The sequence below is a fragment of the Actinomadura rudentiformis genome (genome assembly GCF_008923185.1).
In the GTDB taxonomy this organism is placed as follows: Bacteria; Actinomycetota; Actinomycetes; order Streptosporangiales; family Streptosporangiaceae; genus Spirillospora; species Spirillospora rudentiformis.
On the sequence record NZ_WBMT01000011.1, the window covers coordinates 169,561 to 227,231 of the forward strand.

At 70.7% G+C, this 57,671-nt stretch carries 49 protein-coding genes (2 of these 49 only partly in view); 28 read left to right on the forward strand and 21 right to left on the reverse strand.

Features of this window, described 5'->3' with window-relative positions:
* Both F8566_RS23740 and F8566_RS23745 read right to left on the reverse strand, forming a co-directional pair.
* Positions 1–964, reverse strand: the 5' portion of a protein-coding gene (locus F8566_RS23740) for a threonine/serine exporter family protein (RefSeq protein WP_225993455.1). It extends 410 nt beyond the left edge of the window; 964 of the gene's 1,374 nt are visible here — the first part of the coding sequence; the start codon lies at positions 962–964; its stop codon lies beyond the left edge, outside the window.
* 138 nt (positions 965–1,102) lie between these two features.
* Positions 1,103–1,849, reverse strand: coding sequence for a FadR/GntR family transcriptional regulator (locus tag F8566_RS23745; RefSeq protein WP_151563453.1), 747 nt, complete (start codon positions 1,847–1,849; stop codon positions 1,103–1,105).
* Between the two features lie 159 nt (positions 1,850–2,008).
* Here F8566_RS23745 and F8566_RS23750 point away from each other — a divergent pair, with 159 nt between their 5' ends.
* From F8566_RS23750 to F8566_RS23800, 11 genes are read left to right on the forward strand one after another with little or no spacing between them, the layout of a single operon-like run.
* Complete coding sequence (locus tag F8566_RS23750; RefSeq protein ID WP_151563455.1) at positions 2,009–2,848, forward strand: fumarylacetoacetate hydrolase family protein; 840 nt, start codon at positions 2,009–2,011, stop codon at positions 2,846–2,848.
* Entirely contained in the window at positions 2,845–4,128 is a 1,284-nt protein-coding gene (locus F8566_RS23755) for an enolase C-terminal domain-like protein (protein ID WP_225993456.1), read from the forward strand. The genes F8566_RS23750 and F8566_RS23755 overlap by 4 nt, the downstream gene beginning before the upstream one ends.
* Positions 4,128–4,871: an SDR family NAD(P)-dependent oxidoreductase gene (locus F8566_RS23760; protein ID WP_151563457.1), complete on the forward strand. Its 744-nt coding sequence runs from the start codon at positions 4,128–4,130 to the stop codon at positions 4,869–4,871. Before F8566_RS23755 ends, F8566_RS23760 begins: the two co-directional genes overlap by 1 nt.
* A 58-nt stretch (positions 4,872–4,929) precedes the next feature.
* A complete protein-coding gene (locus tag F8566_RS23765; RefSeq protein ID WP_151563460.1) occupies positions 4,930–5,979 on the forward strand; it encodes a sugar ABC transporter substrate-binding protein in 1,050 nt (349 codons plus the stop codon).
* Entirely contained in the window at positions 5,979–7,505 is a 1,527-nt protein-coding gene (locus F8566_RS23770; protein ID WP_151563462.1) for a sugar ABC transporter ATP-binding protein, read from the forward strand. Before F8566_RS23765 ends, F8566_RS23770 begins: the two co-directional genes overlap by 1 nt.
* On the forward strand, positions 7,502–8,536 hold the full coding sequence (locus F8566_RS23775) for an ABC transporter permease (RefSeq protein WP_151563464.1): 1,035 nt from the start codon (positions 7,502–7,504) through the stop codon (positions 8,534–8,536). The genes F8566_RS23770 and F8566_RS23775 overlap by 4 nt, the downstream gene beginning before the upstream one ends.
* 5 nt (positions 8,537–8,541) lie before the next feature.
* Positions 8,542–9,540, forward strand: a complete 999-nt coding sequence (locus tag F8566_RS23780; RefSeq protein ID WP_225993457.1) for an aldo/keto reductase — start codon at positions 8,542–8,544, stop codon at positions 9,538–9,540.
* Complete coding sequence (locus tag F8566_RS23785) at positions 9,537–10,361, forward strand: amidohydrolase family protein (protein ID WP_151563466.1); 825 nt, start codon at positions 9,537–9,539, stop codon at positions 10,359–10,361. The genes F8566_RS23780 and F8566_RS23785 overlap by 4 nt, the downstream gene beginning before the upstream one ends.
* A gap of 7 nt (positions 10,362–10,368) precedes the next feature.
* Positions 10,369–11,073: a (Fe-S)-binding protein gene (locus F8566_RS23790; RefSeq protein WP_151563468.1), complete on the forward strand. Its 705-nt coding sequence runs from the start codon at positions 10,369–10,371 to the stop codon at positions 11,071–11,073.
* Between the two features lie 35 nt (positions 11,074–11,108).
* Positions 11,109–12,518 (forward strand): lactate utilization protein B, encoded by a 1,410-nt coding sequence (locus F8566_RS23795; RefSeq protein WP_151563772.1) that lies wholly within the window; start codon positions 11,109–11,111, stop codon positions 12,516–12,518.
* Entirely contained in the window at positions 12,515–13,168 is a 654-nt protein-coding gene (locus tag F8566_RS23800; protein ID WP_151563470.1) for a LutC/YkgG family protein, read from the forward strand. Before F8566_RS23795 ends, F8566_RS23800 begins: the two co-directional genes overlap by 4 nt.
* 185 nt (positions 13,169–13,353) lie before the next feature.
* Here the strand turns inward: F8566_RS23800 and F8566_RS23805 are convergent, their stop codons facing one another.
* Positions 13,354–14,811: a cellulase family glycosylhydrolase gene (locus F8566_RS23805; RefSeq protein WP_192809825.1), complete on the reverse strand. Its 1,458-nt coding sequence runs from the start codon at positions 14,809–14,811 to the stop codon at positions 13,354–13,356.
* A 202-nt stretch (positions 14,812–15,013) separates the two neighbouring features.
* Positions 15,014–15,424, reverse strand: a complete 411-nt coding sequence (locus F8566_RS23810; protein ID WP_151563474.1) for a hypothetical protein — start codon at positions 15,422–15,424, stop codon at positions 15,014–15,016.
* A 161-nt stretch (positions 15,425–15,585) separates the two neighbouring features.
* Between F8566_RS23810 and F8566_RS23815 the strand changes: the two genes are divergently transcribed.
* Both F8566_RS23815 and F8566_RS23820 read left to right on the forward strand, forming a co-directional pair.
* Positions 15,586–17,724 carry a RecQ family ATP-dependent DNA helicase gene (locus tag F8566_RS23815; RefSeq protein WP_151563476.1) on the forward strand — a complete coding sequence of 713 codons (2,139 nt, stop codon included), beginning with the start codon at positions 15,586–15,588 and terminating at the stop codon, positions 17,722–17,724.
* Between the two features lie 82 nt (positions 17,725–17,806).
* Positions 17,807–18,859: a LysR family transcriptional regulator gene (locus F8566_RS23820; protein ID WP_225993458.1), complete on the forward strand. Its 1,053-nt coding sequence runs from the start codon at positions 17,807–17,809 to the stop codon at positions 18,857–18,859.
* Positions 18,860–19,163: 304 nt separating this feature from the next.
* Here the strand turns inward: F8566_RS23820 and F8566_RS23825 are convergent, their stop codons facing one another.
* Positions 19,164–20,090, reverse strand: a complete 927-nt coding sequence (locus F8566_RS23825) for a carbohydrate kinase family protein (protein WP_151563480.1) — start codon at positions 20,088–20,090, stop codon at positions 19,164–19,166.
* Between the two features lie 163 nt (positions 20,091–20,253).
* Between F8566_RS23825 and F8566_RS23830 the strand changes: the two genes are divergently transcribed.
* From F8566_RS23830 to F8566_RS23870, 8 genes are all read left to right on the forward strand, one after another.
* Positions 20,254–22,749 carry a bifunctional acetate--CoA ligase family protein/GNAT family N-acetyltransferase gene (locus F8566_RS23830; RefSeq protein WP_151563774.1) on the forward strand — a complete coding sequence of 832 codons (2,496 nt, stop codon included), beginning with the start codon at positions 20,254–20,256 and terminating at the stop codon, positions 22,747–22,749.
* A 466-nt stretch (positions 22,750–23,215) separates the two neighbouring features.
* A complete protein-coding gene (locus F8566_RS23840) occupies positions 23,216–23,797 on the forward strand; it encodes a DUF5998 family protein (protein WP_151563482.1) in 582 nt (193 codons plus the stop codon).
* On the forward strand, positions 23,794–24,921 hold the full coding sequence (locus F8566_RS23845) for an alkaline phosphatase family protein (RefSeq protein ID WP_151563485.1): 1,128 nt from the start codon (positions 23,794–23,796) through the stop codon (positions 24,919–24,921). Before F8566_RS23840 ends, F8566_RS23845 begins: the two co-directional genes overlap by 4 nt.
* Before the next feature lie 206 nt (positions 24,922–25,127).
* Positions 25,128–25,973 (forward strand): sulfurtransferase, encoded by an 846-nt coding sequence (locus F8566_RS23850; RefSeq protein ID WP_151563487.1) that lies wholly within the window; start codon positions 25,128–25,130, stop codon positions 25,971–25,973.
* Positions 25,974–25,983: 10 nt separating this feature from the next.
* Positions 25,984–26,661 carry a hypothetical protein gene (locus F8566_RS23855; RefSeq protein ID WP_151563489.1) on the forward strand — a complete coding sequence of 226 codons (678 nt, stop codon included), beginning with the start codon at positions 25,984–25,986 and terminating at the stop codon, positions 26,659–26,661.
* On the forward strand, positions 26,658–27,959 hold the full coding sequence (locus F8566_RS23860) for a hypothetical protein (RefSeq protein WP_151563492.1): 1,302 nt from the start codon (positions 26,658–26,660) through the stop codon (positions 27,957–27,959). The genes F8566_RS23855 and F8566_RS23860 overlap by 4 nt, the downstream gene beginning before the upstream one ends.
* On the forward strand, positions 27,949–29,136 hold the full coding sequence (locus F8566_RS23865) for a hypothetical protein (RefSeq protein ID WP_151563494.1): 1,188 nt from the start codon (positions 27,949–27,951) through the stop codon (positions 29,134–29,136). The genes F8566_RS23860 and F8566_RS23865 overlap by 11 nt, the downstream gene beginning before the upstream one ends.
* Before the next feature lie 76 nt (positions 29,137–29,212).
* On the forward strand, positions 29,213–29,806 hold the full coding sequence (locus F8566_RS23870; protein WP_151563496.1) for a maleylpyruvate isomerase family mycothiol-dependent enzyme: 594 nt from the start codon (positions 29,213–29,215) through the stop codon (positions 29,804–29,806).
* Between the two features lie 45 nt (positions 29,807–29,851).
* Here F8566_RS23870 and F8566_RS23875 read toward each other — a convergent pair whose 3' ends face one another.
* The 4 genes from F8566_RS23875 to F8566_RS23890 form a co-directional block, all read right to left on the reverse strand.
* Positions 29,852–32,320, reverse strand: a complete 2,469-nt coding sequence (locus F8566_RS23875; RefSeq protein WP_225993460.1) for a CHAT domain-containing protein — start codon at positions 32,318–32,320, stop codon at positions 29,852–29,854.
* Positions 32,317–32,769 (reverse strand): hypothetical protein, encoded by a 453-nt coding sequence (locus F8566_RS23880; RefSeq protein ID WP_151563498.1) that lies wholly within the window; start codon positions 32,767–32,769, stop codon positions 32,317–32,319. The genes F8566_RS23875 and F8566_RS23880 overlap by 4 nt, the downstream gene beginning before the upstream one ends.
* The gene (locus F8566_RS23885; RefSeq protein WP_151563500.1) at positions 32,766–33,317 is read right to left on the reverse strand and encodes an RNA polymerase sigma factor; all 552 of its coding nucleotides are present in this window, start codon (positions 33,315–33,317) and stop codon (positions 32,766–32,768) included. Before F8566_RS23885 ends, F8566_RS23880 begins: the two co-directional genes overlap by 4 nt.
* Positions 33,318–33,423: 106 nt before the next feature.
* On the reverse strand, positions 33,424–34,608 hold the full coding sequence (locus F8566_RS23890) for a S8 family peptidase (RefSeq protein WP_151563503.1): 1,185 nt from the start codon (positions 34,606–34,608) through the stop codon (positions 33,424–33,426).
* Between the two features lie 124 nt (positions 34,609–34,732).
* Here F8566_RS23890 and lnt point away from each other — a divergent pair, with 124 nt between their 5' ends.
* Together lnt and F8566_RS23900 are read left to right on the forward strand one after the other, a co-directional pair.
* A complete protein-coding gene (gene lnt / locus F8566_RS23895) occupies positions 34,733–36,235 on the forward strand; it encodes an apolipoprotein N-acyltransferase (RefSeq protein ID WP_151563505.1) in 1,503 nt (500 codons plus the stop codon).
* A 303-nt stretch (positions 36,236–36,538) separates the two neighbouring features.
* Entirely contained in the window at positions 36,539–37,033 is a 495-nt protein-coding gene (locus F8566_RS23900) for a DUF3145 domain-containing protein (protein WP_151563507.1), read from the forward strand.
* Positions 37,034–37,360: 327 nt separating this feature from the next.
* Here F8566_RS23900 and F8566_RS23905 read toward each other — a convergent pair whose 3' ends face one another.
* The 10 genes from F8566_RS23905 to F8566_RS23950 form a co-directional block, all read right to left on the reverse strand.
* Positions 37,361–38,656 (reverse strand): beta-ketoacyl-[acyl-carrier-protein] synthase family protein, encoded by a 1,296-nt coding sequence (locus tag F8566_RS23905; RefSeq protein WP_151563509.1) that lies wholly within the window; start codon positions 38,654–38,656, stop codon positions 37,361–37,363.
* Positions 38,657–38,732: 76 nt separating this feature from the next.
* Positions 38,733–38,984: an acyl carrier protein gene (locus F8566_RS23910; protein WP_151563511.1), complete on the reverse strand. Its 252-nt coding sequence runs from the start codon at positions 38,982–38,984 to the stop codon at positions 38,733–38,735.
* Between the two features lie 55 nt (positions 38,985–39,039).
* Positions 39,040–40,023, reverse strand: coding sequence for a beta-ketoacyl-ACP synthase III (locus F8566_RS23915; RefSeq protein ID WP_151563513.1), 984 nt, complete (start codon positions 40,021–40,023; stop codon positions 39,040–39,042).
* Positions 40,020–40,943, reverse strand: coding sequence for an ACP S-malonyltransferase (locus F8566_RS23920; protein ID WP_151563516.1), 924 nt, complete (start codon positions 40,941–40,943; stop codon positions 40,020–40,022). Before F8566_RS23920 ends, F8566_RS23915 begins: the two co-directional genes overlap by 4 nt.
* Before the next feature lie 121 nt (positions 40,944–41,064).
* Positions 41,065–42,246, reverse strand: coding sequence for a PucR family transcriptional regulator (locus F8566_RS23925; RefSeq protein WP_225993461.1), 1,182 nt, complete (start codon positions 42,244–42,246; stop codon positions 41,065–41,067).
* Between the two features lie 261 nt (positions 42,247–42,507).
* Positions 42,508–43,605 (reverse strand): alpha/beta hydrolase, encoded by a 1,098-nt coding sequence (locus F8566_RS23930; RefSeq protein ID WP_151563518.1) that lies wholly within the window; start codon positions 43,603–43,605, stop codon positions 42,508–42,510.
* Positions 43,606–43,764: 159 nt separating this feature from the next.
* The gene (locus F8566_RS23935; protein ID WP_151563521.1) at positions 43,765–44,943 is read right to left on the reverse strand and encodes an acyltransferase family protein; all 1,179 of its coding nucleotides are present in this window, start codon (positions 44,941–44,943) and stop codon (positions 43,765–43,767) included.
* A complete protein-coding gene (locus tag F8566_RS23940; protein ID WP_151563523.1) occupies positions 44,921–45,904 on the reverse strand; it encodes an alpha/beta hydrolase in 984 nt (327 codons plus the stop codon). Before F8566_RS23940 ends, F8566_RS23935 begins: the two co-directional genes overlap by 23 nt.
* 125 nt (positions 45,905–46,029) lie before the next feature.
* The gene (locus F8566_RS23945; protein WP_151563526.1) at positions 46,030–46,707 is read right to left on the reverse strand and encodes a response regulator; all 678 of its coding nucleotides are present in this window, start codon (positions 46,705–46,707) and stop codon (positions 46,030–46,032) included.
* Positions 46,708–46,757: 50 nt separating this feature from the next.
* Entirely contained in the window at positions 46,758–48,086 is a 1,329-nt protein-coding gene (locus F8566_RS23950) for a sensor histidine kinase (protein ID WP_151563528.1), read from the reverse strand.
* 82 nt (positions 48,087–48,168) lie between these two features.
* Between F8566_RS23950 and F8566_RS23955 the strand changes: the two genes are divergently transcribed.
* The 4 genes from F8566_RS23955 to F8566_RS23970 all read left to right on the forward strand — a co-directional run bounded on the left by F8566_RS23955 (position 48,169) and on the right by F8566_RS23970 (position 53,148).
* Complete coding sequence (locus tag F8566_RS23955) at positions 48,169–49,194, forward strand: PHP domain-containing protein (RefSeq protein WP_151563531.1); 1,026 nt, start codon at positions 48,169–48,171, stop codon at positions 49,192–49,194.
* 193 nt (positions 49,195–49,387) lie between these two features.
* A complete protein-coding gene (locus F8566_RS23960; RefSeq protein WP_151563534.1) occupies positions 49,388–51,337 on the forward strand; it encodes a PhoX family protein in 1,950 nt (649 codons plus the stop codon).
* 105 nt (positions 51,338–51,442) lie between these two features.
* Positions 51,443–52,399, forward strand: a complete 957-nt coding sequence (locus F8566_RS23965; protein WP_151563536.1) for an alpha/beta fold hydrolase — start codon at positions 51,443–51,445, stop codon at positions 52,397–52,399.
* Between the two features lie 32 nt (positions 52,400–52,431).
* On the forward strand, positions 52,432–53,148 hold the full coding sequence (locus tag F8566_RS23970; protein WP_151563538.1) for a helix-turn-helix transcriptional regulator: 717 nt from the start codon (positions 52,432–52,434) through the stop codon (positions 53,146–53,148).
* A 103-nt stretch (positions 53,149–53,251) separates the two neighbouring features.
* Here the strand turns inward: F8566_RS23970 and F8566_RS23975 are convergent, their stop codons facing one another.
* Positions 53,252–56,347: a M14 family metallopeptidase gene (locus F8566_RS23975; RefSeq protein ID WP_151563541.1), complete on the reverse strand. Its 3,096-nt coding sequence runs from the start codon at positions 56,345–56,347 to the stop codon at positions 53,252–53,254.
* A 261-nt stretch (positions 56,348–56,608) separates the two neighbouring features.
* Here F8566_RS23975 and F8566_RS23980 point away from each other — a divergent pair, with 261 nt between their 5' ends.
* Complete coding sequence (locus tag F8566_RS23980; RefSeq protein ID WP_151563543.1) at positions 56,609–57,004, forward strand: VOC family protein; 396 nt, start codon at positions 56,609–56,611, stop codon at positions 57,002–57,004.
* A gap of 57 nt (positions 57,005–57,061) precedes the next feature.
* Here the strand turns inward: F8566_RS23980 and F8566_RS23985 are convergent, their stop codons facing one another.
* Positions 57,062–57,671, reverse strand: the end of a protein-coding gene (locus tag F8566_RS23985; RefSeq protein WP_192809826.1) for a tannase/feruloyl esterase family alpha/beta hydrolase. 767 nt of this gene lie beyond the right edge of the window; 610 of the gene's 1,377 nt are visible here — the last part of the coding sequence; its start codon lies off the right edge, out of view — the gene reads right to left on this strand; the stop codon is at positions 57,062–57,064.

Sequence of the window (57,671 nt, forward strand, 5' to 3'; positions counted from 1 at the left end):
GCGGGACCACCAGGCAGACCGCGAAGGTCAGCGAGACGCCCGCCGCCGCGAGGACCGCGATCGGGGACAGGAAGGCGGGGAACTCGGGCAGGTGCCGGACGTCGATGTCGACGCCGAAGTGCACGGCGGCGTAGACCATCACCCCGAGGCCCGCCACGATCGCGCTGATCAGGAAGAAGACCTCGAGCAGGCGGGCGCCGGCGTTGACCATGTTGCCGGTGATGCCGTCCTGGATGCTCGCCACCAGCGGACGGCCGGGCAGCAGTGCCAGGATCGCGCCGGTGACGATGGTCGAGGCCCGGTTGGGGTTGCCCGCCGCGATCACCAGCACGGCTGCGCCCGCCGCGATCGCCGAGGCCACCGCCAGCTGGAAGAACTCCGCGATCCCGCGCCGGGCCAGCGCCGCGGCGGCGCGGTCGCCCAGCACCGTCGCGACGAAGGCGGTGGTCGCGACCAGCGGCCCGCCGCCCACCAGGACGGCCGCCGCGGCGGCGATCAGCCCGAAGCACACGACCAGCAGCCAGGGTGGATAGGGCGCCCGGCCGTGCTTGATCTCAGCGAGCCGCTTGTGCGCGTCGTCCAGCTCCAGCATGCCGATGGAGGACTCCTGGACGAGGGAGTGCAGCTCGGCGAGGCGCCAGAACGCCGGGGTGCGGCGCCGGACGGTCCGGGCGGCGGTGACGGGCATCGCGCCCTGACCGGGGTGGACGGAGATCTGGAGGGCGGTGAACGTCACCTGGACCTCGCAGCGCGGCAGCTCGAAGGCCTGCGCCAGGCTGAGCATCGCCTCGTTGATGCGTTCGGTCGACTCGCCGCTGGCCAGCAGCAGATCGCCGACCCGCAGCACGAGGTCGATCGCCCGCGGGTCGACCAGCTCGCCCGGCTCGTCCTCCGGGGGCTCCACCGGAGCCCCGTCCATCAGAACCTGGAAGGTGCGCCGCACTCTTTCCGCTGCCCGCCCCATACGCAGACGTGATCCTCCAAGCCTGATCACTGATCTTCCCCGGGCAGGCTACCTTGCGTTACGCACTGTCCCTAACTGCGACCTGCACCCGTCCCTAAACGGGGCCTCCGCCGTTCTTAACTGGGACCTCCTCCGTCCCTAACTACGACCTCCGCCATCCCTGACGGCGCCCTCCGCGGCCAGTCCGTCGGCCGCCTGGCTCCGGGCCCAGCTCTCGACCGCGCCGATGTGCACCGCGGCGGCGATCCGGGCGGCCTCGGGATCGCGTTCGGCGATCGCCCGGTAGATCGCCTCGTGCTCGGTGAACGTCCGGGTGAAGACGTTCTCCTCCTGGTAGCCCCGCCAGACGCGGGCCCGGAACGTGCGGCTGTTGAGCCCGCCGAGTATGGCGGAGAGCACGGGATTGCCCGCCGCCTCGGTGATGAGCCGGTGGAATTCCAGGTCGTGCCCGACGATCTCCTCCGAGGTCGTGCCGCGTTCCATCGCGCGCATCTCGGCGCGCAGCCGTGCCAGGCCGTCCTCGGTGATGCGGGCGGCGGCGGTGGCCGCGGCGGCGGGCTCAAGGATCTTGCGGACCTGGACCAGGTGCAGCAGCGTCTCCCCGCGCGAGATCTCCGCGACCGCGCCGAACGTCTCCAGCAGATCGCTGGGCTCCAGCTGGGTGACGTAGACGCCCGCGCCGTGCCGGGCCTCCAGGACGCCCAGCACGGTGAGCGCGCGGATGGCCTCGCGCATGGAACTGCGCGAGAGTCCGAGCTCGGCGGCCAGGTCCCGCTCGGTGGGCAGCCGCTGCCCAGGGATCAGCTCGCCGGAGGCGAGCTTCGCCTTGATCTGGGCGATCGCCCGTTCCGTGACGGTGATCCGGGGGGTGCTGTCTTCGGTCACGCGGCCATCCTGACATCCCAGTACATGGTCTGACCAATCCTCATAAGTAACGACTTTGTTTCGGGGTCTTGCCAGGATACGGGGTGAAAGTGGTCTGATGAGTCCATGAGTGATCCGATCACTTCCGGAGATCGGTGAGAGCGTGAGGGGGACGGCTTCGTGAAGCTGCTGCGCGTGGGACCGGTGGGCGCCGAGCGGCCCGCGGTCCTGGCTGAGGACGGCACGCCACGCGACCTGTCGGGAATCACCGCCGACATCGACGGTGCGTTCCTCGGCGAAGGCATGGATCGTGCGCGCCGGGCGCTCGCCACGGGCGATCTGCCTGTGCTGGACGCCACCGGCCGGATCGGCGCTCCGATCGCGCGGCCGGGCAAGGTCATCTGTGTCGGCCTCAACTACCGGGACCACGCCGAGGAGACGGGCGCCGAGCTCCCTAGCGAGCCGGTCATCTTCATGAAGGCGTCCAACACGGTGGTCGGACCGCACGACGACGTCCTGATCCCGCGCGGCAGCGTCAAGACCGACTACGAGGTGGAGCTGGCCGTCGTCCTCGGTGGCCGGGCCCGCTACCTGGACTCGCCCGAGCAGGCCCGCGAGCTCGTCGCCGGATACGCGATCAGCAATGACGTGTCGGAGCGCGAGTTCCAGCTCGAACGCGGCGGGACATGGGACAAGGGCAAGTCGTGCGAGACGTTCAACCCCTTCGGGCCGTATCTCGTCACCGCCGACGAGGTGCCCGACCCCCAGAACCTCGCCCTCCGCCTCTGGGTGAACGGCGAGCTCCGCCAGGACGGCTCGACCAAGAACATGGTCTTCGGCGTCGACCACGTGATCTGGTACCTGAGCCAGTTCATGGTCCTGGAGGCCGGCGACGTCATCAACACCGGCACCCCGGCGGGGGTGGCCCTCGGCCGCCCCGGCGAGCCCTTCCTGCGACCGGGCGACGTGATGGAGCTGGAGATCGAGGGCCTGGGCCGCCAGAAGCAGGTGCTCCGGTGAAAGTGGTCTCCCTGACGGCGCACGACGTCCGCTTCCCGACGTCCCGGGAACTGGACGGTTCGGACGCGATGAACCCCGATCCCGACTACTCCGCCGCCTACGTCGTCCTCCATACGGACGAGGGCATGGAAGGCCACGGCTTCTGCTTCACCATCGGGCGCGGCAACGAGGTCTGCGTCGCGGCGATCGAGGCGTACGCGCCGCTGGTCGAGGGCACCGACCTGGACCTGGGCGACCTCGGCGGGTTCGCCCGGCGGCTCCTGCACGACTCGCAGCTGCGCTGGCTCGGCCCCGAGAAGGGCGCGGTCCACATGGCCGCCGCCGCAATCATCAACGCCGCGTTCGACCTGGCGGGCAAGATCGCGGGCAAGCCGGTCTGGCGGCTGCTGGCGGAGATGACACCCGAGCAGATCGTCGATCTCGCCGACTGGCGGTATCTCACCGACGCGCTCACCCCGGATCGTGCCCTCGACCTGTTGCGCGAGGCCGTGCCCGGTCGCGCCGCCCGGACAGCTGACCTGCTCGAACGCGGCTATCCCGCGTACACCACCACGCCCGGTTGGCTCGGCTACACCGACGACAAGCTCGGCAGGCTCGCCCGCGAGGCGGTCGCCGACGGCTTCACCCAGATCAAGCTCAAGGTCGGCGCCGACCTGGACGACGACGTCCGCCGCCTGCGGCTCGCCCGGGAGGCGGTGGGCCCGGACGTGCGGATCGCGGTGGACGCCAACCAGCGCTGGGACGTCGCCCCCGCGATCGAGTGGATGGAAGCGCTGAAGCCGTTCGACCCGTACTGGATCGAGGAGCCGACCAGCCCGGACGACGTCCTCGGCCACGCCGCCATCCGCCGGGGCGTGTCACCGGTCAAGGTCGCCACCGGCGAGCACATCGCCAACCGGGTCATCGTCAAGCAGATGCTCCAGGCGGAGGCGCTCGACGTGCTGCAGATCGACGCCTGCCGCGTCGCCGGCGTCACCGAGAACGTCGCGATCCTGCTGCTGGCCGCCGCGTTCGGCGTCCCGGTCTGCCCGCACGCGGGCGGCGTCGGGCTGTGCGAGGCCGTCCAGCACCTGTCGATGTTCGACTACGTCGCGGTCAGCGGCAGCACCGAGAACCGGGTGATCGAGTACGTCGACCACCTGCACGAGCACTTCGAGGACCCGGTGCGGATGTCCCGCGGCCACTACTCGGCACCGGCCGCACCGGGCATGTCCACCCAGATGAAGGCGGCGAGCCTGGCCGCCTACGCCCACCCCCACGGCGAGGTCTGGAGAAGCTGATGGAATTCGACGGGATCAAGACTCTGGTCACCGGTGGCGCGTCGGGCATCGGCCTGGCCACCGCGGTGTTCCTGGCCGAGCGCGGCGCGTCCGTGGTCTGCCTGGACGTCAACGCGGCACCCGATCCGTTCCACTCGGTGAAGGCGGACGTCACCGACGACGCCTCGGTCCGCACGGCGGTACGGGACGCCGCCGAGCACCTCGGTGGCCTGGACGTCGTGGTCAACAACGCGGGGATCGGCGCGCAGGGGACGATCGAGGCCAACGACGACGACGAATGGCGCAGCGTCTTCGAGGTCAACGTCTTCGGAATGGTCCGGGTCAGCCGGGCCGCCCTGCCGTACCTGCGCGAGTCCGACCACGCGGCGATCGTCAACACCTGCTCGATCGCGGCCACGGCGGGCCTGCCGGAACGGGCCCTCTACTCGGCGACCAAGGGGGCGGTCCGGTCGCTGACCCTCGCCATGGCCGCCGACCACGTGCGCGAGGGCATCCGGGTCAACTGCGTGAACCCCGGCACGGCCGACACTCCCTGGATCGACCGCCTGCTGGCCAAGGCCGAGGACCCGGAGGCCGAACGCGCCGCGCTGGAGGCGCGCCAGCCCAGCGGGCGTCTCGTCTCACCCCAGGAGGTCGCCGCCGCGATCGCCTATCTCGCCAGCCCGCTGGCCGCCGCGACCACGGGCATCGATCTCGCCGTCGACGGCGGCATGCAAGGACTACGGCTCCGACCCCGTGACTGATTCGGCTCTGTAACTGATTCGGCCCCGTAACTGAAGTGCACTTCCCGAGGAGGACCCAATGATCCGCACCAAGATCCTGGCCGGGGCCGCGGCGACGCTGTCCGCCGTTCTGCTCGCCGGCTGCGGCAGCACGTCGGACAGCGGCGGCGGCACCCAGGCCGGCGGCGCCAAGGGCGGCAAGGTGGGCGTGGGCCTGCCGCTGCTGACCTCGCCCTTCTGGCAGTCGTACAACAACTACGTACCGCAGATGGCCAAGCAGGAGGGCGTCGACATCCTGCCCACGGTCAACTCCAACTCCGACCCGACGCAGCAGATCACCGACATCAACAACCTGCTCAACCAGAACGTGCGCGGGCTGGTCATCGCGCCGCTGGACAGCGCCGCGATCGTGGCCGGGCTCAACCAGGCCGAGCGCAAGGGCGTGCCGGTGGTGGCCGTGGACGTCGCGCCGGACAAGGGCAAGGTCGCGATGGTCGTCCGCGCGAACAACATGGCGTACGGCGAGAAGGCCTGCAAGTACCTCGGTGACAAGATCAAGTCGGGCAAGGTCGTGCAGATCCAGGGCGACCTGGCCTCGGTGAACGGCCGCGACCGTTCCACGGCGTTCCGCAGCTGCATGAAGAGCAACTACCCGCAGATCAAGGTGCTGGAGATCCCGGCCGAGTGGAAGGCCGAGAAGGCCGCCTCCGGCCTGGACAGCCTCCTCAACGCCAACCAGGACCTCAAGGGCATCTACATGCAGGCCGGCGGCGTCTACCTCGCGCCGACGCTGCAGGCGCTCAAGAGCAAGAACATGCTCTTCAAGGCCGGCGACCCCAAGCACATCTCGATCGTCTCCAACGACGGCATCCCGCAGGAGTTCGACGCCATCCGCAAGGGCGAGATCGACGCGACCGTGTCGCAGCCCGCCGACGCCTACGCCAAGTGGGGCCTCTACTACATCAAGGCCGCGATGGAAGGTAAGACCTTCCAGCCCGGCAAGACCGACCACGGCAGCGAGATCGTCAAGCTGCCCAGCGGGATCCTCGAGGACCAGCTGCCCGCGCCGCTGGTCACCAAGGAGAACGTCGACGACAAGTCGCTGTGGGGCAACACGGTGGGCAAGTGATGATCGGATCGGCAGCCGCAGCGGCGGCCGAACCGGCCCCGGCGCCACCGCTGGCCGAGGCCGTCGGCGTGAGCAAGCGGTTCGGGTCCACGGTGGCGCTGGCCGACGCCCGCCTCACCGTGGTGCCCGGCGAGTCGCACGCGCTCGTCGGCCGCAACGGCGCGGGCAAGTCGACGCTGGTCAACATCCTGACCGGCATCTTCCCGCCGGACAGCGGCGAGGTGCGTTTCGACGGCGAGCCCGCCCCGGCGCCGGGTGACCGGGACGGCTGGCGGGCCAAGGTCGCCTGCGTCTACCAGAAGTCGACGATCATCCCCGAGCTGACGGTCGCGGAGAACCTCTTCATCAACCGCCAGCCCGGCACGCGCGGCGTGATCGGCTGGAAGCGCATGCGGCGGGAGGCCGCCGAGCTGCTGTCGACCTGGGACGTCCAGGTCGACCCGGCGGTCCCGGCCCGCGAGCTGAACGTGCAGGACCGGCAGTTCGTGGAGATCGCACGGGCGCTGTCGTTCGGGGCGCGGTTCATCATCCTCGACGAACCGACCGCGCAGCTCGACAAGGCCGAGATCGAACGGCTCTTCACCCGCATGCGGGCGCTGGAGGAGTCGGGGGTGACGTTCCTGTTCATCTCCCACCACCTGCAAGAGGTGTACGAGGTCTGCCAGACCGTCACCGTGTTCCGCGACGCCCGCTGGATCGCCACCGAGCCGGTGGCGGACCTGCCGCGCGCCGCCCTGGTGGAGGCCATGACCGGGGAGGCGGCGGACCTGGGCCGGAGCACAGGGCACCGCGAGCCGGTGGCGGCCGGCGTGCGGCTGGCGGTCGACGGCCTGTCCGACGGCGCGTTCGAGGACATCTCGCTGGAGGTGCGGCGCGGCGAGGTGATCGGCCTGGCCGGGTCCAGTGCCAGCGGAAAGATCGAGCTGGCCGAGACGCTGGTCGGGCTGCGCAAACCGCACACCGGGACCGCGACGCTGGATGGCAGGCCGCTGCCGTTCGGCGACGTGCGGAAGGCGATGGCCGCCGGGATCGGGTTCGTGCCGCGCGACCGGCACGCCCAGGGCCTGGTCCCGGAGTTGTCGGTCGGCGAGAACGCCACGATGACGATCTCCGACCGGCTGGGGCCGCTGGGCGTGATCACCCCGCGCCGGCTGCGTTCCGCCGCGGCCGAGGCGATCGGCGGGCTGGACATCAAGACGCAGGGCCCGGACCAGCCGGTGAACGGGCTGTCGGGCGGCAACCAGCAGAAGGTCGTCATGGCCCGCGCGCTGGCCGTCGAGCCGAACCTGCTGGTCCTGATCAACCCGACCGCCGGCGTCGACGTGAAGTCCAAGGAGGCGCTGCTCGCCATCGTCGACGAGATCCGCGAGCGCGGCACCTCCGTGATCATCATCTCCGACGAGCTGGACGACCTGCGCCCGTGCGACCGGGTGCTGGTGTTCCTGCACGGCCGGATCACCGCCGAACACGCGGCCGGATGGAACGACCACGAGCTCGTGGCATCGATCGAGGGGGTTTCCTCATGACTCAGACCGTGGCGGAGCCGCGGGGAGGCGGCGGCGAGGCGAAGGCCGCCGGCGGCGCGGCCGGTGCGGGCGCGGCGCTGCGCCGGATGCGCGAGTTCACGCTGGTGCCCGCGCTCATCGCCCTGGTCGTGCTGGGCGCCGTCGTCAACGACAGCTTCCTGACCGAACGCAACATCATCAGCATTCTGGGTGCCTCGGCCGCGCTCGCGCTGGTGGTGCTCGCCGAGTCGCTCATCCTCATCACCGGCAAGATCGATCTGTCGCTGGAGTCGACGGTCGGCATCGCGCCGGGGCTCGGTGCGCTGCTGGTCATCCCGGCGGCCTCGGCGGGCTTCGGCACGGAATGGCCCGCGTTCCTGGGGATCCTGGCCATCTTCGTGGTCGGCGGCTTGATCGGGGCGTTCAACGGGTTCCTGTCGGTGAAGCTGCGGCTCAACGCGTTCATCGTGTCGCTGGCCATGCTGATCGTGTTGCGCGGTCTGCTGACGGGCGCCACGGAGGGCAAGACGCTGTTCGACATGCCCGAGCCGTTCTTCTCCATTGCCACGACCACGTTCCTCAAGCTTCCGCTGTCGGTGTGGCTGGCGGCGGTCTGCTTCGGGGTGGCCGGATTCGTGCTGCGCTACCACCGTCTCGGCCGCGCGCTGTACGCGATCGGCGGCAACCCGGAGGCCGCCCGTGCCGCGGGCATCCGGGTGGAGCGGGTGACCTGGGTCGTGTACGTGGTCGCGGGTGTGCTCGCCGCCGCGGCGGGGCTCTGCCTCACCGGCTATGTGGGCGCCATCAACGCCAACCAGGGCCAGAACATGATCTTCACGGTGATGGCCGCGGCCGTCATCGGCGGGATCTCGATGAACGGCGGCAAGGGCACCATGACCGGCGCGATCACCGGTGTGCTGCTGCTCGGCGTGGTCGACAACCTGCTCACGCTGGCCCAGGTGGCCTCGTTCTGGAAGCAGGCGATCTACGGTGCGATCATCCTGTTCGCGCTGGTGATCTCCCGGGTGACCTCAGGACAGGCTCAGGAGTGACGTCCATGGCGGTGTCCATGCGGGTGGGAGAGCGGCGGCTGCTCGGGCGGTCGGGTGTCCCGGTGACCGCGCTGTCGTTCGGCAGCGCGGCCATTGGTGGCCTCTACGCGCCGGTGCCTGCGGGCGACGACGCGGTACGGCGTGCGCTGAGTCTCGGCATGCGTTATCTCGACACCGCGCCCCATTACGGCGCGGGCACCGCGGAGCGCCTGCTCGGTGAAGTCCTGAAGGCCATGCCGCGCGACTCGTACACCATCTCGACCAAGGTCGGGCGGCTGCTGCGGCCGCGCCGGCCGGGCGAGGAGCCCGACGACCAGGGCTTCGCCGGGGAGCCCCCGGTCAAACGGGAATGGGACTTCAGCCGCGACGGCGTGCGCCGGTCGCTGGAGGGCTCTCTCGAACGGCTGGGACTCGACCGGGTCGACGTGCTCCTCCTCCACGACCCGGACGAGCACGAGGAGCAGGTCTATGCCGAGGCCTATCCGGCACTGGCGGAGCTCCGGGACGAAGGGATTGTCGGTGCCATCGGCGCGGGTATGAACCAGGCCGAGATGCTGACCCGTTTTGTCCGGCGGCTGGACCTGGACGTGGTGCTGTGCGCGGGGCGCTACACGCTGCTGGACCAGTCGGCTTTGCGTGAGCTCCTGCCCGCGTGCGCTGAGCGGGGCACGTCCGTCGTGATCGGTGGCGTCTACAACTCGGGTCTGCTCGCTGGAGGGACGACTTACGACTACACGGCGGCGCCAGCGGAGCTGCTCGAACGCGTGGCGCGCCTGCGGCTCGTCTGCGACGGGCACGGGGTGCCTCTGCGGGCGGCCGCGCTGCGCTTCCCGCTCGGGCATCCCGCGGTGGCGAGCGTGCTCACCGGCTGCCGTACGCCCGCCGAGGCAGAGGACAACGCGGCCATGTTCGAAATGGACATTCCCGCGAGTCTCTGGACGGACCTGCGTGATGGTGGTCTGCTGGCCGCCGACGTTCCCGTTCCGTCGCGAGGAGCTCGATGATGATCGACGCGCACCACCACCTGTGGGACACCGCTGTCCGCGAGTACGCATGGATGGACGGTCCTTGGGCGGACCCGCTGCGCGGCCGGTTCGATGTAGAGCGTTATGCCGGGGTGGCGAAACCCCATGGGGTGACAGGGTCGATCGTCGTCCAGGCATTGCACAGCCTGGCGGAGACGCGCGAACTGCTCGCCACGGCAGACGCCAAGCCGATCGAGGGTGTGGTCGGCTGGATCGATCTCACCACGCCCGATGTCGCCGACACGATCGCGGCGCTCTCCGGGCCGCTGGTCGGGATCAGGCATCAGGTCCAGGACGAACCCGACCCGGACTGGCTGGCGCGTCCTGACGTGCGGCGCGGGCTGCGGGCCGTGGGGGAGGCCGGGCTGGTGTACGACCTGCTCGTCAAACCGCCACAGGCGGACGCGGCGCTGGCGGTGGCGGAAGCGCTGCCCGAGGTCTCGTTCGTGCTCGACCATGCCGGCAAGCCGGACATCGCGGGCGGAGTGTGGGAACCGTGGGCGTCATGGATCATGGCCATGGCGGGGCTGCCCAACGTCACCGTCAAGCTGTCCGGCCTCGTCACCGAGGCGGAGTCTGGCTGGAAGAGCGCGGACATCCTGCCGTACGCACGGCACGTGGTGGATGCGTTCGGGCCGGGGAGGGTGATGTACGGGTCAGATTGGCCCGTCTGCACGCTGGCTGCCTCGTATGGCCAGGTGTTGGAGCTCGCGGAGGCCGCCTTGGACGGGCTGAGTGAGACGGAGTGCGCCGAGGTGTTCGGGGGAACAGCCAGTCGTGTGTATGGAATCGGGGGGTGATCGGACCTTGCGCGTCGCGCTCTTCGTGACCTGTGTTAACGACACGCTGTTTCCGGGGACTGGACGGGCGACTGTACGGCTGCTGGAGCGGCTTGGCTGCACTGTGGAGTTTCCGTCTGCGCAGACTTGCTGCGGCCAGATGCACTTCAACACCGGCTACCGGGCCGACGCTGAGCTGTTGGCGCGCCGCGTCGGCGAGATCTTCACCGGGTACGACGCGGTGGTGATGCCGTCCGGGTCCTGCGCCGCCATGGTGCGGGAGTGGTATCCGACGCTGGGCGTCGAACCGCCGTCCGGGGTGTACGAGCTGTCGGAGTTCCTGGTGGATGTGTTGGGGGTCGTGGACGTGGGGGCTTACTTCCCGCACACCGTGACGTACCACCCGACCTGCCATTCGCTGCGTTCACTGCGGGTGGGGACGAGGCCGGAGAAGTTGTTGTCGGCGGTGCGGGGGCTCAAGCTGCTGCCGTTGGGCGGCGCGGATGAGTGCTGCGGCTTTGGCGGCACGTTCTCTGTGAAGAACCCCGCGGTGTCGGCGGCCATGTGCACGGACAAGGTGCGGAACGTCCTGGACACCGGTGCCGAGGTGCTGTGCGCGGCAGACAACTCCTGCCTGATGCACATCGGCGGAACGATGCGGCGGCAGCGTGCCGGAGTGCGGACCATGCACCTGGCGCAGATCCTCGCGTCCACAGAGGAGGAGCCCGCGTGACAGGAGCCCGTGCTAGAGGAGCCGGTGCGACAGGCGTGTCCGGGACGTTCGTTGGGATGCCCGCCTTCCCTATTGCCTCGGCGAAGGCGGTCGGTGACTCGCAGCTCCGGCACAACCTGCACAAGGCCACGCACACCATCCGGGGCAAGAGAGCCGCTGTCGTGGGCGAGCAGCCGGATTGGACGGAGCTGCGTGCGGCTGGGGCGGCCATCAAGAATCGGGTGCTGCGCCACCTGGATGTCTATCTGGAACAGCTCGAAGCAGCCGTGGTCAAGGCCGGCGGGCATGTGCACTGGGCCGCGGACGCCGCCGAGGCCAACCGGATCGTCACCGCGCTGGTGAAGGCCACCGGCGAGACCGAGGTCGTCAAGGTCAAGTCGATGGCGACACAGGAGATCGAGCTCAACGAGGCGCTGGCCGACGCCGGGATCACCGCGTACGAGACCGACCTCGCCGAGCTGATCGTGCAGCTCGGCGACGACCGCCCGTCCCACATCCTCGTGCCGGCGATCCACCGCAACCGTGCCGAGATCCGCGAGATCTTCCAGCGGTCGATGTCGGAGTGGGGTCGGCCGGCTCCGGCCGACCTCGCGGACGATCCACCGGCGCTGGCGGAAGCGGCCCGTCTGCACCTGCGGGAACGTTTCCTGGCGGCCAAGGTCGGCATCTCGGGGGCGAACTTCGCGGTGGCGGAGACCGGGACCTTGGTGGTGCTGGAGTCGGAGGGCAACGGGCGTATGTGCCTCACGCTGCCCGAGACGCTGATCTCCGTGGTGGGCATAGAGAAGCTCGTGCCGACGTGGCAGGACCTCGAAGTCTTCATGCAGACGCTGCCTCGTTCGTCGACCGGTGAACGCATGAACCCGTACACCTCGATGTGGACCGGTGCTGCCGAAGGCCAGGAGTTCCACCTGGTGCTGCTGGACAACGGCCGGACCGACGTTCTGGCGGACCAGGTGGGGCGGCAGGCGCTGCGTTGTATCCGCTGCTCGGCGTGCCTGAACGTGTGCCCGGTGTACGAGCGGGCCGGCGGCCACGCGTACGGGTCGGTCTATCCGGGGCCGATCGGTGCCATCCTGACACCACAGCTGCGTGGGATGTCGTCGGAGCTGGACGAGTCGCTGCCGTACGCCTCGACGTTGTGCGGCGCGTGCTACGACGTCTGCCCGGTCGAAATCAACATCCCTGAGGTGTTGCTGGACCTGCGGGCCAAGGTCGCCGCCGCCGGGGGCAAGGGGCATCGGGTTGAGCGCCTGGCGATGGCCGGGGCGCGCCGTGTTCTGGAATCGCCAGGGTTGCTGAAGGCGGGGCAACGTGCCGCTGGGCGCTTCCGCAGGCTGACGCCCCGGCGGCTGCCCGGGCCACTGGCGGGCTGGACGGACACGAGGGACATACCTGCGCCCCCACCCCAGTCGTTCCGCGAGTGGTGGGAGCGCAACCGATGAGCACGCGGGACCAGATCCTGGCGAAGGTGCGGGCCGCACTGGCGGATGTGCCTGCGGATGAACGCCCTGAGGATGTGGCGGTGCCCCGGGACTACCAGCGCTCCCGTGCCGGAACGGACATCGTCGACCTTCTGATCGACCGTCTGGTGGACTACAAGGCCGTCGTACACCACACCGCCTCAGCCGCAGTGGGTGCCGCAGGGCACGCGGACGCCTCGGGGGTTGCGGATGCTGTGGTGGCTCGGCTGCTGGTGGCGCGGGGTGGACGCATCGGCGCGCCCGTCGGCGTCCCGGAGGAGTGGCTGGAGGGTGTGGACGCGGTCAGGGACGATCCGGTGCTGCCGGCCGCCGAACTCGATGCTCTGGACGGGGTCGTCACGGGCTGCGCGCTGGCGATCGCAGAGACCGGGACGATCGTCCTGGACGGGTCGCCCGACCAGGGAAGGCGTGCGCTGACGCTGGTGCCCGACCATCATCTGTGCGTGGTGCGGCTGGACCAGATCGTCCGGACGGTGCCGGAGGCGCTCGCCCGGCTCGACCCGTCCCGCCCGCTGACCTGGATCAGCGGGCCGTCGGCGACCAGCGACATCGAGCTCGACCGGGTCGAGGGCGTGCACGGACCGCGAACGCTCGAAGTCGTCATCATCTGAAAGATGGGCCCTGCCGGGCTCGCTCGGGCAGCTGCCGATCACGAACGGGCAGCTCACCGTCCAGTTGCCGGGACCGTCCGTTACGCAGCTGACCGTCTCCTAGCGGACCGGCTCGTCCGCTAGCAGACCGGCTCGTCCGTGGTGCCAACGCCGTACGAGTGCTGGCACCACGGACGAGCCGTTCGCTATGGGGGAGTGAGTGTGAGCTTGACGGAGGTCGCGCCTCGCTTGGCTCTCAGCGTGAGTATCGGTGAGTTGGGCACGGAGAGGATGTCCGCGCCGGTCACTGTGGTTCGGTAACCGCCGGGGTAGTTCCTTGGGGACGTGTAGACGATGGTGTTGGCGCGGCCTTGGGGTTTGTAGGTCAGCGTGAACGTCCTGGTCTGCGGATTGAAGCCATAGCTTTGGGGCGTGCCCGCTATGGCCTGGGGGTACGGCTCGTCTAGGGCGTTCAAGGCAGCGGTGTTGATGTTGGCCCCGCTACGGGGCTTGGTGAGGTCGTAGACCAGACCTTCGGTGATTCCAGCCTCCGTCGGGTCCTTGCAACGGCAGTACGTCCACTCCATCCATGGGAGCTGGTAACTGTCGGCGACCCGGACTACGTGGGAGAGCTCCTGGGGATTGGGTGTCGCGCCGAACTCGGTCAGGATGAGCGCGTCGCCGGTGCGCTTGGACTGGGCCATGGCCTGATGGAAGACGGCCGTCTGGATCGTGTGGCAGACGGCGTACATCCAGTCCGGAATCGGCTCACCCGAGATGTCAGGGCAGTAGGTGTGGAACGACAGGCCGCTCTGCTTGTCCCCGGGCTTGCCGAGGTGGATGGGCGGGCCGAACGTCGCGAGGAGGTTCGGCTCGTAGAACGTCAGATGCTTGGGGTCCACGGCATGGATGGCCCGGATCATCTTGGTGAAGAAGGGCGCGAGCTTCTTGGAGTCGAAGTCCTTGCAGCCGAACGGCGGGGCGCACGTGGGCCAGGCGCTTCCCGGCCACGGCTCGTTCCACAGGTCATAGCCCAGGACCGCCGGATTGTTCCGGAACTTCTTGGCGACGTGCACCCACGCGTCGGTGTACCACTCCTGCAGGCCCTTGCCGTGGACGGGCGCGTTGTTCCAGAAGTTGTCGTTCGCCCGCTGGAGCGCCGGATTGAACAGCAGGTTGGTGAACATGTCGAAGTTGATGAACTCAGGCGGGATGCCGTCAGTGCGGATCATCCAGTCCGGGTAGCCCGTGCCCCGGAACCTGGTGTTGAGGAGGTCCTGCGGGAACACGATGAGGCTACGGATGCCGTACCGCCCCAGCATGTCGATGGTGGCCTTGAGGCTGGACAGGTAGCTCTCGTTGAACACGCCCGGCCGTGGCTGGAGGCCGGTCATCACGATCCCGATCCGCACCGCGTTGAAGCCGTGCGCCGCCAGGAACTTCGCGTCCTCCTCGCCGAACCCGAGCTTGGACGGATCGTACGGCGCCGCCTTGGCGACCATGTTGAAGCCGTGCAGAATGACGCGCCGCCCCTGGGAGTCGGTGATCCACCGGCCGCTATGGCCCAGCACGTCGGAGACGGGCCGTGGGGGAACGTGCGCCTGTGGGGGAGTGGGCGCCTGCGCCGCCTCGACCGGCGTCGGCGTCAGGAGTGCGGCGGACACACCCACCGCACATGCTGCGAGCCATCTTTGTACTCTCATGCCCGAATCCGCCTCCTCCGCCGTCGCGTGGGCGGAGGGTAACTGCGGAGAACGAACAGCACGAGTCATCCAGAGACGGACTTCCCAGACGAACTTGCGCACTTATTGAGCAGACGCGCAGCCTTCGCCATGGATGCTGGGAGGCGACTGGCGTTGTGGGGCGTTAGCGGCTGGAGTTGCGCAGGGCCAGACGGAGGACGAGGGCGCCGGCGGTCAGCATGAGCCCGCTGCCGACGGCCACTCCGGCCAGCGTGCCCGCGATGTCGCTGTCGGGGAAGAGTCCGTAGCTCACCGCGGTGACCAGCCCGGCGATGGCGATCGGCGTGACGGCCATGGGGGTCGTGACGCGGAGTCGCTGCAAAGGGCTGTCATCGGCGGTGGCCGACCGGCTTCGCACGACCTTGCGGACGACCACGTACAGCAGCGCCAGCATCACGACGGCCTGGACTCCCATCACGCTGAGGCCCACTGCGGAGTTGTCGAAGTACATGCCGCTGATCGCGATGCTCATGCCCATGAACGGCAGGGCGATCGTGGCCGGGTCGGAGGTGGTGTCGCGCGGCTGCTCGTTCATGACGTTCTCCTCATTCAGATCGCTATGTAGATTCCCTGGCGAGATAAACAGTAGAGCGAGTTAGTCAGGATTACAACCTAGCTTGGGTAGCCGTTTCATCGCGTTGTCCACAGAACGCGGTTCTGGTGCGAGGTGTCGGCGGGGGCTGGTAGCAAGGAGGCATGGTTGACGAGGAAAGCCCGCGCCCCGGCCGCCAGGCCGACGAGGCCCTGCTCGACGAGGCGCTGCTCGATGAGGCGCAGCGCTGCCTGCGGGCGCTGGCGGGGGAGCACGCGCGGCTGCGCGACGACCAGTGGACCGCGATCCGCGCCCTGGTCGTCGAGCGGCGGCGCGCGCTGGTCGTGCAGCGCACGGGGTGGGGCAAGTCCGCGGTCTACTTCGTGGCCACCCGGTTGCTGCGCGAGCGCGGCGCCGGCCCGACGGTGATCGTGTCGCCGCTGCTGGCGTTGATGCGCAACCAGATCGAGGCGGCCGACCGCGCCGGGATCCACGCCCGCACGGTCAACTCCGCCAACACCGAAGACTGGGACCGGGTGTTCGCCGAGGTCGAGGCGGGCGAGGTCGATGTGCTCCTGGTCAGCCCGGAGCGGCTCAACAACCCCGACTTCCGCGACCTCGTCCTGCCCAAACTCGCCGCCGGGGCGGGCCTGATCGTGATCGACGAGGCCCACTGCATCTCCGACTGGGGCCACGACTTCCGCCCCGACTACCGCCGCCTCCGGACGCTGCTGGCCGATCTCCCGCCCGGCGTCCCGGTCCTGGCCACCACGGCCACCGCCAACGCCCGGGTCACCAAGGACGTGGCCGAGCAGCTGGGCGGCGGCTCGGAGGCCCTGGTGCTGCGAGGCCCGCTCGAACGCGAGTCCTTGCGCCTGGCGGTCGTACGCCTCCCCGTGGCCGAGATGCGCATCGCCTGGCTGGGCGAGCATCTCGACGGCCTGCCGGGCTCGGGCATCATCTACACGCTGACCGTGGCCGCCGCCCACGAGATCGCCGGCTATCTGCGCGAACGCGGCTATGACGTGGCCGCCTACTCCGGCCAGACCGACCCGGCCGAACGCCTCCAAGCCGAGCAGGACCTCCAGGACAACAAGCTCAAGGCCCTCGTCGCCACCAGCGCCCTCGGCATGGGCTTCGACAAGCCCGACCTGGGCTTCATCGTGCATGTGGGCGCTCCGCAGTCGCCCGTGGCCTACTACCAGCAGATCGGCCGGGCAGGGCGCGGTGTCGAGCGGGCCGAGGTCATCCTGCTGCCGGGCCTGGAAGACCGCGACATCTGGGCCTACTTCGCCGGCCTGGCGTTCCCGCCGGAGCCGGTCGTCCGGACGACCCTCGACACCCTGGAGGCGGCCGGGCGTCCGCTCTCCACCAGCGCGCTGGAGCCCCAGGTCGACCTCAGCCGCAGCCGGCTGGAGATGATGCTCAAGGTCCTCGACGTCGACGGCGCGGTCCGCCGGGTCAAGGGCGGCTGGACCGCCACCGGCCACGACTGGGCCTACGACCGGGAGCGCTACGAGCGGGTGGCCGCCGAACGCACCCGCGAGCAGCGGGCGATGCTCGACTACCTCGACGCCACCGGCTGCCGCGAGGAGTTCCTGCGCCGCCAGCTTGACGACCCCGACGCCCGCCCGTGCGGCCGCTGTGACAACTGCACCGGCACCTACTGGCCGACCGACGTCAGCGAAACGGGAGCCGCCCAGGCCCGCGACCGCCTGCGCCGCCCCGGCGTCGATGTCGCGCCCCGGCGCATGTGGCCCCCCGCCGTCAAAGACGACCTCGGCGTCTCCGGGCGCATGGACGCCGGCATCGTGGCCGAACCCGGCCGCGCCCTGGGCCGCCTCACCGACATCGGCTGGGGCAACCGCCTGCGCGAGATCCTCGCCGAGGGCGCCCCTGACACCGACATACCAGACGAGATGTTCGACGCCGTGGTCAAAGTCCTGTCCGCTTGGGACTGGGCCGAACGCCCCACCGGCGTGGTCACCATCGGTTCCCGTACCCGTCCCCGCCTGATCGGCAGCCTCGGCCACCGCATCGCCGAGATCGGCCGCCTGCCCTACCTGGGCGAATTCGTTCCACTCGGCGATCCGGTGCCCCGCCGGCACAACAGTGCCCAGCGCCTCCGTTCGGTCTGGCACTCGCTGGCCCTGCCCGACGATGTCGCCGCCGCGGCCCGTGGCCCGGTCCTCCTCGTCGACGACCGCATCGAGACCGGCTGGACGATGACCGTGGCCACCCGCCAGCTCCGCCAGGCAGGCGTCCCCGCCGTCCTACCACTGGTCCTGGCGGTGATCAACTGAACCATCGCCCTGTTGAAATGCTCTCAAGTCCATGTGGGGCCAGGTCTGCCAAGCCACCCCAGGAGTAGTACCGTCCCTGTCCGTGTCTTCCAAGACCTCCGCCGTGGATCGGCTGCTCGACTGCCCACCTGGCCTGCTCGACACCACGTTCGATCAGCTCCGGACCCTGCTCGTCGTGCACGAGACCGGCTCCGCGCTCCGGGCCGCCCGCGTCCTCGGCCGCGAGCAGTCCAGCGTGCAAAAGCAGCTCGACACGCTCAACCGCAACTACCAGGCGATGTGCGGCGAGGTGCTCACGCTGCGGCAGGGGCGCGGCAAGGACTTCCTGTTCACGCCCACGGGCGAGGAGGCCGTTCAACTGGCACATGTGGCCGTGGCCCAATGGACGGACGCGGTCAACTGGAGCCGCCGCCGCCTCGGCCGGATGCTCACCGTGGGCACCACCGAGTTCACGCTCCCGATCATTTCCCGCTCCTGGGAACGGGTGTCGGAGGAGTTCCGGCAGCAACAGGTGGAATTCAAGGTCGTCCACGTTCGCACCAAGGACCTGTGGTCCCGGCTGGAGACCCGCCAGGTCGACCTGATCTGCGGCAGCATCGTCTGCACCGCGGACGGCGACCACCGCCTCCGCGACTACGACGTGATCGAGTTCGCCCGCGGCGCCCCGATCCTGCTGACCAACCTGCCCCTCACCGACCTGCCCGACGACCCGGTCCCCACCAGCCGTCTGGCCGACGTGCCCCTGGTGGTCCCGCCAGCGGGCCTGGTGGCCGACTTCCTTGCCTGCTGGTACGGCCCCAACTTCCGCGACCGCCTCGACGTCGTGGCCGACATCGACGACATCCACTACGGGCTGTCACTCCTGCGTTCCGGCTTCGTCCGCGGCTGCATGGTCGTCACCGAGTCCATCGGCCGCCGCATGGCAGGCCCGGGCGAGCCCGACGAAGTCCCCCTCCGCTCCCTCCGCCTCCACGACGACCTCGAACCCAAAGCCGAGATCATGGCCGGCGCCTTCGTTCACCGCGCCGACCTCCAGCGCTACGCGGTGGGCCACCCCCTCAACCGCCTCTGGAACGCCGTCCGAGACGACTCCCGCCGCTTCACCCCCCGCAAACCCGCAACCCCACCTCCCTAACCAACCCCCGAAGGAACGGCTCGCCATGGCTCCCCGCATCTGTGCACTCACATTGATGGTTCTCGTCACCACCGCGCTCACGGCCACTCCGGCCAACGCCGTCGGCGTTGATGTTGATCTTCCGGGTGGTAGTGGCGTGGGCGTTAGCGTGGACGAGGGAGGCGCGGACGTTGGCGTCGATCTCCCCAGCGACGACTAGCGCAAGCCCGGCATCTGTCTCCCCTGGCCTGGTGGAAATCTCTCACCAGGCCAGGGGGCGGCCGCGGCTGACCTTGTTTCGCCGAGGTCTCACGCAGGCGTGTGGCTAGTTCTTGATGGGGTTGTCGAGAACGTCGAGGCTGGGGCGGGCGCCCAGATGCTGCATGGCCTGGACGGCCAGGCGGTTGCCGGCGGTGAGGGCCTCGGCCGGGGGCTTGCCCTCCAGCCAGGCGGGGAGGAAGCCCGCCACGAAGGCGTCGCCGGCGCCGGTGCCGTCGATGATCTTGTCGATGGGCTCGGCGGCGGCGGTGATGGGCTCGGGGCGGCCGTTGGTGTACCAGAGGGCGCCGTCGGCGCCGGACTTGATCACTACCTGCGGGTACCAGGCGGTGAGCACCTTGGCGGCCGAGGCGGGGGTGTCGCGGCCGGTCAGTACCTCGGCCTCGTCGGCGTTGACCACCAGGAGGCGTGCGCCCTGCGTCCACTCCAGGAACGGCTCGGCGCCCATCCGCTTGAGCGGGGAGGACGAGCCGCCGTCCACGGAGATCGACATCTGCGCCTGGCGGGCGAGGTCGAGGGCATGCTTGGCCGCCTTGCGGGAACCCTCGTTGATCAGCGAGTAGCCGGACAGGTGCAGGTGGGTGCCCTGGTTGAACAGGTCCTTGCAGCGTTCGATGTCCTCGGGCAGCAGCGCGCCGTTGGCGCCGGGGTCCGAGAGCATGGTCCGGTCGCCCTTGTGTGTGATCAACACGACACAGGTGCCGGTCGGGCGCTCCTGGTCCATCACGAGGCGGGCGTCCACGCCGTATCCCATGAGCTCCATGTCACGGTTGCGGCCCGCGATGTCGGAGCCGCGGCGGCCCACGAACGCGACCTCGACGCCTTCCAGAGCGAGCCAGGAGGCGACGTTGGCGCCGGAACCGCCTCCGTGCGAGGTCACGGCGGCAGGAGTGTCGCTCCCCTTGGCAAGGGGGAACGCGGCACGGGCAACGGTGTCAGTCATCAAATCGCCGACCACGACCACGCGCGTCATGGAGTCATCACCTCGATCAACACGGCCCGCGCGAGCGGCATTCAGGGGCGTGTGCTTGACCGTAACAGCTCTTGGACCCCCAGTAGGTCTCGAACGCGCAGCGAAACCAGAGAACCGGTGTTTTTGCATGCTCTTGCTCGCTTTGTTCCGGGGACCTGTGGTGATGGCGGCCGGGGAGCCGTGCCTTACCCTCGGGTACGTGACCGAGGGCTATCCGGATCAGTGGGAGGCCGACGTCGTCCTGACCGACGGCGGGACGGCGCATCTGCGTCCTGTCCGGAGCGATGACGCCGAGCTTTTGCGGGCTTTTTACGCCCGTCTGTCACCGGAGTCGATCTACTACAGGTTCTTCTCGCCACGCCCGCAGCTGACCGAGCGGGAGATCGAGCACTTCACCACGGTCGACTACGACCGGCGGGTGGCCCTGATCGCCACGATCGGCGACTCCATGATCGCCGTCGTCCGTTATGACCAGTTGCCCGACCGGCCTGGGATCGCCGAAGTCGCCTTCCTGGTAGAGGACGCGCACCAGGGACGCGGGCTGGGTGCCGTTCTCCTGGAGCACATCGCGGCCGCCGCCCGGGAGCGTGGGCTGAACCGTTTCGTCGCGAGCGTCCTGCCCGACAACCGGCGGATGACCAGGGTCTTCCGGGAGGCCGGTTACCAGGCCGAGCAGCGCTTCGAGGACGGCGTGATCGAGCTCGTGCTCGATCTGGAGCCGACCGAGACGTCGGTGGAGGTCATGGCGGCCCGGGAGCACCGGGCCGAGTCGCGGTCGATCCAGCGCCTGCTGTTCCCCCGTTCGGTCGCCGTCGTGGGCGCCAGCCGCGCCGAGCACAGCGTGGGACAGACGGTGCTCCGCAACCTGCTGCACGGCGACTTCAGCGGGCCGATCTACCCCGTGCACCCGACCGCGACCGCCGTCGCCGGGGTACGTGCGTACGCCTCGGTTTTGGACATTCCAGATGACGTCGATCTGGCCGTGGTGGCCGTACGGGCCGACAGCGTTCACCAGGTCGTCGAACAGTGTGCGGGCAAGGGCGTCCATGGCCTGGTGGTGGTCTCTTCGGGCTTCGGCGAGACGGGCCCAGAAGGACGGGCCAGCCAGACGGAGCTCGTCCGGCTGGCGCGGGCGTACGGGATGCGCGTGGTCGGGCCGAACTGCCTGGGCATCGCCAACACCGATCCTGAGGTACGGCTGAACGCGACGCTCGCACCGACCATGCCGGGCCGGGGACCGGTGGGCTTCTTCTCCCAGTCCGGCGCGCTGGGCATCGCGATCTTGCAGCGTACGGCCGAACGAGGGCTGGGACTGTCCACGTTCGTCTCGGCCGGCAACCGGGCGGACGTCTCCGGCAACGACCTCATGCAGTACTGGGAGGAGGACCACGCCACCAAGGCGGTCCTGCTCTACCTGGAGTCGCTCGGCAACCCGCGCAAGTTCACCCGGCTGGCCCGCCGCCTCTCCCGCCGCAAGCCGATCGTGGCGGTCAAGAGCGGCCGGAGCACGCAGGGCGTGCCGATCGGGCACGCCGCCCGCGCCCTCAGCCTGCCCGACCACGCCGTCAGCGCCCTCTTCGCCCAGGCCGGTGTGATCAGAGTCGAGGACCTGTCCGAGCTCTTCGACGTCGCCCAGCTCCTGGCCTACCAGCCGCTCCCGGCGGGCGACCGGATCGCGATCATCGACAACTCCGACTCGCTCGGCCTGCTCGCGCAGGACGCCGCCGCGGCGCTGGGCCTGGAGGGCCGCCGCCGGATCGACCTCGGCCCCCTCGCGGACGCCGACGAGTACGAGGCCGCCCTGGCCGAGGCGCTCCAGGACGACACGGTGGACGCCGTGGTGGCCCTCTTCACCCCGCCCACCATCGGCGGCTACGACGTGCGCGTTCCCGAGAAGATCCTCCGTCTCGCCGCCGGGAGCCCCAAGCCGATCGTGGCCACCTACCTCGGCTCCAAGGGCATGCCCGCCGACCTCAGGGTCCCGGGCCCCGACGGCTGGGCCGCCGAGGGGTCCATCCCGTCCTACCCGGCACCGGAAGACGCCGTCCGGGCCCTCGCGTACGTCATCCGCTACGCCCAGTGGCGCCAGCGCCCGCCCGGCCGCCTCCCCGAGTTCGCCGGCACCGACCGCCGCCGCGCGCGTTCCCTCGTGGAAGAGTGGCTCGAGAAAGGTCCCCCGACCCAGGACCAGACAGCCGAACTCCTCGCCTGTTACGGCATCACCGTCGCGCCGGGCCCTTCCGAGACCGTGGCGCCGGCCCCCTCCGACGGCGTGCCCACGCGGATCGTCGCCCTGGAAGACCCCTCGTTCGGCGCCGTGATCTCGTTCGGCCTGTCCGACGAGACCGCCGCCCTCCTGGACGACCGTGCCTACCGCTTGGCGCCCCTCACGGACGTGGAAGCCGCCGAGCTGGTACGCGCCATCCGCACCGCGCCCCTCCTCCTGGGCCACCGAGGCGCCGATCCCGTGGACGTGGCCTCCCTGGAGGAACTCCTCCAACGAGTGGCCAAGCTGGCCCACGACCTTCCAGAAGTGGCCAGGCTCGTTCTAGACCCAGTCCAGGTGACCCCCACCGGGATCAACGTCCAGGATGTGACCCTCCGCCTAGAACGCCCCATCGGCCCCCGCCCCGAACTAGGCCCCCGCCGCCTCCCCTGACGTCGGCGAGGGCAGAGCGCCTGCAGGTCGGCCCGCCGCCCCTTGGCGGGGCGGTGGACGCCGTGGGCTTCAGCCGGGCGGGGGTGGTGGGCTGGGCTCTGGGGTCGGCGGGACCGGGTCCGGGATCGGGCCGGGCGGCGACGGATCCGGGGGCGGGCCGGGTGGCGACGGATCCGGGCCGGGGCCGGGTGGGACCGGGTCTGGGGCCGGGCCGGGCGGGACCGGCCCCGGGGGCGGCTGAGGTGTCGGGCCGGGCGGGGGCTCAGGAGGGGGTACGGGCGGTTCCGGCGCTGGGATGGGCGGCTGCGGGCCTGGTGGGGTCGGGGCCGGCGGCGGCGGGACCGGAGGCGGCGAAGGCATTGGATCTCTGAATTCCATGCCATGTCTCGTACCCCGGGGGCGCCGGGATGACCATGTTCGGGTCGGGCATGTGCGCAGCCCACCCCGAACAGGGCAGGATGGGTTCATGAGGGAAACCCGAGCGACGGCCCACGGGTTGCGAACCGCCATTGAGCGCAGCGGTTACTACCCGGCCTTGGTCGCGGAAGCGGTGGAGTCGGCCATCGGCTCTGAGCCCGTGCTCGCCTACGTGGTGCATCACGAGGCGACGTTCGACCCCGCGATGGAGGTCAGGCGGCACGTGACCGTGCTGGTGCTGTCGGCCAGCCGGCTGCTGGTCTGCCACACCGACGAGCACCCGCCGGGCGAGGGCATGGCTCAACCACACGCCTCCACCACCACCGAGGCCGTCAAGCTGGGCAGGGTCCAGTCGGTCGCGGTGACCCGGGTGGTCCCCGACCCCGCGTCGTACGTGCCGGGCGTGCCGCCGACCGAGGTGGTGCTGACCATCGGCTGGGGTGCGATCGCCCATATCGATCTGGAGCCCGCCACCTGTGGTGATGAGAACTGCGAGGCCGACCACGGCTACACCGGCAGCGTGACCGCCGACGACCTGTCCCTGCGTGTCAGCGAGGCTGCTGACGGGGCCGACGCGGTCTCCCAGGTGCTGGCCTTCGCCGAGGCGCTGTCGTCCGCCACGGCGAATTGAGCGCCTCGCCGCCGCCCGTTCCGGTGCCGCGGTACGGGGCGGGTGCGCTCGCCGACCTGCCGCCCTCGGTGCTGGCAGGGCTCGGAGTGCCGGGCACGCAGAACGTGCTGGGCCTGCCGCGCCTGCCGCGGGCATGCGTGCTGATCATCGATGGGCTGGGCTGGGAGTTGCTCAGGGCCCATCCGGAGGACGCCCCGTTCCTGGCCTCGTTGCCGGGCGGGCCGCTGACCGCGGGGTTCCCCGCCACCACCGTGGCCAGCCTGGGGTCGCTGGCGACCGGTCTGCCGCCCGGCGGGCATGGCCTGCTGGGCGTCCAGGTGGCGATCCCGGGGGCCGGGCGGCTCCTCAACTGCCTGCGCTGGAAGGACCCGGACATCGATCCGGTCACTTTCCAGCCCGCCCCGACCGTGTACCAGAAGGCGGCAGCGGACGGCGTGAACGTCTCCTACGTCGCGCTGGGCTTCTATCGCAACACCGGCCTCAGCATCGCCACCGCGCGGGGCGCCACCTACCGTCCCGCCGACGACATGGGCGAGCTGGTCGGCCGCACGCAGCAGGCCTTGCGGGAGGGCGAGCGCTCGTTCGTGACCGTCTACCACGCCGATCTTGACGCGACCGGGCATCGCTACGGCTCGGGCTCGGCGGACTGGCGGTTCCAGCTGCGCTTCGTGGACCTGCTCGCCGAACGGATCGCGTCGGTGCTCCCCTCGGGGACGGGCCTCTACATCACCGCCGATCACGGCATGGTCGATCCGACCGAACGGGTGGACTTCGACACGGTGGCCGAGTTGCAGGCCGGGGTCGCCATGCTCGGCGGGGACGCCCGGTGCCGCTACGTGTACGCCCAGGACGGCGCGGCCGGGGACGTGCTGGCGGCCTGGCAGGAGCTCCTCGGTGACCGGGCGTGGGTCTACACGCGTGAGGACGCGGTGGCGGAGGGCTGGTTCGGGCCGGTCGAGCCCGACATGCTGGCCCGTATCGGCGACGTGATCGCCGTACCGTATGCGGACATGGCCATTGTCGCGAGCCGCCTCGAACCCCTCGCCTCGCTGATGACCGGCATGCACGGCTCGCTCGTTCCGGCTGAGCAGCTCGTCCCCCTGCTGCGCGTCACCAGGGAGTGAGTGCGCGTCACCAGGGAGTGAGCCCGCGGCCGGGCGGGTCCGCGGCGGAGTGAGCCCGCGACCGGTGAGGTGGCGCGTACGCTGGGGCAACGTGACGATGCCAAGCGAAGCTTGTCCTTTGAAAGGGGGGCTGGGTGGAGGGTGTAGCGGGAGGGGACGATGCCACGCCTCTCCCTAATCCGGGCGCCGACGGTCAAACTGGCGATGTGCACCCTCTCATCGATGTGCCCGCACTCGCCCGGTTGCTTCGCAGCGAGCCGCCGCCGATCCTCCTCGACGTACGGTGGCACCTGTCCGGACCTCCTGGAATCGACTCCTACCGGCGTGGTCATCTGCCCGGCGCGGTCTTCGTCGACCTTGACCGGGACGTGGCCGGGCCGCCCGGCCGGGCCGGCCGGCATCCCCTCCCGGCCGCGGCCGATTTCGAGGCGGCGATGCGGCGCGCCGGGGTCTCCTCGGACCGGCCGGTCGTCGTCTACGACGACGCCGACTCGACGGCCGCCGCCCGGGTCTGGTGGTCGCTGCGGTACTTCGGGCATGAGCGCGTCCGGGTCCTGGACGGCGGTTACCACGCATGGACCGAGGCCGGGCGTACGGTCACGACGGAGGAGCCCGCGGTGAAGCCGGGTGACTTCATCGCCCAAGCCGGGCGCCTGCCGGTGCTGGACGCCGAGGGCGCCGCCGTGCTGGCCAAGTCGGGCGTGCTGCTCGACGCCCGTGCGGCTGAACGTTACCGGGGCGAGACCGAGCCCATCGATCCCGTCGCCGGCCACATCCCGGGCGCCGTCAACGCCCCCACGCACGGCAACGTGGGCGTGGACGGGCGCTTCCTCCCGTCGCAGCTCCTCAGGGAACGATTCGCCCAGCTCGGTGCGACCGACGCGGCGGACGTGGGTGTCTACTGCGGCTCGGGGGTGACGGCGGCGCACGAGATCCTCGCGCTCACGATCGCGGGCGTACCCGCCGCGCTGTACGTGGGGTCGTGGTCCAACTGGGTGACCGATCCCACAAACCCGGTGGCCACGGGCGAGTCAGGGGCCCACGGTCACTAAAATCCCCGCCATGTGGCGCAGGCGGTCGGTCCTTTTCATGGAAGGTCTGGCCGCCTGCCTGCTGGTGGTGGTGTGCGCCGCGATCCCGGCCTCGGCGTCGCCGTCCGCACGGGCGGATCAGCTCGCCGCGCTCCTGCGGCGTGATCCCGTCTACGTCACCGACCACGCCCCGAGGGCCCTGCCCGCGGACGCCGCCGCGCGTGTCAAGCGATCCGTCGCGCGGCTCGGCGTGCGGACGTTCGTCGTGGTCACGCCCGTCACGTACGGCGAGGACCAGGGCCCCGAGGAACTGATCTCCCTCCTCCACGACCGGCTGGACAGGGACGGGATCTACATCGTCGTGAGCCCCAACGGCAGCGGTGGCGAGGTGCGGCAGTTCGGCACCGGCCGGACGCTGAACGCCGACGACGCGTGGATCGCAGCCGACCTGGAGATGCCCTACGACGCGGGCGCGGTCGCGGTGATCGACCGCTTCGTGGAGATCGCCCTGTCGGGCAGGGCGCGCGAACGCCGCGACAATCTGAGACCCCGCCCGCCGTCGCGGACGAGGATCAGCCTGGACGCCCACGACCGGGCAGAACGCCGCGCGGAGCAGCGCGAACACCTGGCCTTCGGCGCCGGGACCGCACTGGGCGGAGTCCCGCTCCTCGCCTTCCTGATCTGGCGCCGCCGAAAGACGACTCGATGACCGCCTGCAAGCGAACGGCCGCCCTGCTGGCCGTGGCCTTCGCCATCCTGCTCCCAGCCGCCCCGGCCCTGGCAGTTCCGGCCCTGGCCGCTCCGGCCGTCCGCGCTGCGGCGTCGGCTGCGGAGCCTCGGCCGGTGGTGAGTTATCCGCCGGGGGCGGATCGGCGGCTTGTGCGCGTGTCCACGGCGCTTGCGCGCGATCCGTTGTTCGTCGACCCGGAGCTCGCGTTCGCCCTCGGCAAGGCGGATCGGGCTCGCCTCAGGGCGGCCATGGCGACCGCCGGCCGCGAGCTCGGCAGGCCTGTCTTCGTCGTCGTGGTCCCGAATCCCCGCGAGTCGGAGTCGCAGGGACGGAACGAGGCGCTGCTCTTCGCCTTGCACGACCGGCTACGGCGCGACGGGTTCTATCTGATGGCGGACGCGCGGGGCTCGCTGGAGGCCGTCGGGTTCAACGTGCCGCGGTACTTCGGCTACTCCGAGCTGGACTCCGCTCCCGACTCGGATCATCCGTTCACCGGGCTCGCGGACAGGCTGATCAAGCGGCTCGATGACAGCCGGACGGCCACGACCGCGCCTCCCACGATGCCGAATCTCTGGACACCGCCCGACCCGTTCGGCCAAGAGGACCGGTTGTCGACCCCCGAGGCCGAGCTGAAATCGCCGTTCCTCCTGGGGCTGTTCCTCATCGGGCCCCTGGCCGCCATCGCCCTCTACTGGGCCGGCCGCTGGGCGATCTCGTTCCGTTCAATCGCGCGGAAGGAGACCAAGGGAACGCGGCAGGGAGCCAGGGGAGCGCCCGCCAAGCCGACCGTGCGGTGGCTGCGCCGCACCGGAGCCGCCGAGCTGGCTCGCCTCCGCGCGATGCTCCCGGAAGCCGAGGGCGATCCAGGCCATACCTACGCGGCCTCCGCGTTCGACGCCGCACAGATTCTCTACGACGACGCGGGCGGCGATCGCGAACGGACCCTCGACCTGGTCGGGGCGATCGTCCTGGCTCGCCAAGGGCAAGCGGCCCTGGCCGACAAGGACCCCACGCCGCGCCCGCCCTGCTTCGTCAATCCTCTGCACGGCCCGTCCACCACCCGCCGCGTGACCAAGCTCGTGCCGGGCCAGAGCCCGGTCTGCGAGTCCTGCGACGGAAAGCCTGTGAAAGACCTCCCTGCCAAGGTCCTCCGCGTACCCGGGCCGGACGGGCCGCGTCCGCACTACAAGGTGCCCGGCGTCTGGCGCGACACGGCGTTCGGCGCCAAGGGCAAAGACTTCGTCCCCCGCGTTCTGGAGTATCTCGGTGTCGACTGAACCCTCGTCCGGCGAACGCCTCGCCGCGGCACTGCGACGTTCCCCGATCTACGTGGACCCCTCGCTCGCCGACGCACTGCCCAAGGCCGAGCGTGCCCGCCTCCTCGCCAAGCTGCGCAAGGCCCCGGCACCGGTCTACGTGCTCCTCGTACCCCTGATCAAGGGCGGTACGTGGACCGATCCCGACCAGCTCGCCAGTGTCGTCCACGGCAGGCTCGGCCGCGACGGCATCTTCATCACCCTGGACGAGGACTCTGACGATCTGGCCGCCCGCGAATGGGGCGGCGACCACCAGGCACGGGACGCGGCGTGGGCGGCGAGCCTCGACGACTCGCTCCGCGACGCCCCTCTCGCGGCCAAGCTCTCCCACACCGTCGATCTGATCATCGCCGGTACGGGCACCCAGGAGTACAAGCGGCTCTCTGCCGAGATCGACCGTCGCTACCGCAGCCGCCGCCCGTCACCGGCCCCGGCGGCCCCCGCGGCCCGGTCCGAGGACACCGACCTCACGCTCCCGCTGACCGCCGTGGGCGTGGCGGTGGCCGGCGGTCTGGCCGGTCTCCTGCTCTGGCGCCACCGCCGGGCGGCCGCGGTCGAACGAGCCGAAGGCGGCCTCCTCCTGCCCCGCGCGGTCTTCGCCACTGCCAACCGCGCCTCCGAGGACCAGCTCCGCGACCAGGCGTCCCACGAGGTCATCACGTTCGGCGAGCTTCTCGACGAGGTGAACGTCACGGGTGAACGTGCGAACGCCCTCATGACCCGTGCCCTCGACGCGTACCAGGCGGCGGGCAAGGTGCTGGACTCGGCCACCGGCGTGCCCGACCTCGCGGGCGTCCTGGTCCTGGTCGACCAGGGCCGCGACGCTCTCGCCTCCGCCCGCGCGGTCTCCGGAGGCGGCAGGGAGGTCCCGCCCAGCCCCCTCTGCTTCTTCAACCCCCTCCACGGCGACGCCGCCGTCGATCTCGACTGGCGCCCGGTCGGGACGCGCAACCGCCTGCGGATCAAGACGTGCCGCGACTGCGCCAAAGCCGCCCGTGCCAAGAAGACACCGCAGGCCCTCCTGGACGACGGCGTTCCGTACTTCGAGACCGGCAGCGTCTGGGCCGAGACCGGCTACGGCCACCTCCGCGACGACCTGATCGAACGGGTCCAGCGCGGCGACCGTAAAAAATCCTGAGCGGCCTGTCGAATCCGGCGGTTCCCGTTCGACCTCTCCGTGAAGGCATCCATCAAGTGAGCACGCAGGGAGAGACATGGACATCCTCGCCACCCTCAAGGCCGAACGCCTCAGCATCGCCGACTTCCTCGACGGCCTCGACGACCACGAATGGGACGTGGCCTCCCTCTGCGACGGCTGGACCGTGCGCGACGTGGCCGCCCACCTGACCACCTCCACCCGCAGCACCCTCGGCGGGACGATCAAGGGCGTGATCCGGGCGCGCGGCAACTGGAACCGCATGAACGCCGACGAGGCCCGCCGGCACGCCGCCCGCTACACCCCCGCCGAAATCATCGCCCAGATCCGCGAGACCGCAGGCTCGGACAAGCGTGCCCCTGGCGCCGGGCCCATGGATCCGCTCGTCGACTTCCTCGTCCACGGCCAGGACATCGCCCGCCCCCTGGGACGCCCCCGGACGATGCCCATCGAGGCTGCGGTCGCGTCCCTCGAACACGTCCACAACAGCGCGTTCTACGGCGCCCGCAAGCGGTTCCGCGGCACGAGGCTGATCGCCACCGACGCCGACTGGCAGGCCGGCGAAGGCTCGGACGAGATCCGTGGCCCTGTCGCGGACCTTCTCCTCCTGGCCACCGGCCGCACCACGGCCGTCCCCCATCTCACCCCCTGACCCAAACCGATCCGGGCCCAAGGCTCGGTGTATTTCAACGGCCTGTCAGCCGGCGCCGAAGCATTGGAAGCCGGTTATGCCGGGGGTGCGAGGAGCGGCGGCCAGGGCTTGGGCGGGGGAGTGGCCCGCGGCGAGGGCCTGATGGAAGGCGAGCATGAACGGTGGTGTCGCCTCGTCTCGTACGGGAGTGACGCTGGCGATCACGGTTGCGGTGCCGAGGGCGAGGAGGGTGCCGACCATGCCGGCGACGGAGTCGGTTTCGGCGCGGCCCAGGTCGCAGGCTGAGAGGACCACGACGTGGGGCGGGGCCTCCAGCTCTTCCAGGTCGTACCCCATCAGAGGGCCGTCGGCGAGATGCAGGCGGGAGAAGAGGGCGTTGCCGTCGCGGAACTCGCCGTGCGCGGCGATGTGCGCGAGGGCGGCGTTGTTGAGGGCGGCCCGCACGTCCTCGGCACGGCGGGGTGTGAGGGCACCGGGGTGGAGCCGGTGGAGGGCCCGGATCTCTGCGGCGGCGTGCGAGAGATCCGGTCCGTGGGCGAGGACCACGTGATCCCCGATCGGGCGTTGGCGGTGGGCGAGCAGCCAGGAGGCCGCTGAGGGGACGACGGTGAACGGGCGGTCGAGGAGGGCGGCCCAGGGCAGCGTGTGCAGGGCGCCGGTAGGGGCTATGACGGGGACCCGGTCGGCGAGGGCGGACTGGACCGGATCGAGGAGGAGTTTCTCGAGGCGGGCTGATGCTTGGACCTGGGCGGAGAGGGCCTGGTCGTCGTCGGGGTCGGCGGCCAGACGGCGGCTCGCGGCCCGGAGCAGGCTGGTGTGGGTCATGGCCTCCGCGAACGGGCCCAGGTGATGGCGTCGGGGGCGGCCTCCGGAGACGGTGATCGCGTGCAGTTCGGGGCCGATCCGGACGTACTCCAGCAGTGCACGGTCACCTCCGCCATCGCGGTCGCTGAGAGCGTCGATGAGTTCCGGGATGCCGGGGTTGTACGCGGGGTGCGTGACGGAGTGCCGCCGCGTCGTGGTGCGGATCTGGGATTCGAGGTCGTCCAGACGATGACCGTCCTCGGCGCTGGTCTCGCGGAGTTCGGTGAGGAGTGCGGCTCGTTCGGGATCGGAGGCGCGGGAGGTCAGCGGGCGCCGTGCCAGGGCTCTCTGGCGTTCCTCTGCGGTGAGGAGCTCGCGGGCGGAACGGGCCAGGTGAAGGCCCAGGGCGGCGAGTTCGGAGCCCAGACCTGCCGCGCGGGCTCTCAGGTCCGCCGCGCTCAGCGCCTCGGCGTGTTCTTCGAGGACGTGGAGTCCGGACCAGATCGCGCTGAGCGCACCGCGCCGGTCCTGGCGTGCCCAGTGTTCGAGGGCGATGGCGTGGTAGGCGGCGACCCGGAGCGCGGCCGGCCCGGTCATGCGGGCTCTGCTCAGCGGTGTGAGCAGGTGGCCGGCCGGGCGCTTGAGGTGGAGGGCCACGCGGGCCGCGATGATGCGGGCTTCGGCGGACGCCTCCAGCCAGCCGCCGCGTTCGAGACGTTCGGCGGTGGCGGACGCCGTGCGGAGCAGCACCGTCGAGCGGTCGCCCTCGGCCCAGCGGGCGCGGAGGAGGAGATGTTCGGCGAGGAGCATCCAGCCGGTGCGTTCCTGGGCGGCGAAGGCGGCGCGGGCTCGTTCCGCCGTCGCCGCGGCTCGTTCAGGATCTCCGTCGGCGAGCTCGGCATGGGCGAGCAGGAGCAGGCCGTCGGCCACGTCGCAGGCGTAGCCGTGGGCTGTCGCGTCCGCGAGGGCTGTGGTGAGAAGGGGCCGGGCCTCGGCGGGCAGCCCGGCCCTGATGAGGGTCTCCGATTGGTCGAGACGGGTTTGCGCGAGGCGTTCTCCCGTCAGGTCGGGCTCGGCTTCGGCATAGAGCCTGAGCGCACGGGAGAAGTTGCCGCGCCGGGAGGCCACGAACGCGAGGTTCGCCCTGGCCATCGCGGTCTGGTGCTGGAGGTCGGCCGCCGAGCCGACCGTGACCGCTTCGGCCAGCAGTGACTCGGCGGCGGGCAGATCGGCGTGGAGTGCGCGGGCCAGGCCTAGGTTGGTGAGGAGGCCCATCAACGTGACCGGGTCGCCACCCGAACGGAGCCGGGACAGCGCGGGAGCGGCGGCCTGGTGCGCCTCGGCGAGACGTCCCGCTCTTGCCAGGGCACCGGCGAGGTTGGCGGCGAGCCTGTCCGCGTCCTCGCCGGTAAGGATGCCTTCGGCCTGCGCTGCCGCCGCGAGTGCGTTCGGGATGTCACCGCGTGCGGCGAGGAGACCCACGAGGTTCATGCGGACCTGTGCTGCGGCGTAGGTGTTCCCCGACGACTCGGCTTCGGTGAGGGCTTGCCGGAGATGGCCGAGACCCTCGTCGAGGAGGCCCAGTTCGTTCGCCGCCAGTGCCGCCGCGCGCAGCACCAGCGGACGGTCGCCGGTGGACGCGAGGAGGGACAACGCGCGGTCGTACGCGGCGGGAGGATCGGTTACCGCGAGCCGGATGAGATCGGTCAAAGGCGTACCCAGCTCGTCACGACCGACGTGGCGTCGGAGAGGTGGAACTCGAGACTGACCAGGCCCTCGGGGACCCGCGGAAGCACGAACTGACCCGCCTTGTCCGTACGGGTGGAAAGGACGTCGTGCGCATAGGTGAGATGGCGGACGCGTACGTGAGCGTCGCAGGCCGGTACGAGACGGCCGGTGAGTTCGCGGTTCGAGCGCTCCGTCCCGGTCACCTCGATCTCCACGGACAGCTCCGTGCCGGCGAACGTCAGCAGGCGGGTGGTGACGCCGCGGACACCGGCGGGCAACGGCCGGTTGTGGTCGTCGGCGAGTTCCGCGAGAGCGGCGTCCGGCCGGCGCCAGGTGATCGCTGAACGGCCCGCGGCGAGGACGTCCTCGGGGATCGGGTCCAGGGCTTGGAACGCGGCGCGCAGCCGGACGAGGAGTTCGTCTTCGTTCATCGCGGCAACCTCCGCTGCAGGTTGTCCAGGCAGCGGGCACGCGTCGGGCCGATGCTGCCGATGGGGATGTCGAGCGCGGCGGCCAGTTCGGCGTAGCTCGGCGCGAGGGCGAGCATGCGCAGCAGCACCTGGCAACGGCGGGGCAACGCCTGCAACGCCGCCGCGACGTCACCGAGGCGTTCGCGGGCGAGGAGGATCTGCTCGGGCGGGGGAGCGGCGTCCTCGCGGACGTCGTACGGGAGCCGCCGCGTGCCGCTGCGCTGGGCCGTGCGCAGGCTCTCGCGCCGGGCGGTGGTCGCGAGCCAGCCGCCCACGGCGCCCGGCTCGGCGATCTGGTCCATGCGTTCGATCAGGCGCAACCAGGTCATCTGCACGACGTCGCCGCCGTCGGCCTCGTTCAGCCCGAACGAGCGCGCGATCGACCACAGCAGCCCGCTGTACCGGTCGACCAGCCGGCTCCAGGCGGCGCCGTCCCCGTCGCGCGCCCGGACGACCAGGTCGGCCGTCGCTTCGTCCAGTTGCTCGTGCAGTTCCTCTTCCAGGGCCATCGCCGTCTCCTCGCGAGGCCCCCCGCTGATCGACGACCTTAGGGGTGCGACCTGGCGATGCCGGTGCGGAGACGCGCGCGGTTATCGCTTCGCCGCCGTGCTGTGCTCAAGACCTGATGATTACGCCGAGGTCGGGAAGGGTAGGCGCCGCGGCCGGATCGAGGACGCGGTCGGCGGCCTCGACGGCGGCCAGGCCTCCGGCGGCGAGGCCCGCGATCCGTCCGGCCACGGCGGGGGCGGCGAACGACGTGCCGCTCCAGCGGGCGAACCCCTCGAACGCGTCGGGGTCGATGCCGTTCACCCGGGGCCGCGTTCCGTCGAAGCGCACATAGGTGCTGGTGATGTCCACGCCGGGCGCGCAGGCGTCCACCCACCAGCCGTAGTTGGAGAACCACGCACGATCCCGCTGGGCCGCGTCGAGGGCCGCGACCGCGACCACGGACTTGAGCGCCGCCGGCCAGAACGGGCGGTCGCTCGCCGCGTTGCCCGCGCAGGCGACGACGACCGTCCGGCGGCCGAGCGCCGCGATGGCGCGCGACAGGACGGGCGAGGGGCGGTCGTCGAACGTGTGGCAGCCGAGCGACAGGTTGACGACGTCGGCTCGCCCCCGGGACGCCAGCCACGACAGCGCGCGGATGACGTCGACCTCGTCGCCCACCCCGTCCCCGCCGAGCACGCGGCGGGCGAGGATGCGGGCGGCGGGCGCGTGCTGGAGCAGGACACCGGCGATGAACGTGCCGTGCCCGGCCTGCGCGTCGAGCTCGAAGTCGAGGTCGGCGTCCAGGACCTCGGTCACCTCGTCCCGCTGCTCGGCGTACCAGCCCGTCCCCTCGTACCAGGGATGCGGCGACAACCCGGTGTCCAGGACGGCGACCGTGACCTCCCGCCGCCGCCCCGCTCCTTGATCTCCTGGATCGGCCTGCGGTGCCGGGAGCGGCGCGGCGGGGCGGGGGAGGTCGGCGGGTCCGCTCCACCACAGCGGCTGGCCGTGCACGAGATGGTTGGGGGAGACGGTCAGCCGGCGGTGCCGTCCGTCGCCGCCGAGCTGCGCGGCCAGTTCGCAGACGTCGACCTTCGCGGGCGGACGCAGGCGCAGCCGGGTGACGCCGTGCTCCTCCTGCCGCGAGTCGTACCAGCGCCGGACGAGATCCTCGGCGGCGGGCGCGTCATGGCCGGCGACCAGGATCTGGTCGCGGCGGATCAGCGCCGGACGCCCGGTGAGCGGCTCGACCACCGCCGCGTCGCGATGCCGTGCCAGCAGCCGTTCGAGCCGTACCTCTTGGTCGAACATCGGCACCCGCTTTCACTCTTCGTGACCGCTCCAGCGCCCATAGTGCCCACCCGTGGTACCGGTTAACCGGGCTTGGAGCACCTGGCAGTAGCGGAATGCGGGAGATCGGTGCGTTACTGGACATGTGATCGGACGCGGGGCGTTCCGGGGGCCGGCGATCCCGGGGCCCGGAGCACGGGCGACGGCCCTGGTGGGAGCGCTCACGCTGGAACGCGGGGCGAGCCTGCTCGCCGGCGCCGCGCTGATGCTGGCCTTTCCCAGACCCGGTCTCGGCTGGCTGGCGTGGATCGTCCTCGTACCCGGGATGATGCTGATCCGGTCGGCTCCGACCGTGCGCGAGGCGGCATTGCGCGGCTGGTGGTTCGGTGCGGGGTTTCTGCTCGCCGCGCTCTACTGGACGCTGCCGAACATCGGACCCGGCCTGCTCCTCGTGGCGATCGTCTTCGGCCTGCCCTGGGCGGTCTGGGGCGCGTTGATCCGATGGCTCGTCCCCGCCCACCCCCTCGCCGCGCTGATCGTCGTCCCCAGCGCCTGGCTGGTCATCGAACTCCTCCGCTCCTGGCCCCGCCTGGGCGGCCCCTGGGCGCTGCTCGGAGCGAGCCAGTGGCGATACCCGCCGATGCTCGGCCTGGCGGCGCTCGGCGGTGTCTGGCTGATCTCGTTCGCGATCGTCGCGTTCAACACCGCCCTCCTGCTCGCCCTCGTCGCACCGAGGCTGCGCATGCGCCTGGCAGCTCCCGCGCTGGCCATCCTGCTCGCCGGCCCCGCCTCGTACATGCTGGCGGACGAGCCGCCCGCCGACCGCACCCTCACCGTCGCGCTGGTCCAACCCGGAGTCGTGCACGACCGCGACGAACGGCTCGCCGCCAGCGAACGGATCACAGCCGCGCTCCCTCCCGCCGACCTGATCGTGTGGGGCGAGAGCAGCGTCGGCCACGACCTCGCCCGGCGGCCGGACCTGACCGCCCGGCTCAGCGCCCTCACGCCCCGCGGGCACCTGCTGGTGAACGAGGACGCCCGCGACGCGACGGGGCGCATCTCCAAGAGCTCGATCCTGATCAGCCCGGCGGGCATCCAGGACCGGTACGTGAAGACACGGCTGGTCCCGTTCGGCGAGTACATCCCGTTCCGCGACGCCATCGGCTGGCTCAGCCGGATCAGCGCCGCCGCCGCCGAGAACCGCGTCCCCGGAACGGGCGCGGGCGTCATGCAGACCGGCGACGTGACGATCGGGCCCCTCGTGTGCTTCGAATCCGCGTTCCCCGACCTTGGACGTGCCGTGGTGGAACGAGGCGCCCAGGTGATCGTCTACCAGTCGGCGACATCGACGTTCCAGGAGAGCTGGGCCCCGCCGCAGCACGCCGCCCTCGCCGCCGTCCGCGCCGCCGAGACCGGACGGCCCACCGTGCAGGCCGCGCTGACCGGCGTCTCCGCCGCGTTCGACGCCCGCGGCCGCCGCCTCGCCTGGATGGACACCGACCGCCGCGGCTCGCTGGTCACCACGCTCCGCGTCCCTCCACAGTCGAGCCGCACACCCTACGACCGCTTCGGCGACCACATCCCCTACCTCGCGGTCGCCGTGACCCTGACCGCAGTCCTCGCCGGTGCCCGGCGGCGCTTCCGTTGAATCCTGAAGAGCCAAGGACCGGAGTCCCTGTCATGTGGGACGCGCCGATCCGTAACTTCTCCATTGCGACGACCACCTGACCACCGCTCGCAGGAACCGCTGCGGGGGCTCTGCGGATGCGAGCGGGGTCGTCGCTTTTTTCATGCCCGGGTGGCGAACATCTCGCGGTCAATCGATCGGCAAACAGTGGTCGTGCGGTGGTGCGTCACGTTCGGATGATGCACAATGAGGGACGCGGACGCCGTCCTGGGACGTACGAGGCCGTAGGGGAAGACGAGCCTCAGTACAGATCCAGGAGGTCCGGTGACCGCACGTGGCGTTTTCTACGTCCACTCCGCGCCACCTGCGCTGAGCCCGCATGTCGAGTGGGCGGCCGCAGGTGTTCTTGGCGTGCCCTGTTCTCTTGAATGGGCCGACCAGCCCGCCGCTCCGGGCACCCTGCGCGCGGAGCTCCACTGGGAGGCGGCCGCGGGTACCGCGGCCGGCATCACCTCCGCGCTACGGAATTGGAAACTGCTGCGTTTCGAAGTCACCGAGGATCCGACGCCCGGCTGCGACGGAGTGCGCTACAGCTTCACACCGTCGCTGGGCGTCTTCACCGGAGTGATCGGCGCCAACGGCGACATCATGGTCCCCGAAGACCGCCTCCGCGCCGTCATGGCGAACGCGGCCGTCGGCAAGACCACCCTGGAGCACGAGCTCGACCGCCTTCTGGGCACCCCTTGGGACAACGAGCTCGAACCCTTCCGCCGAGCCGGCGACGGCGCCCCCGTCCGCTGGCTGCATGCGGCTGTGTAAATTTCTCTCTCGGCCTGCGGCCTCGCCTAGCGGCTCGACCGCAACCGAGCTCTGGGCGAGCGCTGCATCGCTTCGCGATCTTCGAGCAAAGCATCGCCTTCGGCTTGCTTCGCTCTCAGACCTCCGGACGCGCTCGCGCCGGTTGAGGTCGTCGCGTGGTCCTGCCCCCCGGCTGAGCTGCTCCCGCTCCTGCCGCCACAAACAAAACGGACCCGGTGACCTCAGCCGGTGGAGCAACCGGCCACCGCGAGCGCGCGACAGGGTCGTGAAAGCAAAACAACACCGCCCCCCGAGCCGTCAGGCTCGGGGGGCGGTGTTGTAAGGGAATTAATCAACCCAACGCTGGAAGACGACGGACACGTTGTGGCCGCCGAAGCCGAAGGAGTTGTTGAGGGCGGCCAGCGGGCCGTCGGGCAGCGGGCGGGGTTCGCCGTGCACGATGTCGAGGTCCACTTCGTCGTCGATGTCTTCGAGATTGGCGGTGGGGGGCACCAGGCCCTCGCGCAGCGCGAGGATGGTGAAGACCGACTCCAGGGCGCCGGCGCCGCCCAGGAGGTGGCCGGTCATCGACTTGGTGCCGGTCACCAGCAGCTTGGAGCTGACCTCGGGGCCGAGCGCGGCCTTGATGGAGGCCAGCTCGGCGACGTCGCCGGCGGGCGTGGAGGTGGCGTGCGCGTTGACGTGCACGATGTCCTCGGGCTTGAGGCGGGCGTTGTCCAGGGCGCGGCGCATGGCCTTGGCCTGGCCGGTGCCGGTCGGGTCGGGCAGCACGATGTCGTAGGCGTCGCCGGAGTAGCCGCAGCCGGCCGCGATCCCGTGGATCGTGGCGCCGCGGGCGCGGGCGTGCTCCTCGGACTCCAGGATCATCACGGCGGAGCCCTCGCCGAGCACGAAGCCGTCGCGGTTCTTGTCGTACGGGCGGGACGCGCGCTCGGGCTCGTCGTTACGGGTCGACATCGCGCGCATGGCGCCGAACGAGGCCATCTGCAACGGGTGGATGCACGCCTCGGTGCCGCCGCAGATCACGACGTCGGCGCGGCCGTTGCGGATCATGTCGATGGCGTAGCCGACGGCCTCGGCGGAGGAGGCACAGGCGCTGACCATGCCGTGCGACCCGGCCATCGCGCCGTACTCGATGCCGACGTGTCCGGCCGAGCCGTTCGGCATCAGCATGGGGACGGTGAACGGCGAGACGCGGGTCCAGCCCTTCTCCTTCTCGACCTCGTAGCTGGTGAGGGCCGAGTGCAGGCCGCCGATGCCGGTGGAGACCACGACGCCGAGCCGGTCGCCGTCGGCGATCTCGAATCCCTCGGCGTCCTCTTCGTAGCCCTTCTTGGTGCGCGGCTTGAGACCGGCGTTCGCCCAGGCCTCCTTCGCCGCGATCAGCGCGATCGCCTGGCAGCGGTCCAACCGGCGCAGGGCCTGCTTGGGCATGACCTCGGACGGGTCCACCTCGAGCGTGGCGGCGAACCGCACCGGAAGTTCGTCGACGTTCTCCCAGTCGAGCTTGCGCACCCCGGACTTGCCGGCGAGCAGCGCGGACCAGGTCGACGGCAGATCTCCACCGAGAGGTGTCGTTGCACCCATGCCGGTGACGACGACTGTGGTCTGGCTCGTGCTCATCAGTGCTCCTCGCAAACTGGGGGTTGGAAAGCGGCGCGCCTTGGACCTGCCAGTGGCGCGCCGCGCCCCGGCATCGTCAGGCCTGCAGGTTCTGGACGAAGTTGATGACGTCCTTGACCGTCTTGAGGTTGCGAAGCTCGTCGTCGGGGATCTCGACGCCGAACTTGTCCTGCGCGGCCACCGCGATCTCTACCATCGACAGCGAGTCGATGTCGAGGTCGTCGATGAAGTTCTTCTCCGGCGTCACCTCGTCCTTGTCGATGCCGACGATCTCATCGATGATCTCGGCGAGGCCGTCCAGGATCTGCTGCTCGGTGGCTTGTGCCATGTTGTGCCTTCTCCTCCTTGATTGGTCCAGAGCTGGGCGCAGGACGATCGTTCGCCTACGGGATCTGGATGACTTGGGCAGCGTAGGCCAGCCCGGCGCCGAACCCGATCAGCAGGGCTGGGTCTCCGGACCGGACGTCGCCGCGTTCGATCATGTGGGCCAGGGCGAGCGGGATCGAGGCCGCCATGGTGTTGCCGGAGGTGACGATGTCGTCCGCTACCACGGCGTTGGTCGCGCCGACCTTGCGCGCGATCGAGTCGACGATGCGCAGGTTGGCCTGGTGCGGAACGATCGCGCCGAGGTCGGCGGGGGTGATGCCCGCGCGCTCGCACGCCTCCAGCGCGATCGGCGCGATCGCGGTGGTCGCCCACCGGAACACCGCCTGGCCCTCCTGCGTGATGAACGAGTTGCGGTCGGCGATGGAGATCTTGTCGGCCTGGTCGCCGGCGCTGCCCCACACGACCGGGCCGATGCCGGGCTCGTCGCTGCCGGCCACCACGGCCGCGCCCGCGCCGTCGGCGAAGATGATGCAGGTCGAACGGTCGGTCCAGTCGATCCACTGCGAGGTCTTCTCGGCGCCGATCACCAGGACGTTGCGGGCGCTGCCGCCGCGGACCGCGGCGCTGGCCGTGGCCAGCGCGTAGCAGAAGCCCGAGCAGGCGGCGTTGAGGTCGAACGCGCCGGGCGCGTGGATGCCGAGCCGGTGCGCGGTGGGCGCCGACACGTTCGGCATGGGCACGTCGTGCGACGCCGTGGCGACGATGACGAGGTCGATGTCATCGGGGGCGAGGCCACTTCCGGCCAGCGCCTTGCCGCCCGCGTGCACGGCCATGTCGACGAGCGACTCGTCGTCCCCGGCGATGCGCCGCTCGGCGATGCCGACGCGGCTGCGGATCCATTCGTCGTTGGTGTCGACGGTCTTGGCCAGGTCGTCATTGGTGACGACCTTCGACGGCTGGTAGTCGCCGAACGAGAGAATCCGGGCACCCGGAGTGACGTTCGGCACGCGCAGGCGCGCCCGGGGAGTCGGTGTGGTCATGAGGTGTGCGCCTCGATCAGCTGGCGGGCCTTCTCGAGGTCCTCGGGGGTCTTCAGGGCGAGCGTCGCCACCCCGGCGTCCTTGAGCTCGCGCTTGGCGAGCCCGACCAGGGTGCCGGCGGGCGGCAGTTCGATGATCGCGGTGACGCCGAGCTCGCGCATGGTGGCCATGCAGGCGTCCCAGCGCACCGGGGCGCTGACCTGTTCGACGAGGCGGTCGAGGTACTCCCGTCCGGAGCCGACGACCGCGCCGTCGCGGTTGGACAGCAGCGTGGCCGCGGGGTCGGCGACCGGCGCGCCCGGCGCGAGCCGGCGCAGCGTGTCGACGGCGGGGGCCATGTGCTCGGTGTGGAACGCGCCGGCGACCGACAGCGTCCGCAGCCGCGCCTTCGGTGGCGGCTCACTCGCGAATTCCTCGAGCTGGGCCTTCGTGCCGGCGGCCACGACCTGGCCCGCGCCGTTGACGTTGGCGGGGGTGAGGCCGTGCTTGTCGATCGCGGCGAGCACCTCGTCGGCGTCGCCGCCGAGCACCGCCGTCATGCCGGTCTCGGTGACCGCGGCTGCCTCGGCCATGGCGCGGCCCCGTTCGCGAACGAGCACCAGCGCGGCCTCGGGGGAGAGCACGCCGGAGATCGCCGCGGCGGCCAGCTCGCCGACGCTGTGACCCGCGACCGCGTCGGGCCGCGCGTCACCCGGGTAGAGCGCCTCGTACGCGGCGAGCGCGGCGGCGACCAGCAGCGGCTGGGCCACGGCGGTGTCGCGGATCTCCTCGGCGTCGGCCGTCGTGCCGTAGCGCACCAGGTCCAGGCCGGTGACGGCGGACCACCATGCCAGGCGGTCGGCGACACCGGGTACCTCTAGCCATGGCTGAAGGAAGCCGGGGGTCTGGGCGCCCTGGCCGGGCGATGCGAGGAGAATCACAGACCCCAGCCTGCCCGGTGCGGGTCGGCCGTGCCGATGCGGATCAGCACGAACTTTCGTCGCAGGGGTTTGTACGACACCTACAAGGCGGGAAAACGGGACATCGTGTGGGGCCGCGGCCTCACGTTCTGGCCGGACGGGTCCCGAACCTGCCGAGCACCAGCGCGATCCTGAGCGTGAAGGCGTTCCGGCCGTCCGTCGGGGCGAGCCCGGTCAGCTCGGTGACGCGCCTCAACCGGTAACGCACCGTGTTGGGATGGACGAACAGGAGCCGGGCCGTGGCCTCCAAGGAGGACCCCTGCTCAAGGTAGGTGGTGAGGGTGTCCAGCAGGGGGGCACCGGCCGCGCACATCGGGTCGTACACCTGGTCGATGAGGTAGCGGCGGGCCTCGTCGTCGCCGTCGAGCGCCCGTTCGGGCAGCAGCTCGTCGGCCATCACCGGCCGCGGCGCGTCCGGCCACCCGGCCGCCGCGCGCAGCCCGGCCAGCGCGGCGCGCGCGGAGGTGGTCGAGTCATAGAGGTCGTCGACGGGCGGTCCGACCACGACCGGTCCGGGCCCGCACTTGGCGGCGACGGGACGAGCCGCTTCCAGCGGATCGTCGGCGCCGCCCACGATCACGATCACCCGGTGGCCCTGGACCCCGGCGAGCACGTCCACACGGGCGCGCCGCGCGGCCAGCTGCATCTGGTCGATGATGACCTCGGGCTCCTCGTCCTCGGGGGTGAACCCGGCGATCACCGTCACCGGCTTGGAGGTCCAGCCCAGCGCGGCCGCCCACGAGTGCATGCCGTCGTCGACCTCGCCGCGCAGCACCGCGTTGACGACCAGCGCCTCCAGGCGCGCGTCCCAGGCGGCGCGGGTCTCGGCGGCCTGCGCGTAGACCTGGGCGGCGCCGAACGCGACGTCCCGGGTGTAGCGCAGGATCGCCTCGCGCAGCTGGGCCTCGCCGCCGGGCGCGGCGAGGTCGTCGAGCCGGGTCTCCACCACGTCGATGATCACCCGGACCATGTCGATGGTGTGCTTCAGCTTGATCGAACGCATCAGCTCGCGCGGCGCGGTGCCGAACACCTCGTCGGCGATCGCGGGCCGGGACTCCTCGGCGCTCTTGAACCACTCCACGAACGCGGCGATGCCGGCCTGGGCCACCAGCCCGATCCAGGAGCGCTGCTGGGCCGGCATGCGCCGGAACCAGGGCAGCTGCTTCTCCATGCTCGCCAGGGCGGCCGTGCCGAACGTGCCCATGGCCTTCTCGAGCCGCTCGGTGGTCTTCTCCCGGATGGCGGCTTCGCTCGCGTTGTCCACACCCTTAGAGTGCCACCATCCCGGGCCTGAACCGGCCGTTCACCACCGCCTACGGCGTTCTGGGAGCCGGAACGAGGGCCACTCGGCACCCTGGGCCTGGGTCGGCACGCCAGTAGTCAACGGAGGTCATGACCGCTAGCGGACGGATGTCCGAAGTGATGGAGATTCGCTCACTCGGAGACGGAAAGTGCCCGCCACAGCAGGTTTGCATGCTCATCAGGTGAGCATTTTCAGCCCGGGAGGCTGCATCGCCGGACGGGATCAGGCCGGCTTGGTGACGTGGGTGGGATCGCCCATCGCGATGTACGTGAGGTTGCTCAGCGAGCGGGAGTCCGGGGCCAGATAGTCGCTGTGACCGCCGCCGCCGGCGTCGAAGACACGCGCGCCGAAGCGGGCCGAGACCGGGTCGGGGCCCAGCCCGAGGCCGAAGATGCGGACGTGCGGGACGTCCTCCATCCAGTCGGTGGCGCCGCGTCCCGCCCAGATCCGGGCGGTGCGGCTGAGCCGGCCGGCCGACCAGGCGGTCGTCCCGGGGCTGCCGAACAGGGCGATGTCGGTGACCTGCCGCCAGCCGTCGCGGGCAGATCCCGCCCGGGCCATGGCCGCACGGCCGCAGACGACGGAGCCGTAGCTGTGGCACAGCAGGCCGACCTTGGCCGTGCGGTTGACCCGGTTGAGCCCGGAGAGGAACGTTCTGAGCTCGGCGGCACCCTGCCCTGCCCGCTCGTCGGTGAGCACATCGCTGCTGAACGTCCGGGGCGCGGCGTAGCCCAGCCAGGCGACCACGGCCAGCCCGGGCTCCGGATTGATCTTGCGCGCCTGCTCGTAGACCGCGCGGGCCCCGCCGCCGGGGGCCGACCACGGCTTGCCGGACTTGGAATCGAAGTCGGACAGGGTGGAGTCGGCGCCCGGGACCACCACCGCCACCCGGCGGGCACGGGTCAGGTCCCCGACGACCTCGATGGCGCGGCCTCGGCCGCGCGGATCGAAATAGAGGAATCGCCGCCCCGGCTGCAGAAGGGCTCCAAGGGCCTTGGCCCGATCCCGGTCGCCCACGGAATGGGCGGTCTCCAGCGCCTGCTCGATCGCCCGCCGCTCGATGCCGAACCGTGCGTCCAGCGTCGAGGGCGCCATCGAGGGCAGCGCCGGCGGGGCCGCGTACGGGTCGGCGTGGCCGGTCCCCGCGGTCGTCAGCAGCACGCCGGTGATGGTGACGGCGCAGGCCAGAGCACGTCTGAGCCGTCGTGCACGCTTGGGGTGCGCACGCCGCCGCTGAGCGAGGCGTGATGGCGAGGTCGCGGGCGTCTGGAGGATGCCCTCCAGCAGGGCCCCGCGAGGGGCGGTCGTACGAGGCGGCATGGTCCGTCGTTTCTACCGGATGGCGGCTTATGCTCCGCGCAACCGGGGGTCGGCGTGCGTGTCCCGGATCGCCCCCGGTGCCGTACGGGACGGCATTGGGGCTTCCTCGTTTGATGTACGAGAAGGCCCCGAAGTTGGGATCAAGATCCAGCCGTCCGGCTATGACGACCGCCCTCGCTCGAACTTATGGGCGAGCGCCCAGAACCCCGCCAGGGCGGCGGCGAAGGCGAGCAGCCACGGCAGCCGTGCCAGGACCCACGCCGGAGTGCCGGGCGCGGAGTGCAGCCCGGGCAGCGTCCCGACGGCAAGGGCGGCACCGACCGTGATCGTCATCATCGCCGTCTGGTGCCAGAGGAACACCGTCATGGCCGAGAGGTTCGCCAAGGCCACTCCTGCCCAGGCCCGAGGCCGTTCCATCCAGCGCGCCAACGGCCGCCGCAGCAACAGGGCCAGCCCGGCCTGGGCGATGCCGAAGGCCACCGCGGCCAGCGTCGGCGGGTTGAGGTTGGAGATCGCGGCGCCCGGCACCCCGACCATGCTCGCCGGATACCCCGCGTACATGATCAGACCCGCGGTGGCGGCCGCGCCTCCGGCCAGCAGGCCCACGGCGGCCCGGCGGGAGCCCAGCTTCCCGTTCGCCCAGGCGACGCCGAGGTAGAACGGGACGAGCCAGCCGGTGATCACGGTCGCCCCGCCGAGCCACGCCGGACAGTCCACCCCGAACCGCGCCCAGTCGATCGCGGCGGTGACGGCCACCGGGATCGCGGCGCCCCAGACACCGAGTCGCCGCCAGGCCGCTGTGATCAGGGGAGTGAGCGCGGTCAGCGTGCCGTACACCGCCAGGAACCACAGCGGGCTCAGCACCAGCTTGACCAGAGACCGCAGCGTCCCCGGCTCGTATCCGGCCCACCACAGCGCCGCCGTCGCCGGGATCCAGGCGAGCAGGAGCACCGGTACGGGCCGTAGCAACCGCGCCATCCGGCGCTTCAGCCAGGGCAGGTACGCTTCGCCGGCCCGGTGCCCCCTGGCCGCCGTGTAGCCCCCGACCAGGAAGAAGACCGCCAACGTCTGGAGCACCCACGACACCGGGGCGAACGCGGGCATCGACGCGAGCGGGCTGGTCACAGCCAGTTGCCCGTCCCCGCTGGGCACGAACGCGGTGACGAGCCAGTGCCCGAGGATCACACCGAGAATGGCGAACGCCCGCAGAGCGTCCACGGCACGGTCGCGGTTGGGCGGAGTGGCGGCGTTGATCCGCGCCACCACCCCTCGCCGCGCGGCGGCCCCTGTGCCGGTGGCGGGAGCGGTGTGCGGGCTAGGCGTCCTGGTGCCGAGCATGGCTGGTCTCCGGGTCGTGGCCGAGGGCGATGAGCGCGAGGTTGCGGAGGGAGGCGCTGCCGGGCTTGAGGTACTCGCTGTGCGTGCCGCCGCCGGCGTCGAAGCGGAGCGCGCCGAACCGCGCGTCCGTCGGGTCGTCGCCGAACCCCAGGCCCGCGAACTCGACCTTCGGCACGTACTCCGTCCAGTCGCCGGCCGAGCGGCCGGCCCAGACCCGTGCCCGGGTGCGCATGTCGGTGACCGAGTCGAGGGACGTGCCGGGGCTGCCGAAGAGGGCGATCTCGTCCACCGCCAGCTCGCCCTTCGCGGCGGCCTTGCCGACCACGACCGAGCCATAGCTGTGAGCCAGGAGCGAATACCGGGCGGCGGGGTTCACGCCGCGGAGCTCGGCCAGGAACCGGCGCAGCCCGTGGGCGGCGGACGCCGCCCGGCCGCCGGTGAGGATCACCGGGCTGAGCGTGGACGGCGAGTCGTAGCCGAGCCAGGCGACCACGGCGACGTGCTCGCCAGGGACGTCCCTGCGCATCTGCTCATAGAGCGCCTTGGCCCCGCCGCCCACGAACTTCCAGCTGTCGTAGGTGTCCAGCTCGCCGTCCGCGCCGGGGACGACGACCGTGATCCGCTCGGCGCGCGCGAGGTCGCCGTGAACTTCGACGGCCTTGCCTGCGCCGCGCCCGTCGAACGACAGGAAGTGGCGGCCGGAGCTGACGAAGGCCGACAGGACGCGGATCCGTTCCTTGTCGCCGAGCCTTCGTGCGGTGCTGAGCGCCTTGCCGATGTCCTTGAGAACGGCGTGGTAGCGCGTCTCGAGCGTGGGCCGGGAAAGGTGCACGGCGGCGAGCGGGGCCGCGTACGGATCGGGCCTGCTCGCACCGCTGGTCAGCGTCGACGTGGTCAGGATCGCCAGGGCGACGAGCAGAATCCTGCGCGCGGATCTGTCCTGGCGGGTCGAGCGGCCCATTCTGCACGTCCTTCCTGGTCAGCGGGTTTCTCCCACTGATCAGGAAGGTAGGAAAGGGACGTTGTAGCGCAGATCAACCCACGGAGCCGTCTTCTCCCGTACGACTCCGGTGTGACCGGTGCTATCTACGACCCGGGCGTGACGAGGCCGACCTCGTACGCGTAGACGATCGCCTGGGGCCGGTCGCGGAGGCCGAGCTTCATCAGGATGCGTCCGAAGTGGGTCTTGACGGTCTGCTCCGCCACCACCAGCTGGGCCGCGATCTCGCCGTTGGACAGGCCGCGGGCGACCAGGGCCAGCACCTCGGTCTCCCGCTCGGTGAGCGCGTCCAGCTGCTTGCGGGCGGGTTGCCGGGGCGCGCCGAGCCGCGAGAACTCCGTGATCAGCCGCTTGGTGATCGAGGGGGACAACAACGCGTCCCCGGCGGCCACGACGCGCACGGCGTCGGACAGCTCCGTGGCCGAGGCGTCCTTCAGCAGGAAGCCGCTGGCTCCGGCGCGCAACGCCTCGTACACATAGTCGTCCAGGTCGAACGTGGTCAGCATGAGGACCTTGGGCAGCGGCTCACCCCCGCCCTCGCCCTCCGCCGACAGCAGGCGTCGCGTCGCCTCCAGCCCGTCCATGACGGGCATCCGCACGTCCATGAGGACGACGTCCGGGCGCAGCTCGGCGATCCGGCGCAGGCCCTCTTCGCCGTTCACCGCCTCGCCGACGACCTCGATGTCGGGCTGGGCGTTCAGCAGCACGCCGAAGCCGGTGCGCACCATGCCCTGGTCGTCGACGATCACGACCTTGATGCTCACGTGTACCCCTTCTTGTCGCCGCCTGGTTGCAGTGCCTATCACCGTCTGGCCTATCGCCGCCTGGTGGGCAGTGTCGCGTCCACTTCGAACCCCCCGGCCAGCGTCGGGCCGGCGGTGAGCTCGCCGCCCAGCATGGCAGCCCGCTCGCGCATCCCGACCAGGCCGTGCCCGCCCCCGGGCGGTGGCTCCTGCGGCCTGCGGCCGCCCGGCGGCGGCTCGTTCACCACGCTCACCCGTAGCGCCTCCGCGGCGAAGTCGATCGCGACCACCACCGTGGACCCCGGCGCGTGCCGCATCGCGTTGCTGAGCGCCTCCTGGACGATCCGGTAGATGGTCAGCTCGTAGCCCGGCGGCACGTGCCGCCGGTCGCCGGTCTCGGTGACCGTCACGCTCAGCCCCGCGCCGCGCGCGCCGGCCACGAGCTCTTCCAACCGGTCCAGGCTGGGCTGCGGGGCGGTCTCGGCGCCGTCCTCCTGCCGGAGAACGCCCAGGATGCGCCGCAGTTCGGTCAGCGCGTCGAGCGCGGTCGCCCGTATCTCCGACAGGTCCTGGCGGGTCTCGGCGGGCAGCTCGGTGACCTTGTACGGCGCCGCCTCCGCCTGAATCGCGATCATGGACATGTGGTGGGCGACCACGTCGTGCAGCTCCCGGGCGATGCGCTGGCGTTCGGTCAGCACCACCTCGGTGGCCTGGTGGCGGCGTTCCTGCTCGGCCAGCTCGCGCTGGGCCGCCTCCTCGCGTTCGAGCAGCTCCTGGCGGGCGGTCTGCCGCTGCCGGACGACGAAACCGGCCAGCAGGGGAAGCAGGATCACGGCGGACGCGCCGCCCGCGGTCTCGGCGGAGAGCATCCAGGTCCCGGTGACCGAGATCAGCCCGACGCCGATCGTGACGTGACGCGGGCAGCGCACGGCCACCGAGTAGAGGATCAGGAGGGCCGCGATGGCCATGCCCGGCAGGTACGGGGTGGTCATCCAGCGTTGCACCTGGCTGGTGCCGAACACCGCCACCAGGGCGATGATCCGCCAGGCGCCGAGCGGATGGCGTTGCCGCAGGGCCAGCGGGACGGCGGCGCCGAGGGCGATGGAGAAGAAAAGGGACGGGTTGCTGTATCCCGGCTCCACCTGATCCGCCTCGGTCTGCAGCACCGAGTACGAGCCGAAGAGGATGGCGACCGCGATGCCGAGGTCGACGACCTGTGCCACCGCTCCGAGTGGGAGGCGGCCGATCCCGATCCGCCTGGTCCAGCGCAGGCCGGGCGGCCACGGCCGGTGCGCCGGCGCCTGATCGGACCTGCCGGTGAACGCGGCGGCGACGAATGGTCGGAACAGCAGGCGAAACGTCTCGCCCGCGCCGCGGTCCTGGGTGTCGTCCCCGGTCATAGGGCCAGGCTATTGGGCCGCCGGATCGCCCGGATGACACCCTGGTGCGACACCGCTGTCATACCTGGGTACGGTCTCGATCGTGGAGCCCGTTGAAGCCCTGCGCCGGATCGCGTTCTTTCTCGAACGCGCCCACGAGCCGACCTACCGCGTCCGCGCCTTCCGCAAGGCGGCCGATTTGGTGGAGCAGATGCCACCGGACGAGCTGGCCGGGCACGCCCGCAACGGCACCCTGACCGGGCTGCCCGGCATCGGCAAGGTCACCGCGCTGGTGATCGAGGAGTCGCTGCGCGGGGAGGTGCCGGTCTACCTGCGGCGGTTGGAGGCGACGGAGGGGGAGCCCGTCGATGAGGCGGCGGCTGCGCTGCGGTCGGCGCTCAAGGGGGACCTCCACACGCACAGCGACTGGTCCGACGGTGGTTCGCCCATCCGCGAGATGGCCGAGACGGCTCGTTCGCTGGGGCACGAGTACATCGCGCTCACCGACCACTCGCCCCGGCTGACGGTGGCCAACGGCCTGTCGCCGGACCGCCTCCGCCGGCAGCTGGACGTGGTGGCGGAGCTGAACGAGGAGCTCGCGCCGTTCCGGATCCTCACCGGCATCGAGGTCGACATCCTGGAGGACGGATCGCTCGACCAGGAAGACGAGCTCCTCGACCGCCTCGACGTGGTCGTGGCGAGCGTGCACTCCAAGCTGCGCATGGACAAGGTCGGCATGACCAAGCGCATGGTCGCGGCGATTGCCAATCCGCGGGTGAACGTGCTCGGGCACTGCACGGGGCGCATCGTCAAGGCGGGCGGCAAGCGGGGTGGACTGCGGCCAGAGTCGGAGTTCGACGCCGGGCTGGTCTTCGACGCGTGCGCCGCGTACGACGTCGCCGTGGAGATCAATTCGCGGCCGGAGCGGCTCGATCCGCCCAAGCGCCTGCTGCGCCTCGCGGTCGAGGCCGGCTGCCGCTTCTCGATCGACTCGGACGCCCACGCGCCCGGTCAGCTCGACTGGCAGCCGTTCGGATGCGATCGCGCCGCCCGCTGCGCCGTGCGCCCCGACCAGATCGTCAACACCCTTTCCGCCGACGACCTCCTGAACTGGACGCGAAGCCGGTGACTGAACCGCCGGCGGGTGGTTGGACGTACGGAGAACAACGGGTGAACGGGGGCTGAGCGCCGCTGGTTGCTTGGGTGAAATGCCTGATTATTCACCTGTGTGTCCCCCGGTGGACGGTCTGATCTCGGCACACTGTCGGCTGTTCGGTCCGGCGACCGCCGTGCCGCGAGAACGTCTTGAACGAGGTCATGCCATGTCCGAAGCATTCGCCGGCTCCCCCGTAGACCCCGACGACCAGAGCTCGAACTCCTCGGGGAACGAGGCGTTCCAGGACGTCGTGGAGCGGCGGTTGTCCCGCCGCGGGGTGTTGCGCACCGGAGGGATCGTGGCCGCGGCCGGGTTCCTCGGCACCGGTGCCGTGGCGGGCGTCGCGCAGGCCACCGGCGGCACGAGCCGCGAGGCCGTGGCGGCCGCCGGCTCGTCGGGCCGGGGACGCGGGCTGCTGCGCTTCAAGGCGGTGCCGGCCGGCGCCGCCGACACGCTCACGGTGCCCGAGGGCTACACCGCGCAGGTGCTGATCCCCTGGGGCACCCCGATCCGCGCCGGCGGCCCCGCCTGGAAGAAGGACGCGTCCAACACGGCGGCCGAGCAGGCGCAGCAGATCGGCATGCACCACGACGGCATGCACTACTTCCCGATGTCGCGCGGCGGCGACAGCGGGCTGCTCGTGCTCAACCACGAGTACGTCGACACCACGCTGCTCTACAAGGACGGCAACGCGACCGTCTCCAAGGAGAAGGTCGACAAGGCGCTCCACGCGCACGGCGTCAGCGTCGTGAAGGTCTCCCGCCACAAGGGCGGGTGGCGGCTGCGCGACTCCAAGTACAACCGGCGCATCCACGGCAACACGCCGATGACGTTCTCCGGTCCCGTCAAGGGCAGCCACCCCGAACTCGCCGCCGACGGCCCGGTCCGGGGCACGCTCAACAACTGCTCCAGCGGCTACACCCCATGGGGAACGTACGTCACCTGCGAGGAGAACTGGAACAGCTACTTCGGCACCGACAAGGCCGGATGGACGCCGGACGCCGAGCAGAAGCGGTACGGCGTGCAGGCGAGCAGCGCTCCGTACAACTGGCACAAGGCCGACCCGCGCTTCGACATCGCGGCCAACCCCAAGGAGGCCAACCGGTTCGGCTGGGTCGTCGAGATCGACCCGTTCGACCCGAAGAGCACTCCGGTGAAGCGCACCGCGCTGGGCCGTGTGAAGCACGAGAGCGCCACCGTCACCGAGTCCCGCGGCCGTGTCGTCGTCTACACCGGTGACGACCAGGATGGCGAGTACGTCTACAAGTTCGTGAGCAGCGAGCCGTGGCGCCGCCTGCGCGCGCGCCGCAAGAGCCCGCTGGACCACGGCACGCTCTACGTCGCCAAGTTCAACGACGACGGCACCGGCACCTGGCTGCCTCTCGTCTTCGGCAAGGGCCCGCTGACCGCGGCGAACGGCTGGAAGGACCAGGCCGACGTCCTGATCCGTACCCGTACCGCCGCCGACGCCGTGGGGGCCACCAAGCTCGACCGTCCCGAGTGGGTCGCGGTGCACCCGCACAACAAGGACGTCTACCTCACGCTGACCAACGGTGCGGGCAACGGCGGCAAGGTCAACCCGCGCAAGCCCAACCCGTACGGCCACATCGTGCGGTGGCGCGAGAAGCACGGCGACAACACCGCGCTGACGTTCCAGTGGGACATCTTCGACCTCGCCGGGGACCCCGAGTACGACCCGTCGGTCAAGCTCGGGCCCGACAACATCCACGGCTCCCCGGACGGCATCGGCTTCGACCGGTCCGGCCGGCTGTGGATCCAGACCGACATCTCCAACTCGTCGCAGAACCTCGCCAGCAAGGGCTACGACAACATCGGCAACAACATGATGCTCGCCTCCGACCCGAAGACCGGTGAGATCCGGCGCTTCCTCGTCGGCCCGCGCGGCGCCGAGATCACCGGCTGGACGATCTCGCCCGACCAGCGGTCGTTGTTCATCAACGTCCAGCACCCCGGCGAGGCCACGGCCGCCTGGGGCACGCCGACCCCCGAGAACCCGCGGGCGGTCAGCAACTGGCCGGAGTACGACCCGCAGGGCCGTCCCCGCGCCGCCACCGTCGTGATCCGCAAGAAGGACGGCGGGGTCATCGGCACCTGATCGACCGATTCTTGTGTGCGGGCCGGGCGGCGTCAGCCTCCCGGCCCGCGGTCCGTTGACCGGTCCGGGTAGCGTCGGCACCATTCCGATCAAAGGACGGCGCTGATGACGGAGATCACCCACCGGTTCGTCGAGTCCACCAGCGGCCTGCGGATGCACGTCGCGGAGGCCGGTGAAGGGCCGCTGGTCCTGCTGCTGCACGGCTTCCCGGAGTGCTGGTATTCGTGGCGCCACCAGCTGACCGCCCTCGCGGAGGCGGGTTTCCACGCCGTCGCGCCCGACCAGCGCGGTTACGCCCGTACCGGCGGTCCTGAAGAGGTCGACAAGTACTCGCTCCTGCACCTGGTGGGCGACGCGGTCGGCCTCATCGAGGCATTGGGCGTACGCCAGGCCTCGGTCGTCGGCCACGACTGGGGTGCCCCGGTGGCCTGGGCCACGGCGCAGCTCCGGCCTGATCTCGTGCAAGGCGTGGCGTGCCTGTCGGTGCCTCACCGGCCGCGCGGGTCCAAGCCGCCGGTCGCGACCATGCGCAAGCTGCTGGGCGACGGCTTCTACATGGTCTATTTCCAGCAGCCGGACGTGCCCGAGGCCGAGTTCGAGCGGGACCCCGCCGCGACGTTCCGGCGGATGTTGTACGCGGCGTCCGGTGACGCCCCGCCCAACGTCCCGATCGTCCCGGAGGGCGGCGGCTTCCTCGACGTGTGCCCGGAGCCGGAGGAGTACCCGGACTGGCTGACCGCCGAGGACGTCGCCGCGTTCGTCCGCGAATACGAGGGGACGGGCTTCAGCGGCCCGATCAACTGGTACCGCAACCTCGACCGCAACTGGGAGCTCACGGCCGCCTGGCACCGCGCGCCCGTCACGCCGCCGGCCCTGTACATCGCCGGGGACCGCGACATGGTCGTGGCCGGGCCGGGCGCGCGGAAGGCGATCGACCGGATGTCCGACTTCGTGCCCGACCTGCGCGAGACCGTCTGGCTGCCGGGCTGCGGTCACTGGACCCAGCAGGAACGCCCGACCGAGGTGAACGAGGCCCTGATCGGCTTCCTGCGCTCGCTCTGAGGAATGTCGGACCCGCGGCGTACGGTCGCGGGGTGAATCGGACCGACCGCCTGTACGCCTTGGTGGAGCATCTGCGGGCCTGCGCCCCGCGCCGGGTCAGCGCGCGTGCGCTCGCGGCGCGGTTCGAGGTGAGCGTCCGCACGATCGAACGGGACATCGCCGCCCTCCAGCAGGGCGGTGTGCCGATCTACGCCGATGTGGGGCGCGCCGGCGGCTACACCCTCGACAAGAGCCGCACGCTGCCGCCGCTCAACTTCACGCCCGCCGAGGCGGTGGCGGTCGCGATCACCCTGAGCCGCGCGGAGGGCTCGCCGTTCTCGCGCTCCGCCCGGACCGCCCTGCAAAAGATCGTCGCGGCCATGTCGGCGGCCGACGGCGCGTCCGCGCGCGAGCTCGCCGGGCGCATCCGCCTGCTCGCGCCGCTGGAGGACGGCGGGCCCGCCGGCCAGCGAGAGCGGGTCCCCGCGGTCCTGGAGGAGGCGGTGTCCAGCCGGCGCGTGGTGCGGCTGGCCTACATCGACAAGGACGGCACCGAGACCGAACGCGACGTCGAGCCGGTGGCGTTCACCGGCGGCACCAACGCCTGGTACCTGATCGGCTGGTGCCGCCTGCGCGGCGACGCCCGCGTCTTCCGCATCGACCGCGTCCGCCGCGCCGCGCTCCTGGAGGAGACGGCCCCTGATCGCCGCTTCGAAGACATCACCGACGACCCGCCCAACGCCATCGTCCGCGCCCTCGAATTCGTCTGAACGCGACTTCGTCTGAACACGGCTTTGTCTGAACGCGGCACGGCCCGCCCGGCTGGTTGCCGGACGGGCCGCGTTGTCCGCAGGGTTCGCGGAGGTTGTCAGATCAGCCGAGGAGGTGTCGCATCGCCCTCTTCACGAAGTCGTTGCGGGCCTCGGTGGACATGCCCTCTGCGCCGAAGCCGACGTAGACGCTGTCCTTGGTGGTGACGCCTGCGCCCTCTTCGAAGGCCTGCTGGCTGCGGGCCCAGTCGTTGGAGGCCGGGGCCGAGCCCGTGGGCGGTCCCGCGACGGTCCAGCCGCCGAGGTCGGACTCGAAGGAGGTCTCCGCGAGCGTCGCGCCGCCCGCGGTGATCTTGGCGTCGTCGAGGAACACGCCGAGGCCCTGGGTGCCCCAGTCGCTGACGTAGGAGATGGAGATCTCGACCTTCTTGCCCGCGTAGGGCGTCAGGTCGATCGACCATTCCTTGTAGCCGTTGGACTTGCCGGTGGCGGCGTGCCAGGCGCCGGTGGTGCCGGTCGGCGAGCAGTCCTGACCCTGGTAGTGGTTCAGGTGCGGGTGGATCGCACGCCAGCCTGAGGCGCAGCTCTCACCCGTGCCCTGCTGGGTGTTGCCGTTGGCGTCCGGAAGGGTCGTCCAGTCGTCCTGACCCTCGGTGCGAGCCTCGACGAACATGTAGTCCCAGTTCGGCTCGGTCTCGTAGGAGGCGTGGAAGGACAGCTTTCCGTCCGTCTTGCCGGTCAGGTCGACCGTGCGGGTGAGCCGCTTGTACGACACGTCGGCCTGGCCGCTGTAGACGTACCAGGAGCCGGTGCGCGGGTCGTACGGTGCGCCGCCCGGACGGTCCCACTTGATCGGGGCGCTGGTGGCGAACTGCGGGAACTCCTTCTTCGGCAGGAAGCTCGACGTGGTCAGGAACGACCCGGTGTGGTCCTGGTTGTTCGCCGAGTCGCCGCCGTTGAGCGGGGCCGCGAAGCCGTTGAACTTCCCGCCGACGCCCTTGACCGGGTACGGCTTGCCGTCCTGCCCGGTGCCGCCGTCGCTGATGTAGCTGTAGGCACCGAGGTAGTACTGCAGGAAGTCGTTGAACATCGGCAGGCACGGCGGGTCGCTCGGCGTGGTGCACTCCGGCTGGGCCGGGTAGTCCGGCTCGTAGAAGTACGAACCGTCGGCGCCCTGCGCGAAGCCCGCGTACTTACCGGTGAGCAGCAGCTTGCCGCCCTCGTTGAGGTAGTCGCGGACGCTCAGCTCCAAGTCGAAGCCGAGCTTGGCCGCGGTACCGCCCGGCTGGCCGGTCGCCCGCGGGATGATGTCGTCTCCGGTCTCCCAGACGACCGCCTTGTAGTGGCTGAGCACACCGAGGTGGTGCGGTGCCTTGCGGCCGTTCTTGTCGATGTCGTAGACGTCGGAGCTGTAGCCCGCCGCCGTCAGCGAGGAGGCGTAGGCGCCGGTGTACTTGGCCTGGGTGACGCCCTGGGCCGGGCTGGCGCCCGTGACGTCCTCGGCCGCGAGCACCAGGACCTTGCCGCCGATGTCCGAGGCGACCGTGTAGGTGAACTTCTGGCTGCTCACCTTCTTGCCCTTGTTGCGGGCCTCGAACCAGACCTCGACCTTGTCACCGGCCTTGGTGCCGCGCACCTTGCCGCGGTACTCGCCGTAGTAGTGACGGCCCTCGTCGCCGTACCGCTCGCCGCCCTTCCACTCGCGGACGGAGTCGCTCACGGTGCGGCCGCCGTTCACGCTGTAGCGCAGGGTGAGCCCCTTGAGGGACTTGCGGGCCGTGACCGCGACCGGCTGGGTGCGGCCGTGCGAGACCTCGAACGCGTCGGCGACCAGGTCCGGCGTGGTCTTGCCGACCACGGACACCGGCTTGTCGGGGCTGTGCGACGACTTGGCCGTCGCGATCGCCAGCGGGAGGTTCTTGAGGTACTCCTGCTGGATCAGCTTCTCGTCGTCCGGGAAGTGGAAGACGCTGGCGCACTCCTCGGGCTTCCACGGGTCGTTCGGATCGATGGCGCTGATCGTTTGGCAGGTCGACATCTCCGGGGTGTAGGCCAGCACGCCGTGGCGCTCGCCCATGTGGCCGTCGGTGTCGCCGTTGGTGATGTAGAGCTCGGCCCCGAGGTCGGGGTCGTAGCCGGGCACCGCCGGGTGCTCGTCGTCACCGAGGAGCGCCTCGAAGATCTTGTCGTCCGGGCTCGGCGTCTGCTGCTGCCAGCCGACGCCGTAGAGCAGCAGCTCGGCAGCCGAGTGGTAGTTGACCAGCAACTTGGGCTTGAGCTTGCTGATGAAGGCGTCCTGGACCTTGGTCTCCGGCTCGGAGCCCGGGCCGGTGCCGCGGTAGGTCTGGCTGTCGCGCTGCGGCGAGGAACCCTCGTTGTCGTAGCCCCACTTGTAGGGGAAGTTGCGGTTGGGGTCCACGCCGTCGGCGTTGGTCACCTGACCGTCGCCGTCGTTGTCGCGGACGTTCTTGCGCCACATCCGGTAGTCGGGGTTGAACGTGAGGTCGTAGCCGTCGACGTTGATGACCGGGATGAACCAGATGTCGGTCGTGTTGACGAGCTTGGTGATCTCGGCGTCCGTGCCGTAGCTGTTCAGGAAGTGGTGCATCGTCCGGCGCACCTGCTCCGGCGTGATCCACTCACGGGCGTGCTGGGCCGCCTGGAAGACCACCGAGGGGCGGCTGCCGCGCGTCGGGTAGGTGCGGGCGCCCTTGGTGACCCGCACCGCGGTGATCGGCTGTCCCTTGAGGGACTTGCCGATGTCCACGGCCCGGGCGATGTTCGGGTGGTCGGCCGCCGCCTTGACGATCTCCTCGCGGATGTTGCCGGCTCCCGAGTACGGGCGGAACACGTTGCCCTGGGCGGCGAGCGTCCGGGAACGTTCGCTCGCGCTCTTGCCCTTCACCTTCTTCACCTGGAGCGGCACGCCCTTGGCGCGCAGGGCCTCGCCCTGCGCGCGACTCATCGCGACCTCGATCGGGACCTTGCCGCCCTGGGCTTTGCCCATCGCGATGTCCTCGTGGTCGAGCCCGAGTGCGCGGAGCTTCTTGACGTGGTCCACCGTCAGCTGACCGGTGAACACCTCCATCCGGTCATTGGCGCGCGTCTGACCCCCGGGCGCGGCGGTGGCGGGCGAGGCGGCCACCAATCCGGCTCCGAGGGTCAACGCGGCGAAGAATGAGGTGACTTTGCGCCTCATTGCGCCTCCATGGCACTTAAGGGGATTGAGGAGTCGCTGGCCGAGCGGGGGCGCACGTGGTTCTCCTCAGAGTGAGGTCAGCGTCCACGAGTCGGTAAGAGTGGTCAATGCCTTTTCTGAGGTTTGTTCAGATTTGCCAGCATTGGGGTGGGGGTTCGCATCGTTGCCAGACGTTGACAGGAAACACCGACAGGGGGTTGTCGCCACGGCGCTGGACGCTGGTCTCGCAAACGGCGAAGCCATCCGTTGTGGAGGAGACCAATGACAGTTCCCACGTTCAACACCGTCGCGTGGTTCCAGGTGGGCACCGCGGCACCCGAGGACGCCCGGCGCTTCTACGGCGAGCTGTTCGGCTGGCGGTTCCAGATCGACCCGGACGAGGACGGATACGACTTGATCAGCTACCCGGGCGCCGAGCGTCCGAGCGGCGGTGTGGCGTACGCCGGCACGGACGCGCACCTCGAGGGCGTCGACGATCAGGCGATGTTCCTGGTGCTCGTCGAGGACGTGGCGGCCATGTGCGAGCGCACCGAGCGGCTCGGCGGCAAGGTCGAACGGCCCCTGGCCACGACCGTTTCCGGCCTGAAGTTCGCGTACGTGGTCGATCCGGCGGGCAACCGTTTCGGCCTCTTCACGCCTCCGCTGCCGACCGCCTGACCAGAATTGGTCAGGGCGCGTCGTGGGGCCTCCACGGCCGTGGAGGCCCCATGGGCTTCAAGGGGCCAGCGAGCATTCGTTCGGCAGATCCCCGTTCGCAGGGCGGGGGAGGGTGGCGTCGGGCGGCGGCGTCACGCCCTTCGTCGTCCAGCCCTCCAACGCGGTGAACGCACTGCGGAAGCACGGCAGGAGCGGCCGGATCCGTGTCGGATATGCGGCGTACAACCCGTCCACATGGTTGCCGCCCTCGATCCGGTAGTACCGGTGCAGCCGATCCCGGCCTCGCGCGCGCACGAGCCGTTCGTAGACGTCGGAGTCGAGGGAGATGGGCAGCAGAGTGTCCAGGGTGCCGTGCAGGGTGATGAGAGGGCGGCCGATGCGCCCGTTCAGCGAGATCTTCTGGACCGCCTTGCGCACCGAGCGCGGCCGTGATGTGTAGTCGTAGTCGGCGTCGCAGGCCGGTGTGCCGGACGCGCAGAACGGGGTGCCCGCCTCGGCGGCGCCGTCGTACGCGGGGTCCAGTTCCTCACGGTAGATGCGCTGCGTGAGGTCCCAATAGACCTTGTAGTGGTAGTCCCACAGGAAGGACGAAGCCGCCGGGAAGCCCGCCGCCTGGACCTCCACCGCGTCGCCCGCCGCGTATCCGCGTAGTGCGCGCGGGAGGAAG

Bases quoted from the DNA above. Each gene is read 5' to 3' on its own strand.
- F8566_RS23780 (WP_225993457.1), top strand. From the start codon at position 8,542: ATGGCGGTGTCCATGCGGGTGGGAGAGCGGCGGCTGCTCGGGCGGTCG.
- F8566_RS23765 (WP_151563460.1), top strand. From the start codon at position 4,930: ATGATCCGCACCAAGATCCTGGCCGGGGCCGCGGCGACGCTGTCCGCC.
- F8566_RS23975 (WP_151563541.1), bottom strand. From the start codon at position 56,347: ATGAGGCGCAAAGTCACCTCATTCTTCGCCGCGTTGACCCTCGGAGCC.
- F8566_RS23800 (WP_151563470.1), top strand. From the start codon at position 12,515: ATGAGCACGCGGGACCAGATCCTGGCGAAGGTGCGGGCCGCACTGGCG.
- F8566_RS23935 (WP_151563521.1), bottom strand. From the start codon at position 44,943: ATGCTCGGCACCAGGACGCCTAGCCCGCACACCGCTCCCGCCACCGGC.
- F8566_RS23860 (WP_151563492.1), top strand. From the start codon at position 26,658: ATGACCGCCTGCAAGCGAACGGCCGCCCTGCTGGCCGTGGCCTTCGCC.
- F8566_RS23775 (WP_151563464.1), top strand. From the start codon at position 7,502: ATGACTCAGACCGTGGCGGAGCCGCGGGGAGGCGGCGGCGAGGCGAAG.
- F8566_RS23915 (WP_151563513.1), bottom strand. From the start codon at position 40,023: ATGACCACACCGACTCCCCGGGCGCGCCTGCGCGTGCCGAACGTCACT.
- F8566_RS23940 (WP_151563523.1), bottom strand. From the start codon at position 45,904: ATGGGCCGCTCGACCCGCCAGGACAGATCCGCGCGCAGGATTCTGCTC.
- F8566_RS23830 (WP_151563774.1), top strand. From the start codon at position 20,254: ATGGCGGCCGGGGAGCCGTGCCTTACCCTCGGGTACGTGACCGAGGGC.
- F8566_RS23810 (WP_151563474.1), bottom strand. From the start codon at position 15,424: ATGAACGAGCAGCCGCGCGACACCACCTCCGACCCGGCCACGATCGCC.
- F8566_RS23960 (WP_151563534.1), top strand. From the start codon at position 49,388: ATGTCCGAAGCATTCGCCGGCTCCCCCGTAGACCCCGACGACCAGAGC.
- F8566_RS23760 (WP_151563457.1), top strand. From the start codon at position 4,128: ATGGAATTCGACGGGATCAAGACTCTGGTCACCGGTGGCGCGTCGGGC.
- F8566_RS23890 (WP_151563503.1), bottom strand. From the start codon at position 34,608: ATGTTCGACCAAGAGGTACGGCTCGAACGGCTGCTGGCACGGCATCGC.
- F8566_RS23815 (WP_151563476.1), top strand. From the start codon at position 15,586: ATGGTTGACGAGGAAAGCCCGCGCCCCGGCCGCCAGGCCGACGAGGCC.
- F8566_RS23840 (WP_151563482.1), top strand. From the start codon at position 23,216: ATGAGGGAAACCCGAGCGACGGCCCACGGGTTGCGAACCGCCATTGAG.
- F8566_RS23880 (WP_151563498.1), bottom strand. From the start codon at position 32,769: ATGAACGAAGACGAACTCCTCGTCCGGCTGCGCGCCGCGTTCCAAGCC.
- F8566_RS23930 (WP_151563518.1), bottom strand. From the start codon at position 43,605: ATGCCGCCTCGTACGACCGCCCCTCGCGGGGCCCTGCTGGAGGGCATC.
- F8566_RS23825 (WP_151563480.1), bottom strand. From the start codon at position 20,090: ATGACGCGCGTGGTCGTGGTCGGCGATTTGATGACTGACACCGTTGCC.
- F8566_RS23870 (WP_151563496.1), top strand. From the start codon at position 29,213: ATGGACATCCTCGCCACCCTCAAGGCCGAACGCCTCAGCATCGCCGAC.
- F8566_RS23950 (WP_151563528.1), bottom strand. From the start codon at position 48,086: ATGACCGGGGACGACACCCAGGACCGCGGCGCGGGCGAGACGTTTCGC.
- F8566_RS23965 (WP_151563536.1), top strand. From the start codon at position 51,443: ATGACGGAGATCACCCACCGGTTCGTCGAGTCCACCAGCGGCCTGCGG.
- F8566_RS23905 (WP_151563509.1), bottom strand. From the start codon at position 38,656: ATGAGCACGAGCCAGACCACAGTCGTCGTCACCGGCATGGGTGCAACG.
- F8566_RS23910 (WP_151563511.1), bottom strand. From the start codon at position 38,984: ATGGCACAAGCCACCGAGCAGCAGATCCTGGACGGCCTCGCCGAGATC.
- F8566_RS23855 (WP_151563489.1), top strand. From the start codon at position 25,984: ATGTGGCGCAGGCGGTCGGTCCTTTTCATGGAAGGTCTGGCCGCCTGC.
- F8566_RS23980 (WP_151563543.1), top strand. From the start codon at position 56,609: ATGACAGTTCCCACGTTCAACACCGTCGCGTGGTTCCAGGTGGGCACC.
- F8566_RS23885 (WP_151563500.1), bottom strand. From the start codon at position 33,317: ATGGCCCTGGAAGAGGAACTGCACGAGCAACTGGACGAAGCGACGGCC.
- F8566_RS23785 (WP_151563466.1), top strand. From the start codon at position 9,537: ATGATGATCGACGCGCACCACCACCTGTGGGACACCGCTGTCCGCGAG.
- F8566_RS23770 (WP_151563462.1), top strand. From the start codon at position 5,979: ATGATCGGATCGGCAGCCGCAGCGGCGGCCGAACCGGCCCCGGCGCCA.